We start from the raw sequence: 45,304 nt of genomic DNA, 5'->3' as shown, positions 1-45,304 counted from the left end.
GCGGCTCAGCCCGCTGAGGAGCACCGCTCCTACACCACGCGATGGGACACGACCCACGCTTCCTGTCTCCGGACAATTTCCCGACGATTTACTTTCAACAGAGAACTGCTGCCTGATAGCGGGGGAATTGCGAAGACAACCCCACTCACCAATGGAAGTCCTGCAGCATGACACCCCTTGACCCTGCCCTGCTGCCCACCGGCATCCGCAGCCGCATCCTGGCGGGGGTCAACGGGCTGTCCGTGCATCTGCTAGAGGCCGGCAGCGCCGGTCAGCCCGCCATTCTGCTGCTGCACGGCTTTCCCGAACTTGCTTTCTCCTGGCGCAAGGTGATGCCGGCCCTGGCCGCTGCCGGCTTCCATGTCATCGCCCCCGATCTGCGGGGTTATGGGCGCACCACTGGATGGAGCGCGGATTATGACGAACCGCTCGCGCCTTTCCAGATGCTGAACATGGTGCGCGACCAGCTGGCGCTCGTGCAGGCGCTGGATCTGGGGGAAGTTCATATGCTGGCCGGCCACGACTACGGCTCCCCGGTTGCAGCCTGGTGCGCGCTGATTCGCCCCGATGTCTTTCGGCGCCTAGCGCTGATGAGCGCGCCCTTTGCCGGTCCTCCTCGCTTCGGGGCGCCCGCGGGGCGCGACGTGCATGCCGATCTTGCCATGCTGGACGTGCCGCGTAAGCACTATCAGTGGTATTACGCCGAGCGCCGCGCGGCGGGGGACATGGACCGCCCGCCGCAGGGACTCCATGCCTTCCTGCGCGCCTATTACCACCACAAGAGCGCCGACTGGCCCGGCAACAAGCCCTTTCCGTTGAGTGGCTGGACAGCGGAGGAACTGGCAAAGATGCCGGACTACTATGTCATGCCCCTGCACGCGACAATGCCGGAGGCGGTGACCCCTCACATGCCGGCCACCGAGGCACCCTGGCTCACCGACGCAGAGCTGGCCGTGTATGTCGCGGAGTATTCCCGCACGGGCTTCGCGGGCGGGCTGCAATCCTACCGCTGCGGCACGAGCGGAGCGAATGCGGCGGACCTGACCCTGTTCAGCGGCAGGCGGATCGAGGTACCGACCCTCTTCATGGCCGGTGCCAGCGACTGGGGCATCCACCAGGCGCCTTTTGCCCTGGCACGCATGCAGGAGGAAGCATGCACCAATTTTTGTGGCCTGCACCTGATCCCAGGGGCGGGCATTGGGTGCAGCAGGAGCAGCCGGAGGCCGTGGCGAAGTTGCTGATAGCCCTGGCGACCGATGAGACTGTCCTGTGCGTAACTTGATCCGGCGATGCTCTGCTGAAGCTCTCTGGGCTGGTGCGGCGCTGGGGAGGCACCTGAGGCTTGGGTGTGAGGTCATCGATGCGCAGGATGATGAAATCGGCGGCGCGGATCGCATGTGAGATCCTGGCCGTCGGGCGACGAAGCTTTCCGGCCTATGGCAGCCGGATCTCCCGGCACGACCTCACCCAGGCCCAGCTCTTTGCATTGCTGATGCTGCGCCAGTTCCTGCAGACCCAGTACCGCAGGTTGCCGGCCCTGGTGGCCGAGTGGCAGGAGTTACGAAAGGCCCTGAGGCTGCGGAAGGTGCCACATGAACCGCGCCACGTTCAGGGGTGGACGGCCACCACACCCTCGGGGTCGAAGGTCACGGACACCGCCTCCCCTGCCTGGCGCCGCCTCAGCCGGTCAGGCGCCACGCAGAACAATTCCCCCAGTGGCGTGGCGAGGTGATATTCCGTGTGGGAGCCCATATAGGTCTCCCGCGCCACGGTGGCCGCGATGCCGCCGCCCGCATCGCTGATGCGGATGGCTTCCGGGCGGATCACCAGATCCACCGGCCCCGCGGCAAGGCCCCGCTGCGGCAGCGTGAGCCGCAGCGCATCCAGCGTGACATCGGCCATCGGGCCGTCGATGCGCTCGATCCGCCCGCGCACATGGTTGGCCTCCCCCATGAAGGTCGCGACGAAAACATTGTCGGGCCGTGCATAAAGCTCGTGCGGGGTGCCGGCCTGCGCGATCTCGGCGTTGCGCATCACCACGATCATGTCGGAGACGGCCAGCGCCTCGGACTGGTCGTGCGTCACATAGACCACCGTGAGGCCCAGGCGCTGCTGGAGGGCGCGGATCTCCTCCCGCATGGTGCGCCGCAGGCGGGTGTCGAGGTTGGAGAGCGGCTCGTCGAAGAGCAGCACATCCGGCTCCAGCACCAGCGCCCGCGCCACGGCCACGCGCTGCTGCTGCCCGCCCGACATCTCGGATGGCAGGCGGGTGCCGAAGCCCTTCAGCCCCACCGTCTCCAGCGCGGCTTCCGCCCTCGCATGCGCCTCCCGCTTGCGCAGGCCGGAGGAGACGAGGCCATAGGCCACATTGTCCAGCACGCTCATATGCGGAAAGAGCGCGTAGCTCTGGAACACCATCGAGACGTTGCGCTCGCCGGCGGAAAGCAGGGTCACGTCCCGCCCGCCGATGAAGATGCGCCCCTCGGTGGCCTGTTCCAGCCCCGCGATCATGCGCAGCAGCGTCGTCTTGCCGCAGCCCGAGGGGCCGAGCAGCGTGGTCAGCGTGCCGCCCTTGATCGCGAGGTCGAGCGGCTTCACGGCCTGCACCGCGCCATAGCGCTTGCCCAGGCCCTGGAGACGGAGTTCCGCGCCGGTCTTGCTCATGCGCGGCCTCCCGCCGGGGTGGTGGCCGGGGCCGCCGGCGCCGCGGCCAGGGCGGCGGAGCGGCGGCCGAGGCGGCGGCGGCCGACGAGCAGGTTGATCAGCCCGATGGCCGCCATCATCAGCACGATCAGCGCGGCGCAATAGGCGATGGCGAGGCCGTAGTCGCCATTGATGACACGGTTGATGATGAAGACGGTCGCCATTTCATACTCCGCGGAGACCAGGAAGATGACGGCGGAGACCGTCGTCATCGCGCGCACGAAGGAATAGACCAGCGCCGTGACGATGGCGGGCTTCAGCAGCGGCAGCACCACCGTCCGCAGGGCGCGGAAGGTGGAGGCGCGCAGCGTGATGGCCGCCTCGTCCAGCGACTTGTCGAGCTGGCTCATCGCCGCGATGCCGGACCGCACGCCGACCGGCAGGTTGCGGAACACGAAGCAGGCGACAAGGATGATGGCCGTGCCGGTGATCTCCAGCGGCGGCAGGTTGAAGGTGAGGATATAGGCCACGCCGATCACGGTGCCGGGCACGGCGAAGGTGAGCATCAGCGCGAATTCCAGCGCCGTGCGGCCCCGGAAGCGCTGGCGCGACAATACCCAGGCCGCCAGCAGGCCAAGCCCGGCGGTGATGGGCGCGGCGATGGCCGCCAGCTCGATGGTGGTGAACAGCGAGTGCCAGGCGCCGCCGGAGAAGATCAGGTCGCCCTCCGGCCCCCGTTCCAGCGCGAAGGCGCGGGTGAAATGCGAGAGGGTGGGCGTCCAGTCCCGGCCCCAGACCCGCACGAAGCCACCCGCCAGCGCCATGGCATAGACCACGATGGTCAGCACCGCCCAGGGCAGCGCCACGGCATAGGCGAGGTTCCGCACCAGCCGGGGCAGCGGCGTGGGCAGGCCGCTGTCGCCCTTGCCGGTCATGGAGACATAGGAGCGGCTGCCCACCGCCACGCGTTGCAGCGTGAAGGCCAGCAGCGCCACGGCCAGCATGATGGCGGCCAGGGCGGCGGCGCGGCCGAAATCCTGCTGCGCGCCCACCACGGCGAAGAAGATCTCGGTGGAAAGCACGCCGAAGGAGCCGCCGAGCACGATGGGATTGCCGAAATCCGCCAGGCTCTCCACGAAGCTGACCAGCCAGGCATTGGCCAGCCCCGGCAGCATCAGCGGCAGGGTGACGGCGGTGAAGGTGCGCATCCGGCTCGCGCGCAGCGTTTGGGAGGCTTCCTCCATGGCCGGCGAGATGCCCTCCACCACGCCGATCAGCACCAGGAAGGCGATGGGCGTGAAGGAGAAGACCTGCGCCAGCAGCACGCCGCCATAGCCATAGATCCAGCGGCCCAGCTCGATGCCGAAGACCGCGTCGAACATCTGGTTGATGACGCCCGAGCGGCCGAAGATCAGGATCAGCCCGAGGCCTATGACGAAGGGCGGCGTGATGATCGGCAGCACCGTCAGCAGGCGCAGCGCGCGCTTGGCGCGGAAGCCGCTGCGGGTGACGATCAGCGCGAAGCAGAGGCCGAGCAGCGTGGTGAGCGTCGCCGTGCTGAAGGCCAGCATCAGCGTGTTCCAGAACACGCCGCAGCCGACCGGCGCGGAGACGCAGGAGAGGCCCCAGATCTTGCTGTCCAGCAGGCGCGCGCCCGTGGCGGCCAGGATGCCGAGATCCTCCCGCGGCGTCAGGATCTGCGACAGCACCGTGCCGACCGGCCAGGCGGTGAAGACCAGGATGGAGCCTGCCAGCACCCCCACGGCCCCCGCCACGAAGCGGTCGCCCTTGAACCAGCCCCGCAGGGCCAGCCCATCGGTCAGCAGCAGGAGGAAGCCCAGGGCCGCCAGGCTGCCGCCCAGCCCCATGCCGAACTGCCGGTCCGGCAATTCCCCGAACAGCGCGTTCATCCAGCCCCAGGACCATCCCTGGATGCCGATGGCCAGCCCTTGCAGCACGATGGCCGCGAGGCCCAGCCCGCCGCCCCAGACCAGGAAGCCGGCCTGCCGCGCCCGGCTGCCCGCCTTCAGGGCGCCGGGCAGCGCCAGGAACAGCGCCGCCACCACCGGCCAGAACCAGAAGCGGCCATGGGCCAGGGCCTGCCAGAAGGCGGAGGAGGCCTCCGGGTCCGGCTGGCCAAGGGCGATGAGACCGGCGAGCCGGACGCCGTCCTGCTGCATGTTCCAGGGCAGCACCAGCGTGCCCAGGCAGGCCAGCAGCCAGATGGGAAACGAGGAACGGGTCAGCATGCTCATGGTTCAGCGCGGAAGGGCGCCGACCTCCTTGTCCCAGCGGGCGAGCAGCCGCCGCCGCTCCACGCTGGCCCCGAAGCGGGCATTGTCGTAGTCGATGATGCGGGCGGTCGCCATGTTGGGGGCGCCATCGGTCAGCGGCACACCCTTGTTGGACATGGTCTGCAACTTCTTCGCCTCGCGCGAGGCGGTGATCTGCGCCTCGGCGCCCAGCGCCCAGTGGTAGAAGCGGCGCGCGTTCCCGGCATTGCGGGCGCCCTTGATGATCGACATGGAGCCGATCTCGTAGCCCGTGCCCTCGCAGGGGACGGCATGGCCCACCGGGAAGCCGGCCTGCGCCTCCTCCGCCGCGTTGTGGACGAAGGAGATGGAGAGCGCCGTCTCCCCCCGCGCCACCGCCGTGATGGGGGCGGTGCCGGAGCGCGGATAGGCGTTGATGCTGCCGTGCAGCTTCTTCAGGTATTCGAAGGCCGGCTCCTCGCCCATCATCTGCACCAGCGTGGCGATGACGATATAGGCGGTGCCGGAGCTGTTGGGATTGGCCATCTGCAACTCGCCCTTGTAGGCGGGGTTCAGCAGGTCGGCCCAGCAGCGCGGCGCCGGCAGGTCGCGCCGCGCGACCAGCTCGGTGTTGAAGCCGAAGCCCAGCACGCTGGCATAGACGCCCACGGTGCGGCCCCGGGTCTGGCGCCACTGCGCCTGCGCCCAGTCATGCAGCTCGCTGATGCGCGGGCTCTCATGCGGCTCGGTCAGGCCTTCCTCGCCGGCGGCCACATGCGGGTCGCCGGTGCCGCCCCACCAGACATCGCCGCGCGGGTTGCGCGCCTCGGCCCGCAATTGCGCCAGCATCTCGCCGGTGGATTTCTGCGTCAGCGAGACGCGGATGCCGGTCTCGCGCTCGAAGCCGCGCGCGATGGGCTGGCACCATTCCAGCGTGGCGGAGCAATAGAGGTTGAGGCTGCCGGCGCCCTGCGCCCGCGCCGCCGCCGGCAGCGCGAGCATCAGGGTGGCGGCGAGGATGGCCTTGCGGATCATCGCGGCAGCGCTCCCACCTCGCGGTCCCACCGTTCCAGGATCTGCCGGCGGCGCGTGCTCTGGCCATAGGCGGCGAAGTCGTAGTCCACCAGCCTGATGCTCGCGAGGTCGGGGATGCGCGGGTCCGGCTTGGCTCCGGTATGCGCGGGCACATGCCATTGGTTCACGGCCGGCCCGATATCCATGGCGGCGGGCGTCAGGTACCAGTCATAGAAGCGGCGTGCCTGCGTGGTGTTGCGCGCGCCACGGACGATGGACATGCAGGCCACCTCATAGGGCGTGCCCTCGGCCGGATAGCCGACCTCGATGGGGAAGCCCGCCTGCGCGGCCGAGGTCACCTCCATGTTGAAGCTGACCGCGAGCCCCGTCTCGCCGCGCGCCACGGCCTGCATCGGCGCCGCGCCGGAACGAGTGTAGGCGTTCACATTCGCATGCAGCCGCTTCAGGTAATCGAAGGCCCGGTCCTCGTCCCAGAGCTGGATAAGGCCGGCGATGATGGTGTAGGCGGTGCCCGAGGAATTCGGGTTCGGCAGCTGGATCTCGCCCCGGTAGGCCGGGTTCAGCAGGTCCGCCCAGCTGGTGGGCACGGGCAGGTTCTTGCGGGCCAGCAGCTCCCGGTTCCAGGCGATGCCGATGGCGCCCGAGGAGACGCCAACGCAATGCCCCTTCGACATCTCGTGCACCCGCTTCGCCCAAGGGTGCAACTGCTCCATGTTCGGCGAGGTGTAGGGCTGCAGCAGGTTGCTCTCGGCCGCCGAGATATGCGTCTCGGCCGAGGCGCCGAACCAGATGTCGGTGCGCGGGTTCTGCGCCTCCGCACGGAGCTGCGCCAGGATCTCGCCGGCCGACTTCCGGGCCATGGAGACGCGGATGCCGGTCTCCTTCTCGAAGGCGGCGGCGATCGCCTCGCACCAGTCCGCGGCGGGGGCGCAGAGCATGTTGAGCGAGCCCTGCGCGGAGGCGGGCGCCGCGAAGGCCATCAGGGCGGCCAGGACCGGCATGGCTGCCAGAAGGGAGCGGGTCGTCATGCGGGCATCTCCTGCGGGGCGGGTCCGGTTCAGCGGGGCAGCGAGCCGACCTCACGGTCCCAGCGCTCGATCAGGCGGCGGCGCTCGGCGGCACGGCCGTATTTGGCGAAGTCGTATTCCACCAGCTTGATCTGGCCGAGGTCCGGCGCATTGGGCGGCAGCGGCGCGCTCTTGTTGGAGGGCGTCTGGAGCTGCCCGCTCGCCTCGTAGCCCAGGCGCTGCGCCGCCTCGGTCAAGGCCCAGTCATAGAAGCGCCGCGCCTGGGCGAGATTGCGCGCGCCACGGATGATGGACATGGAGCCGATCTCGTAGCCCGTGCCCTCGCAGGGCGTGGCGTAGGCGACGGGGAAGCCCGCGTTCTTCTCCACCACCGCGTCATGCACGAAGGACAGCGACACGCCCGTCTCGCCCCGCGCCACGGCCTTGATCGGGCCGGTGCCGGAGCGGGCATAGGCGTTGATGTTGGCATGCAGCTTCTTCAGGTAGTCGAAGCCCTGCTCCTCGCCCATCAACTGCACCAGGGTCGCGATGATGACATAGGCGGTGCCCGAGGAATTCGGGTTGGCCACCTGGATCTCGCCCTTGAAGCGCGGCTCCAGCAGGTCGGCCCAGCAGGCGGGCGCGGCGATGTTCTTGCGCGCCAGCAGCTCCGTGTTGAAGCCGAAGCCCACCGCGCCGGCATAGACGCCGACGGCGCGCTTGCCCGACTGGTTCCACTGCGTCAGCGCCCAGGGCTGGAGATTGGCGTTGTTCGGGCTCTCATAGGCCTGGGTGAGGTTGTCCTCCGCCGCCGCCAGATGCGGGTCGCCCGTGCCGCCGAACCAGACATCGCCGCGCGGGTTCTGGCTTTCCGCGCGGATCGCGGCCAGCGTCTCGCCGGAGCCGCGCTGGGTCATGTTCACGCGGATGCCGGTGTCGCGCTGGAAGTTGGTCGCGGCCGCCTGGCACCATTCGATCTGCACGGAGCAGTAGAGGTTCAGCGTGCCCTGCGCGGCGGCCGTGCCGGGCAGCGCGGCGGCACCCAGGCCAAGCCCGAGGCCCGCCGCCAGGGTGGTGAATGCGATGGGTCGCATGGGGAATGTCCTCGTCATGGATTCAGGCTCATGGGCGGATGGCTCACGCACGCAGCAGCGTGGCCTGGCTGGCATCGATGGCGACGCCCACCGGGGCGCCGGGCGGCAGCGGGTCCAGGCCGCGCAGATGCGGCTCCTCCGCCACCAGGGTCAGGGCCTCCCCCGCCTCCAGGATGTAGCGGACATGGCCGCCGAGGAACTCGGCCCGCAGCACCCGCGCGGGGAGCGTGGCATCGCCCTCCCGCAGCAGGCGCAGCGCCTGCGGCCGCAGCGCCAGCACCGCCGGGCCGGAGGCCGCGCCGGGCGGCAGCGGCAGGCGCGCGCCGCCGGCCTGGAAGGCGCCGCCATCCACCCGCCCCTCGATCAGGTTGGCGGTGCCCAGGAAGCCCGCCACGAAGCGGGAGGCCGGCCGGTCGTAAAGCTCGGCCGGGCGGCCCACCTGAAGCACCTTGCCGTCGTTCAGCACGGCCATGCGGTCGGCGGCGGCATTGGCCTCCTCCTGGTCGTGCGTGACCAGGATGGTGGTGAGGCCCAGGCGCCGCTGGAGTTCCACCAGCTCCGCCCGCACGCCGGCCCGCAGGCCCGCATCGAGGTTGGAGAGCGGCTCGTCCAGCAGCAGCACCTCCGGCTCGATGGCCAGGGTGCGGGCGATGGCCACGCGCTGCTGCTGCCCGCCGGAAAGCTGGGCCGGGCGGCGGTCCATGAGATGCGCGAGGCCCACGAGGTCCAGCGCGGCGCGCACGCGGCGGTCGCGCTCGGCGCGGGGCACGCGGCGGCGTTGCAGGCCGAAGGCGACATTCTCGGCCACCGTCATGTGCGGCCAGAGCGCGTAGTTCTGGAACACCAGCCCCACATTGCGCGCCCAGGGCGGCTGGCGCGTCGCGTCCCGCCCGCCGATCAGGATGCGCCCGGAATCCGGCGTGCCGAAGCCCGCCACCAGCCGCAGCAGCGTGGTCTTGCCGCTGCCCGAGGGGCCGAGGAAGGCGAAGAACTCGCCCTTGCGGATCTCGAGCGAGACGCCGTCCAGCACGCGGGTGGCGCCATAGCCGAAGCTGACATGCTCGATCGCGACGCCGGCGGGCTCGCTCATGGTGCGGTTCCTTGCTGGCGCGTGCGCCGCCGCCGCTCGCGCTCGGCCAGGCGGTTGGCGGCGAAGGTGCAGACGGCGACGGTCAGCACGGCGATGACGCCGAGCGCCGCGCCGGCGCCCCGCCCCGCCGGGCTCTGCATGAAGACATAGATGCCGTAGGAGAGCGGCGCATCGACATCGCGCGTGGCGAGCACCAGCGTGGCCGAAAGCTCGACCGCCGCGGTGGCGAAGCTGGTCACGAAGGCGGCGGCGAGGCCGCCCGCCATCAGCGGGATGACGATATGCGTCAGCGTCGTCACCTTGCCCGCGCCCATGTTCTCCGCCGCCTCCTCCAGGCTGCGGTGGACCTGCTGCAAGGCGGCCGTTGCGGCGCGCAGCGCATAGGGCAGCCGCCGCACCGCATAGACGATGGTGAGCATGATCCAGGAGGTGGCCAGCGCCGTGCCATCCGGAAGCTGCACGCCGAAATAGCTGCGCAGGATGCCGATGCCGAGCACCAGCCCCGGCACGGCCAGCGCCGCCATGGCCAGCATGTCCAGCACACGCCGCCCCGGCAGGCGGGTGCGCAGCACCAGCCAGGCGATGGTGACGCCCAGCACCACGTCGATCAGCCCGGCCAGCCCGCAATAGAGCAGGGTGTTGGTCAGGAATTGCGGCGTCTCGCGCAGCACCGTGCTGAAGTGGGCCAGGGTGTAGCCATCGGGCAGCGGGCTGAAGGACCAGACCGTGGCGAGGGAGAGCAGCGCGATGCCGATATGCGGCGCCAGCACCAGCAGGAGCGTGGGCACCACGAAGGCCCAGGCCAGGGCACGCTGGCCCGCGGACATCTCCCGCCGCCCCAACCCGCCGCCGCCGCGCTGCTGCATGGAATAGTCCCGCCCGCGCAGCAGCAGCGCAGCACCGCCCATGGCGAGGATGGAGACCACCACGAGGATGACGCCGATGACGTAGCCCATCGGGTCGCCCAGACCCACGGAGGTGACGCGCAGATAGGCCTGCGGCGCCAGCATGTTGGTGACGTTCAGCAGCAGCGGCGTGGCGAGGTCGTCGAAGACCTTCACGAAGACCAGCGAGGCGCCGGCGAGATATCCCGGCAGCGCCAGCGGCAGCACGATGGTGCGCATCAGGGTGAAGCCCCGCGCGCCCAGGTTCTGCCCCGCCTCCTCCATCGCCGTGTCGATGTTCGAGAGGGAGGCGGAGAGGTTCATCAGGATGAAGGGGAAGTAGTGCAGCGCCTGCACGAAGACGACGCCGTTCAACCCGTCCATCAGCTCCAGCCGGACACCGAACCAGTCCATCAGCAGCAGGTTGAGCGAGCCGTTGCGGCCAAAGACGAGCTGCATGGCCACCGCGCCGACGAAGGGCGGCATCACCAGCGGCAGCACGCCCAGCGTGCTGACCAGCGCCGCGCCGGGAAAGCGGAAGCGCGAGACGATGACGGCGAGCGGCACCGCCAGGACGGAGGCGACGGCGACGCTCATCCCCGCAACATAGAGGCTGTTGAGGAAGCTTTCCCGGAACAGGCTGGTGCGGAAGAAATCGCCGAAATGCACCAGCGTCAGGCGGCCCTCGCCATCCGTGAAGGCGGCCAGGAAGACGCGCCCCACCGGCACCACCAGGAAAGCCAGCAGAAAGGCCAGCACGAGCAGCGCCGCCGCCACCTGCACGGGCGAGGCGTCGAAGCGCAGCCGGGCACGCCAGGGGCGGCCGGTTGCGGCAGGCAAGGCGGTGGTGGACATCAGCTGGCGCGCTGGGCCCGCTCGGCCAGTTGCCTCGCCTCCGCGTAAGCCGCCACGGCGGCGCGGTCCCATTCCTCCTCAAGCTGCGCCTGGCGGGGGCCGGCGGGCCGGTCCGGGCGCGCGGGCTGGAAGGCGCCGGCAATGGCGGGGTCGGCGGCCTGGGCCTCGGTCACGGGCACGCGCGTCAGGCGGGCGCGTGCCTGGGCCAGCAATTCGCGCCCTTGGGCGCTGTTGCTCCGGGCGAGGGCGGCCTCGGCGGCGTGCACCGCCTTCCAGGCCTCGGTCAGCTCCCGCAGGCGGAAGGTGATCAGGCGGTCGAAGAGGCTGTTCAGCAACTCGTAGCGCGCTTCCGAAACGCCGTTGTCGAACTTCACGCGGGCGCCGAGGGACTGGTCCCGGAACGGGTTGGGAAAGCCGGCGGGCGCCTTGGCATAGGTCTCGGGCCGCACCGGCAGGCGCATCACCTTGGGGTCCAGCAGCACCTCCTGCCCCGCCGGGGAAAGCAGGAACTGGATGAAGGCGCGCGCCGCGTTCGGCGACTTGCTGCCCTCGATCATGGCGATGTTGGCCGGCACCAGCGTGGTGACGGTGGGATAGACGAACTCCACCGGGAAGCCCGAGGCCTTGGCGGAGAAGCCGAAGAAGTCGATGACGATGCCGATGCCGTATTGCCCGCTGTTCACCGCGTCCGGCACGCCGAAGCTGCGGTCCGAGACCTGTGCGAAATTTCCGGCGATCTCCAGGAGCTGCGCCCAGCCCGGCTCCCACCCCTCCCCTTGCAGGATGGTTTCGATGGTCAGGTGGGTGGTGCCGGAGCGGCTGGGCGAGCTGATGCCCACATGCCCCTGATAGGCGGGGTTCTTCAGGTCCGCCCATTCCTTCGGCACCGGCAGGCGGTTCGCGCGCAGGTAGCGCGTGTTGTACATCATGCCGTAGCCGGAAACGGCGAAGCCGAAATAGCGGCCCTCCGCGTCATGCGTCGGCTGCGCGCCGATGGTGGCGGGGATGCCGGCGGTGTCGATCTGCGGGCGGGCGAGCAGGTTGCCCTGCTTCATCACCTCGAAGGCATCGGGCGCGCTGGCCCAGAAGAGGTCCGGCGGGCTGCTGCGGGTCTCGCGCACGAAGGCCACGGCGGCCGTGGTGCTGCGGTTCTGCACCTCCACCTTGGTGCCGGGGTGGCGCTGCTCGAAGGCCTGGACGAAGGGCGTGGTCACGTCGCGGGAAAAGCTGGTGATGATGACCAGCCGGGGCTCCAGGGCCGCCTGTGCCCGGGCCGGGGCCGAACTCACCGCCGCCGCCGCGCCGGCAGCCATGCCAAGCGCCCCGCGCCGCGTCATGAGCAACCGCTGCATCTTCGTTTCCCCACCCTGTTCTTTCCGGCCCCGCGGCCGGAGGGGCCGTTGGTCCTGGGCGGCAGCATCGCAATAAAAATGTCACATCCGCAAGGGGTCTGGCCGGTGCCCGGAGGGGTTGCGCCAGGCCGAAGCGGCGCCGCCGCCTCAGCCGGGACCGCTCCCTCCGCAGATGTTCCTGGCCCGCAGGGCGTTCAGCGTCACGGCCAGCGAGGACGAGGCCATCACCAGGGCGGCGAACAGGGGGATGACGTGGCCGGTGACGGCCATGGGCACGGCGACAACGTTGTAGGCCAGGGAGAAGGCGATGTTCTGCCGCATCAGGCGCCGCGCCCGGCGTGCCGCCACAATGGCCACCGGCAGCGCGTCGAGGCGGCCGGGGCCCACCACCAGGTCGGCGGCGCGCTGCGCGATGTCCGCGCCCTCGCCCATGCAGACGGAGACATGGGCGGCCGCCAGCGCGGCGGCGTCGTTGATGCCGTCGCCCACCATCACGGGGCGGCGGCCTCCCGCCCGCAGCGCCTCGATGCGGGCGACCTTGTCCTCCGGCGTCGCCGCCGCGATCCAGCGCCCGATCCCGGCCTGCCGCGCCACCTCCGAGACCACGCGGGGAACGTCGCCGGACAGCAGCTCGACCTCCAGCCCGAGGGCGCGCAGCGCCCGCACGCTGGCGGGCGCCCCGGGGCGCAGCCGGTCCGAGAAGTGGAAGGCGACCGGCTGCCGCCCGGCCTGGCGGAACCAGAGCCCCATCGCCTCCGCCGGCTCCGCCGCGCCGGCGAAGGCGGCGCTGCCGAGCCGGTCGCCGCCGGCCTCGAGGCCCTGACCGGCGACCTCCCGCACATCCGGCCGCAAGGGCGCGGCGGGGCAGGCCGCCACCAGCGCCTGGGCGAGCGGATGCCGGCTGGCGCGCGCCAGCGACGCGGCGGCGCCGAGCTCCGCCGCCGACCAGGCGCCGGGCAGGAGGACGGGGCGCCCGGCCGTCAGCGTGCCCGTCTTGTCCAGCACCGCATGATCGGCCGTGGCGAGGCGCTCGAGCGCGCTGCCATCCGCCACCAGCACGCCGCGGCGAAACAGCGCGCCCACCGCGACCGACTGCACGGCGGGCACGGCGAGCGCCAGCCCGCAGGGGCAGGTGATGATGAGCACGGTGACCGCGGTGACCAAGGCCTGCTGCCACGCCGCTCCCGCCCCCAGCCACCAGCCGAGGAAGGTCAGCGCCGCCAGCCCGTGCACGATGGGCACATAGAGGCGCACGGCCCGGTCGGCGAGCCGGACGAAGCGCCCGCGCGCCTGCTCTCCCTGCTCCAGCCGCCGCGCCGTGGCCGCGAGCGATCCCTCCCCCGCGGCGCGGGAAACCCGGAAGATGGCGGCCCCGCCGAGATTGATGGCGCCCGCCGCCACGGCATCGCCCGCGGCCGCCGGGCGCGGCAGGCTTTCCCCGGTGGTGATGCTGGTGTCGAGCAGCGCCTCGCCGCTTTCCAGAACCGCGTCGAGGCGCAGCCGCTCGCCCATGGCCAGGAGGATGCGGTCCCCCGCCGCGATCCGTCCGGCCGGCACCGCCTCCACCGCGCCGCCGGGCCCCAGGCGGGAGACATCCCCCTCCTGGAGGGCCAGAAGCTCGGAAACGGCCTGGCGGGCCCGGCGCCGGGCCGCGCGGTCCAGGACCCTGCCCGCGAGCAGCAGGGCCAGCAGGGCGGTCGCGCTGTCGAACCAGGTGAAGGGACCGTTGCGCCACGCCTCGAGCAGCGACATGGCCGTGGTGGCCAGGACGGCCGCGGACACGGCGACATCCATGTTGAGCCGCCCGGCCCGCAGGCTGCCCAGCGCGCTGCGGTAGATCGGCCGCCCGGCGAGCAGGATCACGGGCACGCCGACCAGCGCCGCGAGCCAGTGGAGGACGCCCCGCGTCGCCTCGCCCATGTCCCACCCGGCCCAGACGGAGACCGAGAGCAGCATCACGTTGATGGCGCCGAAGGCGGCGATGCCGAGGGAGCGCACGAGCTCCCTGCCCTCGGCGTCCTCCGCCTCCCTAAGACAGGCGCCGGACCAGGGTATGGCGCGGAAGCCCAGCCGGGCCAGCAGGGCGGCGTATTCGTTGGCGCGCTCCGCGCTTCCCCGCCATGTCACGGTCAGGCGGCGGCTGGACAGGGAAAGCCGCGCGTGCAGCACGTCCGGCTCGGCCGCGAGGCTCTGCTCGACGAGCCAGACGCAGGCGCCGCAGGTCAGGCCCACCACCATCAGCTCGATCCGCCGCTCGCCGCCTTCCAGCGCCTCCGCATGCGGCGAGAGATCCGCGAGGGGGGCCGCGGCCACGGGGCGGAGGGAGCCATCGGCGACCTCCCGGCGGCGGTAGAACGCATCAAGGCCGAGGCCGGACACCAGGGCGTGCGCCCCCTCGCAGCCCGCGCAGCAGAACCTCGCGCCGCCGGCGCAGGCTGCGCCGCAATGGGCGCAGCCCGTCCGCGCCGCCGCGGCCGCGCGGGGAAGGCCCTGCGCCTCAGCGGCCGCGCCGGACATCGCCGCTTCCGCGCGCGGGGATGGCGCGGCCCGGCATGGCGGCGGGCCGCGTCAATCCCGGAGCTGCTGGCGCTCGGCCGCGGAGCCGACCAGGTCCGTATAGGCGTGCCACGTCGCGTGGCCGATCACCGGCACCACGAGCAGCAGACCGAAGAAGGCGGCACCGATGCCGATGAGCGTCAGGATCGAGATGAGGAACGCCCACAGCGCCATGGTGGCCGGGCTGCCGAGGCAGGCGCGAAGGCTGGTCATCGCCGCCGTCATGGCATCGGCCGGCCGGTCCACCAGCATGGGAAGGCTGATGGCGCTGATGGAGAAGACCAGCGTGGCAAGCACGCCGCCAATGCCGAAGGAGGCGAGGACGAAGCCGAAATCCGACAGCGCCGTGGCCAGGAAGGCATCGAGCGGCGGCGCCTCGAGGCCGAAGAACAGGAACCAGATCATCGTCGCGACGCGCAGCCAGCCATACAGGAACAGCATGAGCAGCGCGCCCATGAAGCCGATGCCCCAGCGGTTGCGCCGGAAGCCTGCAAGCAGGGCGCCGGCGCCGGCGGGCTCGCCCCGGGCGTGGCGGCGGCTGACCTCGTAGAGCGGCACCGCCAGCAGCGGAGAGGCCAGCATGAAGCCGGTGATGAGCGGCAGCACGAAGACCGCGCTCTCGATGCGCCACAGGGCGAGCACGATGAACCAGCCGACCGCGACGCAGACCAGCCCGACGACGAGGCCGGGCACGGGGCTGCGGCGGAAATCCGCCCAGCCCGCCCCGACCCAGCGCGCGATGGCCTCGGGCGAGGCGCGCCGGACGGGAATGCCCGCCGCGACAAGTTCCGCGGAAGCGCTGACCGGATCGACGGAGGCGCCGACGGGCTCGTCCTCGAACCGGCCGGGCGTGGGGACGGGCCGGCTCATGGCAGCAGCCGCGTGACGATTCGGCTGGCCCAGAAGACGCCGAACAGGGCGAAGAGGAACCCGCTGACGGTCATGTAGTCGTCGGCGGCGCGCGCCGCGAGCAGCAGGCCGCCCACCACGAGCGCGACCGCGAAGGCTCCCCACACGAAAAGGGAGAAGCCGAAACCCTCAGCGTCTGGTCGGGCCGGCGACATGTCCTGGGCCATCGGGATCTCCCTGTACGGATCACAAAGGGCTGCGTCTTCGTTGTCCGCCACGCAAGAACGGTTGCAGCACTGGAAGGTTACGGGCAAGAAGGGAGCAGAGGCAAGAACACTCGCGCCGGCCAGGATTGAAGGGGCAGCAAGTAATCTTACAGACCTGCCATGTTGTCACAGGGCCGTGATAATAGAAGGAATCCAGATGAGCGGGACCGGAACGCAAGTCGGAGCATTCCAAGGCGCGGAGGCACCGCCCGACTACGACGACCACGTCGTCCGCCTCTTCATCCTCGCCTCGGTCTTCTGGGCCCTGGTCGGCATGGCGATGGGCGTGTTCATCGCCGCGCAGATGGTCTGGCCCCAGCTGAACGCGGAGCCGTGGTTCACCTTCGGCAGGCTGCGGCCGGTCCACACCAGCGGCGTGGTCTTCGCCTTTGGCGGCAACGCCGTCATCGGCACGAGCCTCTACTGCGTCCAGCGCACCTGCCGCGCCCGGCTGCCCGGCCGCTTCGCGGCAGAGTTCGTGTTCTGGGGCTACCAGTTCTTCATCGTGCTGGCCGCGCTCGGCTACGTCATGGGCGTGACGCAGAGCCGTGAATACGCCGAGCCCGAATGGCTGACGGATCTGTGGCTCGCCGTGGTCTGGCTGACCTATCTCGGCATCTTCGTCGGCACGCTGCTGCGGCGGCGCGAGCCCCACATCTACGTCGCGAACTGGTACTACCTCGCCTTTGTCGTCGCCGTGACGATCCTGCACGTCGTCAACAACCTCGCCGTGCCGCTGGCCTGGAACGAGAGCAACAGCGTCTCGCTCTTCGGCGGCGTCCAGGATGCCATGACGCAGTGGTGGTACGGCCACAACGCGGTGGGCTTCTTCCTGACCGCGGGCTTCCTCGGCATCATGTACTACTACCTGCCGAAGCAGGCGGACGCGCCGATCTGGTCCTACCGGCTTTCCATCATCTCCTTCTGGTCCCTGGTCTTCATGTACATGTGGGCCGGGCCGCACCACCTGCACTACACCAGCCTGCCGGACTGGGTGCAGACGCTGGGCATGACCTTCACCATCATGCTCTGGATGCCTTCCTGGGCCTCGGCGCTGAACGGCTTCATGACCGCCTCCGGCCGCTGGGACCGGCTGCGCACGGACCCGGTGCTGCGCTTCATGATCGTGGCCGTGGTCTTCTACGCCGTCGCCACCTTCGAGGGCCCGTTCATGGGGGTGCGCACGGTGAACGGCCTGTCCCACTACACCGAGTGGACCATCAGCCACGTCCATTCCGGCGCGCTGGGCTGGAACGGCTTCATCGTCTTCGGCGCCATCTACTACCTGGTGCCGCGGATCTGGGGCAGGCCGGGCATGCATTCCCGCGCGGCCATCGAGTGGCATTTCTGGCTCGGGCTGGCCGGCATCATGCTCTACGTGACCGCCATGTGGGGCGCGGGCGTCATGCAGGGCCTCATGTGGCGCGCCTACACCTCGCTCGGCTTCCTCCGGTATTCCTTCCTCGACACGGTGATCGCGGCCAAGCCCTACTACCTGATGCGCTTCCTGGGCGGCCTGCTCTATCTCGGCGGCGCGGCGGTCATGGCCTGGAACGTGTGGCGGACCGTGAGCGAGCCCCAGCCCTCCACTGCCGAGGCCGCGGCCCCGGCGGCCCCGGCGGAGTGAGCGGCGATGGCGACGGACAACTCATCCCCCCGCTTCGCCCGGCTGCATGGCCGCTTCGAGCGGCGCGCCATCCGCTTCACCCTCGCCATCCTGGGCGTGATCTCCGTCGGCGGCATCGTCGAGATCGCGCCCCTCTTCGCCATCGAGGGCACGGTCGAGAAGGTGGCGGGCATGCGCCCCTACACGCCGCTCGAGCTTGTGGGGCGCGGCATCTACATCCGTGAGGGGTGCTATGTCTGCCACAGCCAGCAGATCCGGCCCTTCCGCGACGAGGTCGAGCGCTACGGCCCCTACTCGCTGGCGGCCGAGAGCATGTACGACCATCCCTTCCAGTGGGGCTCGAAGCGCACCGGGCCGGACCTCGCCCGCATCGGCAACAAGTATTCCGACGACTGGCATGTGCGCCACCTGATCGACCCGCGCGACGTCGTCGCCGCCTCCATCATGCCCTCCTACGCCTTTCTGGCCTCGGCCCCCTTGCCGGTGGAGCAGGTCGACCGGCTGATGCGCGCGCATGGCCGGGTCGGCGTCCCCTACACGGAGGAGCAGGTGGCCAATGCGCGCGCCGACCTGCTGGCCCAGGCCGACCCCGAGGCCGACAGCAGCGGCCTCATGGAGCGCTACCCCAAGGCGCAGGCCCGCAACTTCGACGGGCAGCCCCGGCTGACGGAGATGGACGCCCTCGTCGCCTACCTCCAGATGCTCGGCACGCTGGCCGAGTTCGACTGGCGGCGGCCCAGCCCGGAGATGCTGCGGTGAGCGGGCCCGGCATACTCCCCCTGGGCCTCGCCCAGCTGGCGCAGATCGGGCTGCTGCTGTTCTTCCTCGCGGTCTTCGTCGGCCTCCTGGTCTCCATGTTCCGCCCCGGCGCGCGCGAGGCGGCGCGCGAGGCGGCCAGCATCCCCTTCAGCGACGATGGGAAGGACGGCCGATGACACCCCCGCCCGATGAAGGACGCCTCGGCGACCAGCTCCCCCCGCGCCCCACCCCGCCGCCCGGCGGCCCCGCGCCGGAGCGCGACCCGCATTCCCCCCTGCGCAACGCCCTGCCCGAGTTCGACGGCATCCGGGAGCTCGACAGCAGCCCGCCGAAGGTCTGGACCTATCTCTACCTCCTCACCTTCCTGGCCTCGCTCTGGCTGTGGTTCGCCTATCCGGCATGGCCGTGGTTCGGCGGCGCCACGCGGGGATACTTCGAATGGAGCTCCCGCGCCGAGCTTTCGCGCGCCGTCGAGCAGGCCGAGGCGGGCGCGCCGCCCATCGCCCGGCGCTTCGCGGCGGCGAGCTGGGACGAGATCAACGCCGACCCGGAGCTTCGCGGCTATGGCGCCGCCGCGGGCCGCGGCCTGTTCGGGGAGAACTGCGCCCCCTGCCACGGGATCGACGGGCGGGGGAACCTGGGCTTCCCCAACCTGACGGATGGCGACTGGCTCTGGGGCGGCACGCCCGAGGCGATCGAGCAGACCCTTCATGTCGGCATCCGCTGGGCCGCCTCGCCGGACACGCGCACCAGCCTGATGCCGGGCTTCGGCGCCCAGCGCATGCTGGAGCAGCGCCAGGTCCTCGACCTCGTCGAATGGGTGCGCGCCGCCTCGGGACAGGAGCACGACGCCGCCGCCGCCGCCCGGGCCGCCCCCGCCTTCCTGGAGAACTGCGCCTCCTGCCATGGCGAGGATGCGCGCGGGAACCAGGAGATGGGCGCGCCGAACCTCACCGACGCCGTCTGGCTCTATGGCGGCGGCCGCAAGGAGATCTACGAATCCCTCTGGCACGGCCGTGGCGGCGTCATGCCCGCCTTTGCCGGCCGGCTGTCCGAGGACATGATCCGCAAGCTGGTGCTGCACCTGCGCAGCCTGGGCGAGTAGGCCGCCATGGCGCGACGCTGGATCCCCCTGCTGGCGCTGTTCCCGCTGCTGGCGCTGATGGCGGCCGACGTGGTCATGGCGGTGCTGGCCACGCGCAGCGATCCGGGGCTCGTCGCCGATGCGCCCCGGCGCCTCGGCATGGCGCGGCTGGCCCCCACGGCCGAGCTGCGCCTCGACGCCGTGGCCGAGAAGCGGGCCAGGGGCGTCTACCTGATGACCCTGCGGCTGCGCGATGCCGCGGGCGCGCCCGTGCCCGCCGCCATGGCCGAGGGGCGGCTCGAGCGCACCACCCATGCGGGCGCCGACCAGCCGCTGCCGTTCGAGCCCGTCCGTGGCGGCGGCTGGCGGGCGGAGGTGGTGCTGCCCGATGCCGGGGCGTGGCAGGTCACGCTCGCCGCGCGCGACGAGGAGGGCCGCTCAGCCCTCGCGGTGATCCGCCTCGCGCCCTGATGCGCGCCGCGGCGGGTCGTCCTGGAGGATGCGCCAGGCGGCCCCGTCCAGGTCCTCGAACTGTCCGGAGCGCACGCACCAGAGAAACAGGACGAGCGCGGTGCCGGCCGCGAGCAGCGTGATGGGCAACAGCCAGACCAGCGCGTACATGCCTGCCTCCTCGATCCGATGGCCCGGCCCCGGACGGTCGCTCCCGCGGGCGGGCCTGCCATGGCGGCCTCCCAGCTAGCCACGGTCCCGTCCGCCAGGGCAATGCGCTTCTTGCGGAGGACGCGCCCGCCGGTGCGGGGCGGCCGGGGCATCTTCACCCGCTCGGGTGATTTCACCCGGGCGGGATCTGCTCTAAGGCTGCCCGCCTGTGAAACGGACAGCGGAGACCGCAGCGTGGCATCAGCCGTCGATCCCTGGGAGGACATGGTGGCCGGCGCCCGGGCCAGGGCTCGCGAGCTGGCGCCGGAGCTGCGCTCCGTGGTGCTGACGCACCATCCGGACGCCGAGACGCTGGACCTCCTGCGCCCGGATGGCGAGGCGCCGCTGGAGGCGGTGCGGGTCATGAACCGCGCCGTGGCCGCCGAGATGCTGCGGCACGGCGTGGTGGTGCTGGTGCAGCAGGCCGACCGCGCCAGTGCCCGGCGCTGGCGGGACGCCCGGCCGGGCGGGAGCGCCGGCCACTCCATCTGGCGCGGCCGTGGCCCGGTGCTGCACGGCGCCGAGGCGCTGCGGCTGCTGGGGCTGGAGGGCGCCGCAACGCCACGCCCCGAGAAGGCCACCGGAACCCCGGCCGACCGGCTGATGCGCCTCTTCGCCGGGGAGGACGGCGCCGCCTTCGAGGCGCTGGCCGAGGCGCTGATCGCGCAGGGGCGGGACGGCGTGCTGGAGCAGGCGGCGCGCAAGGTGGCGCTGCGCTATGGCGAGGAGGCGGCGGAGGAGCTGGCGCAGGATCTCCTGTCGCTGGCGGAGGGCGCGCCGGTGGGGCCTTCCGGCTGGGCCACGCTGGTGGCCCTGCCCGTGGCCCTGCCGCACGACACGCTGCCGGACCCCGTCGCGCTCGGGGAGGGCCTGCTGGCCTCCGGCGCCCTGCCGGAAGCGGGGTCCCTGCGCCTGCTGCCGCAATGGCGCGCGCCGGAGGCCATCGCGGCCCTGACCCCCACGCGGACGCGCCAGGTGCTGCTCGCCCTGGCGGCGGGGGAGGAACCCTCCATGCTGCCGGCCGCGGAGGCGGAGGCGCTGATGCGGGACGGCTTCGGGGTGCTGGTCGGCCTGCAGCTCGACTGGGAGGTGCCGCTCTGGGAGGAGATCGCCCTGGCCGGCCTGCCCGAGCCGCCGGCCGAGGACGCGCCGCTCGCCCCGGAGGAGGCGATGCGGGCCGAGGCTTTCGAGCGCTGGCGCGGGGCCGCCTTCGAGGCGCAGGGCGGCTGCGTGCCGCTGGCGCTGGTGCCGCTTTCCGAGACCGGCGCCGAAATCGCCGACTTCCTGGAGGAGGCGGGGGAGCAGGCCGGCGGGCTGCGGGAGATCCGGGATTTCGTCGAGATGGCGCGGCAGGAAGCGCCGGGCGAGGAGGTGGTGTGCCTACCCCGTGCCGGAGAGGGCGAGCTCCGCCTGGCGCTCTACACCCGCTCCGGCCGGCTGCTGGACGAGATCGTGCTGGAAGCGGAGCGGCTGCCGGTGCCGCCCGCCGCCATGCCGGCGCTTCTGGAGACGATCCTGCCCCTGGTCGCGCAGCCGCCGCGCTGACGCGGCGGAGGCGCCGCCGCATCACCCCTCCTGGCCCGCCTCCTGAAGCGCCCGGCCAGCCTCCGCGCGCTCCGGCGCGGCGCCGCCCGCCTTCCCCCTCGGGGCGCGCGCGGGGCCCGGGGCCCGGCGCGGCAGGCGGTCCAGCAGCCCGGCCGCGGCCGCCAGCATGCCGGCCGCGTCCTGGCTCTCGCGGCGCAGGACCAGCCGCTCTCCCTTCCGCTCCAGCGGCGGCCCGGCGGCCGGCACGCTGTCCCGGAAGGTCGCGGCGGCGGCGCTCGGCCCCACCTTCAGCTCGGCCACCCCCGCGCGGCGGCAGCGTATCCGCAGCCTCGCCAGGGACAGCAGGTTCCCCACCGGCTCCGGCGGCGGCCCGAAGCGGTCCGCGATCTCGCCGGAAAGCTCCTCCAGCGCATGCTCCGCCCCGCCGCCATCCTCCTGGCGCAGGATCTCGCCCAGCCTGGCGTGCAGCTCCACCCGCAGCGCCTCCTCCTCGACATAGCTTTCGGGAATGAAGGCGGGCATGTCCGCCACGAGGCGCGGCGTCCAGTCCTCCGGCACCGCCTCGCCCCGCGCGGCGCGCAGGGCGCGGCCGAGGAGGTGCTGGTAGAGCTCCACGCCGATCAGCCTGAGATGGCCCGCCTGGCTCTCGCCCAGCAGGTCGCCCGCGCCGCGCAGGTCCATGTCGCGGGCGCTGATGGTGAAGCCCGCGCCGATCCGGTCGAAGGCCTCCAGGGTGCGCAGCCGCTTCAGGGTGGCGGGGGAGAGCGGCTCGGCCGGGTCCGTCAGCAGGTAGATCGTGCCGCGCGTCCGCCCCCGCCCCACCCGGCCGCGCAGCTGGTGCAGCTGCCCCAGCCCGAAGCGGTCGGCGCGCCAGACCAGCATGGTGTTGGCGCGCGGTACATCGAGCCCGGTTTCCACGATGTTGGTGCTCAGCAGCACGTCGCACGCGCCGCCGGCGAAGCGCAGCAGGGCGGCGTCCGCCTCGGCGGCGGGCATCCCACCATGCGCCTCGGTGACCGACAGCGCCGGCAGCAGCCGCGCGATCCGCTCGCGCATGGCCGGCAGGTCCTCGATGCGCGCACAGACCACGAAGCTCTGCCCGCCCCGGCGGTGCTCGCGCATCAGCGCCTGCCGCAGCACCACGTCGTCGAGGACCACATGGGTGGTGCGGATCGGCTGCCGGCGCGCCGGCGGCGTGGCGATGACGCTGAGATCCTGCAGCCCCACCAGGGCCAGCTGCAGGGTGCGCGGGATCGGCGTCGCGGTCAGGGCCATGAAGTGGACGCCCTCGGCCAGCCGGCGCAGCGCCGCCTTCTGGGACGCGCCGAAGCGCTGCTCCTCGTCCACGATCAGCAGCCCGAGCTCCTTGAAGCGCACGCTGCGGGCCGCCAGGGCCTGGGTGCCGACCACGATCCGCACCGAGCCATCGGCCAGCCCCGCCTTGACCTCCCGCGCCTCGGCCGGCGTGCTGAGGCGCGAAAGCTGCTCCACCCGGAGGCCCGTGCCGGCGAAGCGCCGGCGAAAGCCTTCCAGGTGCTGCCGGACCAGCACGGTGGTGGGCGCCATGAGCGCCACCTGCCGCCCCGCCAGCGCCGCCGCCGCCGCCGCCCGCAGCGCCACCTCGGTCTTGCCATAGCCGACATCGCCGCAGACCAGCCGGTCCATCGGCCGGCCGGAGGCAAGGTCGGCCAGCACCGCCGCGATGGCGTCCGCCTGGTCGGGGGTGGGGGCGAAGGGGAAGCGTGCCTCGAACCGGCTGAAGGGCGAACGGGGCGGGCGGAGCGGCGCGGCCTTCCGGGCTTCGCGCCGCCGCGCCAGCCGCGCCAGCTCCGCGGCCGTCTCGGCGATCTGCGCCTCCACCATGGCCCGCCGCTCTGTCCAGGCCTCGCCGTTCAGCCGGTCCAGCGCCAGCCCCTCGGCCTCCGCGCCGTAGCGCCACAGCCGGTCCATCTCGTCGAGCGGCACGAGCTGCATGTTGCCGCCGGCATATTCGAGCCTGAGGCAGTCCAGCGACGCGCCGCCGAGCTCCACCGTCTCCACCCCGCGCAGGACGCCGAGGCCATGGTCGAGATGGATCACGGCATCGCCCGGCTGCAGCCCCGGGCCGCTTCCCGGCAGCACGGTGGCGCGGGCCGGTCCGGGCGCGCGCGCGGGGGCGGGCCGCACATCGCCCGGGGCGATCACGGCGTCCCCGCCCGTGGCGAAGCCGGCATCAAGCGCCCCCTGGAGCAGCCCCAGCGTGCCGGGCGGCGAGGCGCGCAGCGCCAGCCAGCCCGCGAGCGGCACGGGCGGCGCGCCCAGCCGCCCGGCGGCCAGGCGCGCCAGGGTCCGGCCACGCTGCCCGCCGCCTCCGGCGAGCGCCACCCTGCCGCCGGCCGCGAGGCGCTCTTGCACATGGTCCAGGAAGGCCTCGGCCGGGTCCTCCGCCTCCGTGAAGGCGGGCAGCATGCCCGCGCCCTCCGCGTCCGCCTCCGGCTCGGCGAGGGTGATCACCCGCCGCCCTTCCAGCGCGGCCGCCCAGTCCGCCTTGTCGAGAAAGAGCCGCGCCGGCTCCGGAGGCCGCCGCGCTGTCTCGGTGGGCGGCGTGAGCGCCAGGCGCGTGCGGTACGCATCCGTCACCTCGGCCTCGCGGGCGCCGCGCAGCGCCTCCACCTCCGGGTCCAGCACCAGCATGGCGCCTGGCAGCAGGTCGAGCGGCGGCGTCAGCCGCTCGTAAAGCTCCGGCAGGGCATGCTCGAGCCCCGGCTCCCGCTCCTCCTCCGCCGCCTCTGGCAGGATAGCCTCGGAGGCGGGCAGCAGCAGCAGCTCGGCCTCCTCCTCCGCGCCGCGCTGGGTCAGGGGGTCGTAGCGGCGCATGGCGGTGATGCGTCCCTCCGCGTATTCCACGCGGCAAGGAAGGGTGTCCTCGCCGGGCGGAAACACGTCCAGCACCGCGCCGTGCAGCGCCGCCTCGCCCGGCTCGTCCACCCGGTCGTCGAACACATAGCCGAGCCGTGTCAGCGCCCGGCCGATCCTTTCCTCGTCGAACGGGTCCCCCAGGCGCAGGGCGAGGCCCGCCGTGGCCTCCGCCGGGGGGAGGCGCTGGCCCAGCGCCTCGACGCTCGCCACGAGCAGGCGCGGCCCGGCGGAGGGGCGGGAAAGGCGCGCCAGCACCGCCATGCGCGCCCCCATGATGGCGCGCGAGGGGGAGGCGCGGTCATAGGGCAGGCAGTCCCAGGCCGGCAGCAGCAGGACCTCCAGACCCGGCTCCAGCGCCCGGACGGCCCGGGCGACGCGGCCGGCGCGGGCCTCGCTTCGCGCCACATGGACGATGCCCGTGGCGCCCGCCTCCGCGGCCTGTTCGGCCAGCCACGCGGACAGGAGGCTGTCCGGCTCCGATGCGATCATCCTCACTCCCATCCCGTGCATGCGCCGCGGTGTCATCCACGGGGCGTCATCGAGGGGAGGAACGTGGGGGAAGCAGGTTGAAAGGCAGCGATTTCAGCGCCCCGGCGATAGCGTCTTGGTGAGCGCGGCGGGACAGGCCCCGGCGCGGCGCCCGCCGCCGGGGCAGGCAGCGGGCCTTTTCATGGCCGGGATGGGTGGCCCTGCGCTGCCTGCCGGCTTTTGGAGGCGCGCCGATGAGCCGGGCACGCCGCTCCGGATGGTTGGCCCCTCAGGCCTTGCCGGAGGATTTCAGCAGTTCCGCGAGCTGCGGCACGAAATCCTGCCCGTGTCCGTCGGCCACCACCCTGTCGAGGGTGTTCCCCACCGCATCGGCGATGACGCGGTGCGCGCCGGCGGCCCCGGCCGCCTGGCGGTAATAGCCCAGATCCTTGGCGGCGTTGCTGATGTAGAACGGCACGGAGGAAGGGTCGCCCTCCAGCAGGAAGGGGGAGATGCGCTGCAGGGCCGCGCCGCCGCCGCCGCCCTGGGCCAGCACGTCGATCAGCGTCGCCATCTCCAGCCCCGCCTTCTGGCCATGCGCGGCGACCTCCGCCAGCAGCGCCAGGAAGCCGAGCGAGACATAGTTGTGCATCAGCTTCATCAGGTGGCCGGAGCCGACGCCGCCGATATGGGTGATGTTCTCGCTGAAGGTCTCGAGCAGCGGGCGCAGCCGCTCCAGCAGGGCCGGGTCGCCGCCGACCAGGAGGTTCAGCGTCCCGGCGCGGGCGTGCTGCGGCAGGCGGGTCATCGCCGCGTCCAGGAACTGCCCCCCGGCGGCGGCGATCGCGGCCGCCATGCGCCGGCTGGACTCCGGCAGGGCGGTCGAGCAGTCCATCACCACCGTGCCGGGCCGCAGATGGGCGATCACCCCATCCTCGCCGGCCAGGATCGCCTCCACCTGCGGCGAGCCGGTGACGCAGAGGATGATGATGTCGGCCGCCTGCGCGATGTCGGCGATCCGGCCCGCCACCTTCACCCCCATGCCGCGCAGGTCATCGACGGGCTGGTTCCCGGGGTGGTCGAGGATGGTCAGGTCATGGCCCGCCTTCGCGATGTTCCAGGCGATGCCATGGCCCATCAGGCCGATGCCGATCATGCCGATTGCAGGCTGCTTGCTCATCATCCGTTCCAGATCCAGGGGCTGCCGCCGGACCAGCGGCGGCGCGGCTGTGGCGCAGCATAGCCCGGCGGCCTGCGGGGCAGTAGCGGCTGATTGCCACCCAGAGCCGCTCGCGGAGGAAGCCATCCCAAAGGCCCCGAACGCCGGCTGGTGACGCCAAATCCTCGCCGCCGCGCCTGATCTTCCGGCGCGGCGGCAGGGCCGGCCTCCTGCCATCACACAGGATCGTGCCGGACACTGAATCGTGCAGGACAGGCGGCCCCGCCACGGCATCTCCCGCGTGACCATGGCCGAGGCGCGCCGTTTACACGGCAGATTGCCGGGCATGAACGGGGTTCACAGGCCGTTTCAGCCTCACGAACAACATGCCCTTGCCCATCGATGGAGAGGCGGAAAGCTGATGTCGTACTCCGTGCTGGTCCCCTTGGTCGTCATCATTGTGGTTGCCGTTGTTCTTGTCGCCCTGAACCATGCCGAGTTCAGGGCGGTGTTCCGCCGGCGCCGGGATGCGCGGCGTCAGCATGACAAATAGCGTTTCCGTGTCACGCCCCGCGCCCGGCCCGCACGCGGATCCGGAAGCCGCGTGAACGGCGCGCCGGAAGCCAGGCGCCGCCCGCCAAGTGTCACGAGACTCAACGCTGAGGTCAGGCGAGATCGCCGATCCGTCGCGGCGAGCGGCATTCCCCGGAAACCCCCTGCCACGGATGCGCGTTGTGCATGGCCCGGAGAATCCATTGCCATGCGCCAGCTCCCAGCCCGCCTTTCTCTTCTCCTCGGCTTGACGGCGCTGTCCGCCTGCGCCACCGGCGGAACGGCCGATTTCGACCGCAGCATGGCAACCTATGTGGGGCAGCCGGAGGTGCGGCTGGTCGAGGGGCTGGGCGTGCCCCAGCGCGTCCACGAGACGGAGGAGCGGCGCTTCCTGGAATATGACTTCGCCAGCGCCTCCGCGCCCCCCTCCTCGGGCTTCAGCTTCGGCCTTGGCGCGGGCAGCTTCGGCGGCGGCCGCCATGGGCGGGGTGGCGGCGTGGGCACCGGCATCGGAATCGGTTTTCCCCTGGGCGGCTCCGGCTACGAGCCGACCCCCTGCCTCGTGACGTTCGAGGTGCGTGAGGGCCGGGTGCTGAACTTCCGCAGGCAGGGCGAAGGCTGCGGCTGAGGCCCGCGGCGGAAACCTCCCTCCCCTGAGCGGCATCGTCGCGCGCAGGCCCGGCGCCATGGAGGCCGACCGTCATGCAGGGCCGCCGATGCTGGTCAATGGCCTGGATGGCGTGGTCCCGGCGCGGGCTGACACATGGCGCACGGGTCAGCCGGCGTACCCGGAGCCGCATCCCGCCCTCAATCCGCCGCCGAGAGCGGCATCGCCCCATTGGCCAGCTGCACCGACGGCCTGGCCGGTTCCTCCACCTTGCGGAACCATTCGAGCGTTGCCCGCAAGCCTTCGGCCAGGGGCGTTCTCGGCGCCCAGCCCAGCAACGCGCCGGCCCGGCTGATATCGGGCTTGCGGCGCCGCGGATCATCCTTGGGCAGGGGGTGGTAGGTGACGGCGGAGCGGCCGCCGGTCATCGCCAGCACATCCTCCACCAGCCTGCGCACCGTCAGCTCGTTGGGGTTGCCGAGATTGACGGGGCCGGGCTGCGGCCCCTCATAGGCCATCAGCCGCACCAGCCCTTCCACCAGATCGTCCACATAGCAGAAGGAGCGGGTCTGGCTGCCATCGCCATAGATGGTGATGTCGGCGCCGCTCAATGCCTGGGTGATGACGTTGGAGACGATCCGCCCGTCATCCGGCTGCATGCGCGGCCCATAGGTGTTGAAGATGCGCACCAGCCTGATCTCCGCCCGGCGCGCGCGGTCGAAGTCGAAGCACAGCGCCTCGGCCGCGCGCTTGCCTTCGTCGTAGCAGGCGCGCGGGCCGGTGCAGCTGACATTGCCGGAATAGGTCTCGACCTGCGGATGCACCTCCGGGTCGCCATAGACCTCGCTGGTGGAGGCCTGAAGGAACCGGGCATTGTGCCGCTCGGCCAGGCGCAGGAGGTTCCGCGTGCCCAGCACATTGGTCATCATGGTGTGCTCGGGATCGGCCTGGTACTGCGGCGGCGAGGCGGGGCAGGCCAGGTTGAACACCCGGTCCAGCCTGCGCGGCAGGGCGGCGGCCGGCAACTCATCGATGATGTCGGCCTCGATGAAGGTGAAGCGGCCCGAGCGCCGCAGGTGGCGCAGATTCGCGCCCGAGCTGGTGCGCAGGCTGTCCACGCAGAAGACATGCGCGCCCTCGGCGATCAGCGCGTCGCACAGATGGGAGCCGAGGAAGCCGGCGCCGCCGGCGACCAGGACGTTCCGGGACTTGGCTGCACTCATGCGCTTGCCCTTTCATCGGCCGCGTGGCGGGTCGTCCTGTCGTGCCACGCCGCCTGCAGCATGGCCTCGAGTTGCGCGGCGCGGTGCTCCGCCGTGTGGGCCGCGAGGATCCTGCGGCGCGCCGCCGCCGCCTGCCGGTCGCGCGCCGCGTCGTCGGGGTCGAGCAGGATGGGCAGCACATCCTCCGCGCCGTCGGCCAGCAGGATCTCCGTGCCGGGGGAGAGCACGTCGCCGATGCCGTCCCAGCGGTCGGAGATCACCGGGCTGCCGCAGGCAGCGGCCTCGAACAGGCGCACGCTGGGGCTGAAGCCGGCGCGCACCATGTCGGCGCGGGTGACGTTCAGCGTGTAGCGGCTGGCGCTGTAGAAGGCGGGGTGCTCGCTCGGCGGCACATGCTCCAGCCGCTCCACATTGGCCGGCCAGTCGATCCCGGCCGGGTATTGCGGCCCGGCGACCGCGAAGCGGAGCTGCGGCGCGCGGCGCGCGGGCTCCAGCAGCAGCCGCTCCAGCACCGGCTGGCGGTCGGGGCTGTAGGTGCCGAGATAGCTGAGGTCCCAGCGCCGGGGCGTCTCCACGGGCTGGTAGGCCGCCGCGTCCACCGAGCAGTACAGCGCCCGCGCCGCCGGCGAGCCGTATCGGCGCATCAGCAGCTCCAGCGTCGGCCCGCCGGTGAAGGAGCAGTAGAGGTCATAGCCCGGGATCAGCGCGGGCGAGAGGTATTCCTCGTCGCCCTTCTCCAGCTTGGCCAGCGTGACGGGCGTGTCGATGTCGTAGAAGGCGCGGACGCCGCGCGCCATCTCCTGCGCCATGCGCCCGACGGCGACGCCGTCGGGGACGTAGGAGCCCACCATCACCGCGTCCGCCGCGCCGATCTCGTCCCGCCAGCGGCGCAGCCCCTCGGGCTCCTGGTAGAATTCGAGGCGGCAGAAGCCGGGCTCCGGCATGTCGCGGTGCGCGGCGTACCAGGGCTTGTCGCGCTCCAGGAACAGCACCTCGTGACCGCGCTTGGCAAAGGCGCGCAGCAGGGCGCGGAAGGTGGTCGCGTGCCCGTTGCCCCATGAGGAGGACAGGGTGAGCCCCAGCACCACCAGCCTCATGCGGCGTCCTTCCGCGCCAGGGCCGCGCGCAGCAGCGTATCCACCTCGGCGCCGCGCTGCGCGTAGGTGTGGGACTGGAGGATGCGGCGCCGCGCCGCCTCGCCGATCGCCCTGCTGCGCTCCGGCGTCAGGGTGGCGACATGCTCGGCGACGTCCTGTCCGTCGCGCGCCACGAGAACCTCCTCGCCCGCCTTCAGGAACATGTCGAGGCCGAGCCAGTCATCGGTGATGAGGCAGGCGCCGGCGCCGGTCGCCTCGAAGACGCGGGTGGCGGGCGACCATCCCGTCTGCGCCATGCTGTCGCGGGCGATGTTCAGCACGGCCAGCGGCGAGGTGTTGAAGGCGTTGTGCTCGCGCGTGTAGACATGGCCGAGATGGCGGACATTGCCGCTCATCGCCTTGCTTTCCCAGCCATTGCCGCCGATCAGGAAGGCGCGCTCCGGCAGCAGCGCGGCGGGGCGCAGGAAGAACTCCTCGACCCGCGCCTCGCGGTCCGGCAGGCGGTTGCCGAGAAAGGACAGGTCGGCCCGGAAGCGCGGCTCGGCCGGCACCGGGTGGTGCGTGGCGGGATCGACCGCGTTGTAGACCGGCACGCAGCGCCGCGCGCCCAGGCCCTCGTAGGCGGCGACCACCGGCGGCCCGCCGCCATAGGTCAGCACGAAATCCAGCTTCGGCAGGGTGCGGCGCAGCGGGTGGTCCGGCTGCGGCGTGATCTCGGCCAGCGTCGCCGGCGCGTCCACATCCCAGAAGATGCGGAGGGCATCGGCGCGGGCGGCGTCCATGACGCCTTCGATCAGCGCGTCGTCGAACACGCCGACGCCGCTGGCCTTGACCACCACATCCGCTTGGCGCGCCTCGGCCATCACGCCGCGCAGCGCATCCTCCGTCGCCGGATAGACGACGACGCGCGCCCAGTCCGGCGGCTCGATGTCGCGGTGCTGCTGGCGGCCGAAGGCATCGGGCTCGTAGAAGGTGATGTCATGGCCGCGGCGGGACAGGTCGTGCAGCATGCCGCGGTAATAGGTGGCCGCCCCGTTCCAGTAGGAGGACAGCAGGCTGGAGCCGTAGAACGCGATCTTCATGCGGCATTCCCCATGTTCTTGGGCCCCATCTTCCTGGTTTCCGCCTCTCCGCTCCCTGGCGCCCCCGGCGATGCCGCCAGGGCGTCGGCGATCGCCAGCAGCTCGCGCATGCGGTGCTCGCAGCCATGCCGCGCCCGGACGGTTTCGAGGCCGTGGGCGACAAGGGATTCCCGCAGGGCGGCATCCTCGCGGATCGCCGTCATGTGGCGGCGCATCTCCCCGCCATCGCGGGCGGCGAGGTAGTCGGTGCCGGGCCGGAAAAGGTTCTCGCTGTCGTCCCACGGGGCGCTGAGCAGGGGAATGCCGCAGGCCAGCGCCTCGAAGACGCGGATGGTCGGAATGCCGGGAAGCAGCTTCGTGTAGTAGCGGCGCGGCACATGCACCGTGGCGAGGTGGCGGGCGAAGGCTTCCGGCGCGCGGGCATTGGGCAGCCAGCCCAGGTAGCGCGCGCCATGGGCGGCGAGCCTCGCCCGCGCCTCCGCCGGGTAGCGCACGCCATGGATGTCGAGCGGCAGGCCCGCCTCGCGCGCCGGGCGGAGCAGGAAGCTCTCGATCTCGGCGCTGCGTTCGCCATCGCCCCAGTTGCCGATCCAGACCAGTCCCCGGCGCGGCCCTTCGGAAATGGGCGGGTGGAAGTGGCGCAGATCGGCCGCCTCATGCCAGACCCAGACGCGGTTTCCCCAGCCCCAGCGGCGATACACGGCGGCGAGCGTCTCGCCGAAGGCCAGCACGCCGTCATAGCCGGACAGGTCGAAGGCGCGGATCGCCTCCGGGTCGCTGACCGCGCGGTGATGCGTGTCGTGGAACAGCAGGCGGAAGCGGCCGCCCCGCGCGCGCAGCCGGCCGATCCGCGCCACCACCGCCGGGTCGTTCCATTCATGGACGATGACAAGATCGGCCTCGCCCAGCGCATCCTCGATCTCCGCCGCATCGGCGTAGCTGCGCGAGGAGAGTTCCGGATAGGCGGTGCGGAAGGCGTCCAGCCCGGCATCGCCGGCATCGCGGCGCAGATTCTCGAGGCTCCAATTGCCGTCCGGCTCGAACACCGAGACGTCATGGCCATGCAGCACCAGCTCGCGCAGCACGCCGCGCAGGAAATGCGCGTTGCCATGGTTCCAGCAGGACAGCAGGGAATGCGTCAGATAGGCGATCTTCATGCGGGCGCTTCCAGGGCGTGGGGAGCGGGCACCAGGGCGCGGTAGAGGCCGAGGGTCTCCGCCGCCATGGCTTCGGCCGTGTAGCGCGCGGCGCGCAGCCGGGCGGCCTGGCCGCGCGCCGCGCGCAGCCGGGGCGAGGCCGCGAGGCGGCGCAACGCTTCCGCGAAGCCGGCGGCGTCCCCGGACGGGACATAGTCGGCGGCGCCGCCCCAGATCTCGCGGAAGGTCGGGATGTCGGAGAGCACGAGCGGGCAGCCCGCCTGCGCCGCTTCCAGCACCGCCAGCCCGAAGGGTTCGTAGCGCGCGGCGGAGGCGAAGATGGGCCGCCGCGCCAGGATGGCCTGCATCGCCGGGCGGTCGAGGCTGCCCTGCGCCAGCAGGTGGCGCAGCCCGGCATGGGCGCCGCCCGGGCCTTCCAGCGGCCCGGCGGCCAGGAAGGGGATTGGAAGCCCTGCCGCCGCAGCGTCCAGCGTGGCGAGGTTCTTGCCCTCGTCCCAGAGCCGGCCGGCCGTGAAGGCGAACGGCCCTTCCGCCCGGGCAGGCGGCAGAGCTAGCGGAGGAATGCCGTTGTGGACGGTGCGCGGCCGCTCCGGAAGGGCATAGAGCGTCCGGGTGGCGTCGGCGAAGGCCCTGCTGGGGGCGGCGAGCAGGTCCGCTCCGCCGTAGCCCTCGGCCAGCAGCTCACGGTGCCAGGCGAATTCCGGCGGCAGCGGGCCGGCCTTCACGGCGTCCCACCAGCTGGCCAGGCAGGAATGGCAGAAGGCCAGCACCGGCACCGGGAAGCGGTTGCCGGCCGCCAGGGCGGGGCTGTTGAGGTGCAGCAGCTCCGCCCCGCTTTCCCGTACCAGGGCCGCGAGCTGGCGGCCGCTGTCGCGCACCGCCGCCGCACTGGGCGACATCCAGTCGAGCGGCAGCCGCGTGTCGAGCAGGCGCAGGCCCGGAAGCGCCGCCGCCTCCAGCCGCTGCGCGGCACCGGGCGAAGGGCCGAGCACCGCCAGCGTCACCCGCGTGCCGCCCGCCAGCAGGCCGCGGCACAAGGCCATGGCATAGGACCAGACGCCGCCCACCGCATCGGCCGTCACCAGCACGTGCAGGGGCCGGGTCGCCGCCCTCACTGCGCGGCGCTCACCACGTCCAGCGCCGCGCCGCGCTGACGGCCGTCGAGCCACCGCGCGAGCGCCGCGAGGCCCTGCCGCCACGGCGTCGGCGCCCCGAGGCCGAGCCGCTCCGTCACCCGCCGCGTGTCCGACACGTAGTAGCGCTGGTCGCCGGCGCGCCAGTCGCCATAGACGGTCTCCACCGGATGGCCGAGCTGCGCCTCGATGGCGGCGATCACCTGCCGCAGGCTGACCGCGTTGCCAGGGCCGCCGCCCAGGTTGAAGGCCTCGCCCCGCACCTCGCCGATCCGGCGCCAGGCGGCGATGTAGGCGTCCACCGCATCCTGCACCTGCAGCAGGTCGCGCACCTGGCAGCCATCGCCGAAGATGGTGATCGGCTCGCGCCGCAGGGCACGGATCAGGAAATGCGCGACCCAGCCCTGATCCTCGGTGCCCATCTGCCGCTCGCCATAGATGCAGCTCATCCGCAGAACCGCGCCGGGCAGGCCGAAGGAACGCGCATAGTCCAGCACGTACTGCTCGGCCGCGCCCTTGGAGCAGCCATAGGGCGTGTGGAAGTCGAGCGGCCGCTGCTCGCCGATGCCGCGCTCCCGGATCGCCGGATCGACCGGCACATAGGCCTCGCCGCTGCGCTCCAGGGCGATGTCGGGCAGGTTGCCATACACCTTGTTGGTGCTGGCGAAGATCAGCGGCACCTTCTCGCCGCGCTGGCGCAGCGCCTCCAGCAGGGTGAAGGTGCCGCGCAGGTTGACGTCGAAATCCTCGCGCGGATCGTGGAGGCTGGTGGTCACCGCCACCTGCGCCGCCAGGTGGAACACCGCCTGCGCGTCCCGCGCCGCTTCCCGCACGGCGGCATCGTCCCGCAGATCGGCGACCATGGGGATCATCCGCGCGCCGTGCTGCTGCTTCAGCCATTCCAGATTGGCCGCGACGCCGGGGCGCGCCAGCGCGTCGAACACCAGCACCTCATGGCCGTCGCGCAGCAGCCGGTCCGCCAGGTTGGAGCCGATGAACCCCGCGCCGCCGGTCACCAGGACCGGCCTCGCCCGCTCCCCTGGCCGCAGCGCCGGCATGGCGAGCGGGGCGGCCCCGCTCACGCGACCAGCCCCCGGGTCTCGAGCTCGCTGCGGGCCTGCTGCACGCGGTCCTCCGCCTGCTGCCGCGCGACCCATTCGGCCAGCTCGGCGAGGTCGGCCTGGAAGTCCCGGTCCACCGCGAAGCCCAGTTCGCGCCGGATCTTGCCGATATCGGCGATGTTGTGGCGGATGTCGCCGCTGCGCGTCTTGTTGGTGATCTCCGGCGCCATCTGCGGCCGGCCCATGGCCGCGGCCAGCGCCTGGGCCACCTCGGTCACGGTGCGGTCATGCCCGCTGGCGACGTTGTAGACCTGGTTGGCCGCCTCGGGCCGTTCCAGCGCCAGGTGGAAGGCGCGCGCCACGTCCTCGACATGCACGAAGTCGCGGCGCTGCCTTCCATCCTCGAAGATCACCGGCGGCTGGCCGTTGTGCAGGCGGGATGCGAAGATCGCCAGCACGCCGGTATATGGGTTGGACAGCGCCTGCCCCGGCCCATAGGCGTTCCACAGCCGCAGCGCGACGCCCTCCATGCCATAGGCCGGCGCCAGCGTCAGTGTCAGGCATTCCTGCGTGTGCTTGGAGATGGCATAGACCGAGGCGAGCGCGGGGCGCTTGCCTTCCGGCGTGGGCACCGGCCGCAGGGGGCGGCCCTGCGCATCCAGCGGGTCCCATGGCGCATCCGGCCCGCGGCGCGGCACGCGGCGGACATCCTCGTGCAGCATGCCATCGGCATCCTGGTACATCCCCTCGCCATAGATGCTCATGGAGGAGGCGACCACCACGCGCTTCACCGGCGCGTCGATCAACTGCTGGAACAGCACCGCCGTGCCGAAATCGTTGACCGAGACATAGCGGTCCACCGCGTACATGCTCTGGCCGACACCGACCTCGGCGGCGAGGTGAACCACGCGGTCGGCGCCACGCAGCGCCCGGCGCACCGCCTCGGGGTCGCGCACATCACCCTTCTGGAACTCCACGTCCGGCTCCAGCAGGTCGGGCCGGCTGCGCGTGCCGTGCACCTGCTCGATGAGGCTGTCCAGCACCCGCACATGATAGCCGGCGTGCAACAGGCGTCGTGCCAGGTGGCAGCCGATGAAGCCTCCGCCACCGGTGATCAGAACAGTCTCTTGCACTCTGGCGATCCCTCCCGCATCGAAGCCGTGAGGCGTTCCGCGCATCTGCGGGAACAAAGAAGAAGATGTGGAAGCTGAACAGCGGGGTGCGCGCAGGGTTGCAGACTTTGTCGCCGCCAGCAGGCTTCTGGGGCGCGCTGTGACTGGAATGCCAAACCGTTCTTTTCACAAGGCTTAAAGTCTCGGCCGGCGAAAGGCCTTGCCATCACAAACATGTCATCCGCGCGAAGGAACAAAGAAGCTGGTGGGGAGTTGTGGCCACCATGCGCTGTGACGTTCTAGCCTGAACGCCACAGCGGGACGCTCGGCCGGAGCGCCCGGAATGCGCAGGTTCGCTGGGCAAGGAGGATTCGTGTCGGCATCCAGATCTCTTCGTGTGGGCCTCGTCGGTGTCGGCAACTGCGCCTCCTCCTTCGTGCAGGGGCTCTCCCATTACCGCGATGCCGACGTGAACGAGCCGATCCCGGGCCTGATGCATGCCGATCTCGGCGGCTACCATGTGCGCGACGTGGAGGTCAGCTGCGCCTTCGACGTCAACGCCGCCAAGGTCGGCCGCGATGTCGCCGAGGCGGTGCTGGCCGCACCCAACAACACCCAGGTCTTCGCGCGGCCATCCCCCACCGGGGTGAGGGTGGAGCGGGGCCCGACGCTCGATGGGCTCGGGCGCTATGTGCGCGGCACCTTCGAGGAATCGGACGCGCCAGCCGCCGATGTCGCCGATGTCCTCCGCCGCAGCGGCACGCAGGTGCTGGTGTCCTACCTGCCGGTCGGCTCGCAGCAGGCCAGCGAATGGTACGCGGAGCGCGCGCTGGAGGCCGGCTGCGCCTTTGTCAACTGCATCCCCGTCTTCATCGCCTCCGACGCCCGCTGGCAGAAGCGCTTCGAGGAGCGCGGCCTGCCGATCATCGGCGACGACATCAAGAGCCAGGTCGGTGCCACCATCGTGCACCGCGTGCTGGCCAACCTGTTCCGCGAGCGTGGCGTGCGGCTCGACCGCACCTACCAGTTGAACTTCGGCGGCAACACGGACTTCCAGAACATGCTGGAACGGGAGCGGCTGGAATCCAAGAAGATCTCCAAGACCCAGGCGGTGACCAGCCAGCTCGACATGCCGCTGCCGGCCAATGACGTGCATGTCGGCCCGAGCGACTACGTGCCCTGGCTGGGCGACCGCAAATGGGCGCATATCCGGCTCGAGGGCACGGCCTTCGGCGGCGTGCCGCTGAATCTGGAGTTGAAGCTGGAAGTGTGGGATTCGCCCAACTCCGCCGGCATCGTCATCGATGCGGTGCGCTGCGCGCGCATCGCGCTGGACCGCGGGCTGGCAGGCGCGCTGACGGCGCCTTCCAGCTATTTCATGAAGTCTCCCCCCAAGCAGTACACCGACCATGAGGCGCGCGAGCGCACCCTGCGCTTCATCCAGGGCCTGGACTGACCGCCTGGCATGGCGCTGACACTGTTCCTCGTGCGTCACGCCGCGCATGACCGCGTGGCGGATACGCTTTGCGGGCGCATGGCGGGCATCGGCCTCGGCGCCGCCGGGCGCGCCCAGGCCGCCGCGCTGGCGGCGAGGCTGCGGGGCGAGGCGATCGCCGCGCTGCACAGCAGCCCTCTCCGGCGCTGCCTGGAGACCGCCGCTCCCATCGGTGCCGCGCTGGGCCTCGAACCCTTGGCCGAGGACGCCCTCGCCGAGATCGATTTCGGCGAATGGACCGGCCTCTCCTTCGCCCGCCTGCAGGAGGACCCGCGCTGGCGGCACTGGAACAGCGCGCGCGACGAGGCGGCGGCGCCGGGCGGCGAATCCATGCGCGCCGTGCAGCGCCGCGTGCTGGACTGGATCTGCGCCGTGCAGGAGCGCCAGCCGGAAGGGCGGATCGCGCTGGTCAGCCATGGCGACGTCATCAAGGCCGCCATCTCCCATGTCCTCGGCCTGCCCTTGCAGGGCTATGAGCGCTTCGACATCGCGCCCGCCTCGCTCACCACGCTGGTCCTCTGGAAGGGCGGCGGCAAGGTGCTGGGCCTGAACGAGCAGCCCTTCGCGGCAAAGGAGGCGGCATGAACCCCGACAGGATTGGCGAGGAAGCCGCGAAGCTCGGCCCCTGGTTCCACAACCTTCTCCTGCATGGCGTGCCCACGGCGCCGGAGCATGCGCTGGGAAACTACCCCGCCTGTGTCTGGCAGTATTTCAGCCACGCCCTGCCGCAGGATCTCACGGGGAAGTCGGTTCTCGACATCGGCTGCAACGCCGGCTTCTTCTCCATCGAGATGAAGCGGCGCGGCGCCGCGCGCGTGCTCGGCGTCGATTCCGATCCGCGCTACCTGGAACAGGCCCGCTTCGCGGCGGGCGTGCTGGGCCTCGACATCGAGTACCGCCAATTGTCGGTCTATGACGTCGGCGCGCTGGGCGAGCGCTTCGACCTCGTGCTGTTCATGGGCGTGCTCTACCATCTGCGGCACCCGCTGCTGGCGCTCGACCTGCTGCGCGAGCATGTGGTCGGCGGCCTGCTGGTGTTCCAGAGCATGCAGCGCGGCCCGCGCGAGGTGGAGCCGGCGCGGGAGGACTATCCCTTCACGGCGGAGGAGCAGTTCGCCCGGCCGGGCTGGCCGCGGCTGCACTTCATCGAGCACCGCTATGCGGGCGACGTCACCAACTGGTGGATCCCGAACCGCGCCGGCGCCGAGGCCATGCTGCGCAATGCGGGCTTCGAGATCCTGCAGCACCCGGACCGCGAGATCTATGTCTGTCGGCCCGCCCCGGTGCCCTACGGCTCGGCGGCCGTCTATCCTGCGAGAGGCCCGTCTTGATGCTCGACTCGGTGATGATCTGGAACGAACCCAACAACAAGTCCCACTGGGACCCGGAGATCGACCCGGACTGGGTGATGTTCGCCGAGACGGCGCGGCTCGCCGGCCAGGCCATCCGCGCCGAGCACGCCACGCTGCCGCGCGTGCTGGGCGGCATGTCCCCGATCGACCCGGTGTTCATCATGAAGATGCAGCAGCGCGGCGTGCTGGACGAGGTGGAGGCCGTCGCGGTGCACGGCTTCCCGCTCGACTGGAACAACTGGCTGATCCATGAGTGGCCGGAGAAGCTGCGGGAGATCCAGGCGGTCACGCACCTGCCGGTCTGGGTCTCGGAGGTGGGCATCTCCACCTTCGGCGCGGAGGAGGTGCAGCTCTGGGGCCTGAAGCGCACGGCGGAGCTGCTCATCGGCCAGGCGCCTCGCATCCACTGGTACAGCCTCTACGACCTGCCGGCCCACTGGGAAGCCACGACGCGGCACCGGGAGGCGGAAGGCTCGTCCTATTACCGCCACTTCCACATGGGCCTGCTGCGCGAGGATGGCACGCCGAAGCTGGCCATGGAGGAGTTCGAGAAGCACACGCCGCATCTCGGCATCTGCCAGTGGTTTCACTACCAGGACCACAGGCTGGACGATGCGGTGACCTGGCTCAAGCGCCTGGGTGTCACGCATCTGCGCACCGGCCTGTCCTGGGCCGACAGCTTCCGCCCCGACGCGCTCGCCTGGTTCGACCGGCAGATGGAGGCGCTGCGCGACTTCCATGTCACCGCCACCTTCTGCTTCACGCCGGAGCACCGTGGCATCGCGCCGCACCACACCAGCCCGCCGCAGGTGAAGGAGGAGTTCGCCGAGTTCTGCGCCAGCATGGTGCGGCGCTACGCCGGCTGAGCCGCCGTGCGGCGGGGGGCGGGGGGCGGGGAGAGAGCCCTTCCCGCCCTCGCCGCCTACCGGCCGTAGATCCCGTCCAGCACCCGCGCCACATCGACGATGCGCTCCACCGCAGGGTCGTGGCGCTGCCCCTCGGCCAGCCGGCGCGCCCATTCCGCCGCGGCGCGGCCGCCCCAGGCATCGGGCGGGCTGGCCAGCGTCTCGCGCGCCGTGCCGCGGTAGCGCTCCGCCGCGAAGTCGTAGAAGGAGCCATTGACGTTGCGCAGCGCCGCGCCCCCCTCGGTGCCGTAGAAGGCGGCCGAGATCATCGCGTCGCAGCCGGCCTGCAGCCGCCAGGAGCAGGCCAGGCGCACCGCCGTGCCATCCTGGAGATCAATGCTGGCCGTGGCGTAGTCCTCGACTCGCCCCGGCTGCGCGCCCAGGCGCTCGCCGCCGGCGAACAGCGTGCCGGACACCGTCTCCACCGCCGGGAAGTCCAGCGCCCACAGCGCCAGGTCCACCAGGTGCACGCCAAGGTCCATGACGCAGCCGCCGCCTGACTGCGCGGGGTCGTAGAACCAGGACTTGTCCGGGCCATAGGCATTGTGGAAGACGAGGTCCACCGCATGGATGCGGCCCAGCTCGCCCGATTGCAGCAGGTCACGGATGCGCCGCATGCCCTCGGTGAAGCGGTAGGAAAGGTCCACCGCCAGCAGCCGGTCGGCCGCGCGCGCCGCCTCCACCACCGCCCGCACCTCGGGCGCGGTGCGGCCGAGCGGCTTCTGGCAGAACACCGCGACGCCGCGTTGCAGGGCCTGGATCGACTGCTCGGCATGCAGGGCGCTGGGGGTGGCGATCACCAGCCCGTCCAGGTTCTGCGCGAGCAGCTCTTCCAGCGTGCCGGCGCGGCGGGCGCCGGGCGCCAGCCGCGCCGCCTCCTCCAGCATGGCGGGCGTGGGATCGGCGATGGCGGCGATCTCGGCCAGGCCGGTCTCGGCGATCGCCTGCATCCGGTGACGGCCGATCCAGCCGATCCCCAGGAAGCCGAGCCGCGGGCGCCTCATGGCAGGGTCACCACGGCCTTGAGGAAGCCCTCCGGCCTGTCGCGCGTGGCGTCCAGCGCCTCGCCCAGCCGTTCCAGCGGGAAGCGGTGGGTGTAGAGCGGCGCCGGGTCCAGCCGGCCCGACGTCACCGCCTCCAGCGCGTCGCGCATGCCGGCCATGTAGGTCTCCGGGTCCCGCTCATGCGCGTTGATGACGTCGATGCCGCGCCAGTTCCAGAGCCACATGTTGACCTGGCGGGGCCCGTCCTGGTGGTAGCCGGCCACGACCAAGCGGCCGCGCTCCGCCGTCAGCTCGCCCGCCAGGTCGAGCGGCCACTGCTTGCCCACCGCCTCGATCACCCGCTCGCAGAAGCGGCCGCCGGTCAGCTCCCGGACCCGCTCGATGATGGCGGCATGGTCCTCCATCGGGATGGTCTCGGCCGCGCCCATGCGCCGCGCCAGATCCAGCGAATAGGGCCGCCGCGAGATGGCGATGACCCTGGCCCCCGCATCGGTCGCCAGCCGCGTCAGGATGGCGCCCAGGAAGCCGATGCCGACGATGGCGACGCTCTGCCCCGGCTCGATCCCGGCGCGGCGGAAGATGTTCATGGCGCAGCCCAGCGGCTCGCCCAGGAAGGGCTGGCCTGCCAGGGCATCGGGCAGCGGCAGAACGTGGCGCGCCTCGGCCAGGTCGTACTCGGCATAGCTGCGGAAGGACAGGGCGGCGACGCGCTGGCCAGGGGCGAGGCCGCTCACCCCCTCCCCCACCGCGTCGATCACCCCCCAGCCCTCATGGCCAAGCCCGCCCGGCTCGCCGGGAAACCGCATCCATTCCGGCCCGGCCCAGGGCGTCAGGTTGGAGGCGCAGACCCCGCAACCCTCCAGCCGCAGCCGAACCTGGCCCGGGCCGGGCTCGGGGCGGGGCACGTCCTGGATCTGCATCCGGCCGGGGCCGGTCTGCACGGCGGCGCGCATGGTGGGGCCGGGAGCCGCCTCCGTCATCGCCGCGGCTCCTGAAGGAGCGGCGGGCCGAAGGGCTGGCAGGCGGGACGCTGGGTTCGCAAGAAGACACTCCGATCGGTGCGGAAGACGGCGCGGCAGGCGCCACGCCTTCTGGCGGAGAACCGGCCCGGGCGCCTCGGCACCCCGCGCCCTCTCCGGAAACACGGGCATGACGCCACGGGCCGGAAGGAGGGACCAGCCGGTCAAGCTTCAACAACAAAGAAGAAGGCGGGATGGCGGCATCACAACCCCGCGACACTGCCTGCCGGGCAGCTTCGCCCCCGCATCCCAGGACCGCAGCACGTTCGGGCAGAAGCTTCAACCTTTCCAGCGCGTGCTAACCCTTCCAGGCGCCCTGGCGCGGTTCCATTGCCGCAAAGCCGCGAAGGTGGCGCGAACCGGCGAGCCTCCTGCGGCCTGTCAAAGAAGCCCTTGCCAGCCACGCCTCTCCGCAATATGCGAACGATTATCACTTTCATCTCGGCCGCAAGGACAACCGCATGCCTGACGGTGAACACGCCCCCCCTGCCCGGCACAGGGGCCCGCTCATGGCGCTGACCGCCGCCGCCGTGACCCTGCCCCTTTCCGTGGCCTGGGCACAGGGCGGCACGGCGCCGGATGCGGCGTCCGGCGCCATCGCGCTGCCCGAGGTGAATGTCCAGGCCGGCGTCGAGCGCGCATACAGCCCGGTGCGCGGCTTCGTGGCGGGCGTCAGCGCCTCCGGCACCAAGACCGACACCCCGATCATCGAGACGCCGCAATCGATCTCCGTGGTCACCGCCGACGAGATCGAGGCGCGCAACGCCCGCAACCTGAACCAGGCGCTCCGCTACACGGCGGGCGCGGTGACGGAAACGCGCGGTGCCACCGCCGTGCGCCTCGACCAGCTCACCCTGCGCGGCTACTCGCCCGCCACCTATCTGGACGGCATGCGGCTGGCCGGCGGGCGCGACGCCAATCCCAGCATCGATGCCTATCGCCTGGAGCGGCTGGAGGTGCTGCGCGGCCCGGCCTCGGTGCTCTATGGCACCGCGCCGCCCGGCGGCATCGTCAACGCCGTCAGCAAGCGCCCCACCGGCGAGCGCATCCGCGAGGTGCTGCTGGAGGCGGGCACGCGCGGCCGCTACCGCGCGGCCGGCGATTTCAGCGGGCGGCTGGACGAGGATGGCCAGTGGCTCGGCCGCTTCATCGGCTCCTATGCCGAGGGCGATGGCGAGCTGGATGAGACGCGGGAGCGCCGCTACTTCTTCTCCCCCTCGCTCACCTGGCGGCCGAGCGCGAACACCAGCGTCACCCTGTTCGGCCACTACCAGCGGGACCCGGAATCCGCCGCCTATGGCAACGTGCCGGCCTGGGGCTCGGCGCTGCCCAACCCGCGCGGCCGCATCGGCGTGCGCTTCTATGACGGCGACCCGGACCTGGAGCGCTCCAACCGCGAGCACTACATGGTGGGCTACCTCGCCGAGCACCGCTTCAACGAGACACTGGCGGTGCGGCAGAACTTCCGCTACCTGCACACCCAGGGCGAGTACCGCAGCGTCTAAAACTCGCTCATCTCCAGCGACTATCTGAGCTCGGTCCGTTCGGTCTATGGCACCGACGCCGATGTGGACGTCTTCACCATCGACAACCAGTTGCAGCTGAACGTCGATACGGGGCCGCTGCGCCACACCGTGCTGGCCGGGCTCGACTATCACCGCGTGCTGCAGGACACCTATACCGGCCAGAGCTATCTGGGGGCGCAGATCCGGCGGCAGAACCTGTTCAGCCCCGTCTATCAGGGCCAGAACACCCGCTGGCCCGGCTTCAGCAGCTACAGCAGCCAGCGCCAGAACCAGCTCGGCGCCTATCTGCAGGACCAGGTCAGGATCGACCGCCTGGTGCTGCTGTTCGGCGGCCGCCTGGACTGGTCCGACAGCACGAATGAGGGCACCAATCTGGTCAATGGCCGCCGCACCAACTCGCGCGCGACCGACCATGCCTTCACCGGCCGCGCCGGCGCCGTGTACCTGTTCGACAACGGCTTCGCCCCCTATGTCAGCTACAGTGAGAGCTTCGAGCCGCAGAGCGGCACCGATGCGCGCGGCAACCAGTTCGAGCCGACGCGCGGGCGCCAGCACGAGGTCGGCCTCCGCTACCAGCCGCCCGGCACCAACCTGCTGCTGAGCGTCGCCGCCTTCGACCTGGTGCGGCAGAACGTGCTGTCCGCCGACCCGGCCAATTTCGGCTTCAGCGTCCAGTCCGGCGAGACGACGACGCGCGGCATCGAGCTGGAGGCGAAGGCGACACTGGCGCAGGGCCTGCGCCTGACCGCCGCCTATGCCTACCAGGAGGCGGAGTTCAGCAGCACCAGCAACACCTCCACCGTCGATTTCGGCTTCAGCCCCGCGCGCACCGGCCCCACCGTGGCGCTGGAAGGCAAGACGCCCACCGGCATCCCGCGCCACAACGCCTCCGCCTGGCTCGACTACACCGCGCCGGAAGGCCGCCTCATGGGCCTCGGCCTAGGCGGCGGCGTGCGCTATCTCGGCTCCTCCTTCGGCGACGACGCCAACACCTTCAAGGTGGATTCCGCCACGCTGTTCGATGCCGCGCTGCGCTACGACCTCGGCCAGCTCGGCCGCAACCTCGAGGGCATGCAGGCGGCGGTGAACATCCAGAACCTGGCCGACACCCGCTACGTCGCCAGCTGCTACTCCTATGCCTGCTGCTGGTATGGCTATGGCCGCACCGTCACCGGCTCCATCCGCTACCGGTTCTGAGCGGCGCGTGCCACCCTGGCCGGCCCGCCCTTGCGCGGCGCTCCGCACCCGGCTCCGCCCGGGCGCGGAGGCGCGCCGGATCGGCGGCATCGTCCTGCGCGTGCTGGCGGGGGTGGGCGGCGGCTACGGGCTGGCGGCGCTGTTCACCATGGCGCTTTCGCTCGGCCTGCCCATGCCACGCCCCGAGGCGGTGCTGGCCGCCACCATGGCGAGCTTCGCCGTCCATGCCGGCGCCATTGTCTGGGCCTTCGCCGCCTCCGGGCCGCTGCGGGCCTGGCTCGGGCTGGCCGTGCCGGCGGCTGCTTTGCGGCACGGGCTTCCTGTCGCTGGCCGCGGCCCTGGCCCTCCTCGTTTCCGCCGAAGGCTGGGGGATGGCGCTGCCGCTCTGGCTCGGCCTGCTGAGCGTGGCGGCGGCCGTTCTGGCCCTGGCGCTGTCCTACGCGCCGCGCGCGGTGCCGGCCCTGACGGGTGGCGTGCTGCTCCTGGGCATCGTCTGCGCCCTGGCCTGAGCAGCGGCGCGGCGCCAGGTGCCGGCGCCGCGCCCGCCCTTCAGCTCCGGACGAGCGGGCAGCCGCCCTGGCTCATCGGCCGGAAGGCCTCCGCGCCCGACACGGTGCCGACCAGCTTGTAGTAGTCCCAGGGGCCGCTGCTTTCTTCCGGCCGCTTCACCTCGAACAGGTGGGCGGGGTGGATCTTGCGCCCATCGGCGCGCAGCTCGCCGGGGCCGAAGCAGTCGTCATCGGTCGGCATGGCCTTCATCCGCTCCACCACGGCGCGGCCGGAGGCACGGGCGGCGGCGGGGCCGAGATCGGCCACGGCCTTCAGGTAGTGCAGCACGGCGGAATAGGTGCCGGCATGCTCCTGGTTGGGCCAGTTGGTGGGCACCTTGTCCTTCACCCGGTTGAGGAAGGCGCGGGTGCGGTCGTTCAGGTCCCAGTAGAAGGTCTCGTTCAGCAGCAGCCCCTGGGCGGCGGGCAGGCCCATGGCGTGGATGTCGCAGATGAAGGCGATCAGGGCCAGCATCTTCTGCCGCCGCGTCAGGCCGAATTCCTGCGCCTGCTTCATGCAGTTCACCGTGTCCGCGCCGGCGGTGGCCATGGCCACCACCTTGGCGCGCGAGCCCTGCGCCTGCAGCAGGAAGGAGGAGAAGTCGGCGGTGCCGGGAAAGGGGAAGCGCACATTGCCCAGCACCTTGCCGCCCGCCCCCTGCACCGCCGCCGTGGTGTCGCGCTCGAGCTGGTGGCCGAAGCTGTAGTCGGCGGTGAGAAAGAAGAAGCTGTCATTGCCGGCGCGCACCGAGGCCTTGCCCACGACATTGGCCGCCATCCAGGTGTCGTAGGTCCAGTGGACCAGGTTGGCGGTGCAGCGCTCGCCCGTCAGCACGGCGCTGGCGGGGCCGGAAGCCAGCACCACCTTGTCCTTCTCCTGCGCCAGGTTGGCCACCGCCAGGGCGACGGCGCTGTTGTTCACCTCCGTGATCGCGTCCACGCCATCCTGGTCGAACCAGCGGCGGGCGATGCCGAGCCCGACATCGGCCTTGTTCTGGTGGTCCGCCTGGATGATCTCGACGTTGATGCCCCGCGTGTCCAGGCCGAGATCCACCACGGCCTGCCGCGCGCAGGCCACCGAGGTGGGGCCGGAAGTGTCGCGATAGGGGCCGGAGAAGTCGGCCAGCACGCCGATGCGCAGCGTGGGCGTG

40 protein-coding genes are annotated in these 45,304 nt (G+C 71.7%); 15 read left to right on the top strand and 25 right to left on the bottom strand.

Annotated features, from left to right (window positions below; genetic code table 11):
- The first annotated feature begins 167 nt into the window (after positions 1–167).
- Complete coding sequence (locus tag CR162_RS18340) at positions 168–1,241, top strand: alpha/beta fold hydrolase (protein WP_218014927.1); 1,074 nt, start codon at positions 168–170, stop codon at positions 1,239–1,241.
- 367 nt (positions 1,242–1,608) lie between these two features.
- On the opposite strand, the gene CR162_RS18335 is transcribed toward CR162_RS18340, so the two are convergent.
- The 11 genes from CR162_RS18335 to CR162_RS18285 all read right to left on the bottom strand — a co-directional run bounded on the left by CR162_RS18335 (position 1,609) and on the right by CR162_RS18285 (position 15,844).
- The gene (locus CR162_RS18335) at positions 1,609–2,664 is read right to left on the bottom strand and encodes an ABC transporter ATP-binding protein (protein ID WP_099096973.1); all 1,056 of its coding nucleotides are present in this window, start codon (positions 2,662–2,664) and stop codon (positions 1,609–1,611) included.
- Positions 2,661–4,892 carry an ABC transporter permease gene (locus tag CR162_RS18330; RefSeq protein ID WP_099096980.1) on the bottom strand — a complete coding sequence of 744 codons (2,232 nt, stop codon included), beginning with the start codon at positions 4,890–4,892 and terminating at the stop codon, positions 2,661–2,663. Before CR162_RS18330 ends, CR162_RS18335 begins: the two co-directional genes overlap by 4 nt.
- 9 nt (positions 4,893–4,901) lie before the next feature.
- Entirely contained in the window at positions 4,902–5,930 is a 1,029-nt protein-coding gene (locus CR162_RS18325) for an ABC transporter substrate-binding protein (protein WP_099096972.1), read from the bottom strand.
- Positions 5,927–6,958 carry an ABC transporter substrate-binding protein gene (locus CR162_RS18320; protein WP_099096971.1) on the bottom strand — a complete coding sequence of 344 codons (1,032 nt, stop codon included), beginning with the start codon at positions 6,956–6,958 and terminating at the stop codon, positions 5,927–5,929. The genes CR162_RS18325 and CR162_RS18320 overlap by 4 nt, the downstream gene beginning before the upstream one ends.
- A 29-nt stretch (positions 6,959–6,987) precedes the next feature.
- Entirely contained in the window at positions 6,988–8,031 is a 1,044-nt protein-coding gene (locus tag CR162_RS18315; RefSeq protein WP_099096970.1) for an ABC transporter substrate-binding protein, read from the bottom strand.
- A gap of 43 nt (positions 8,032–8,074) precedes the next feature.
- Complete coding sequence (locus CR162_RS18310) at positions 8,075–9,121, bottom strand: ABC transporter ATP-binding protein (RefSeq protein ID WP_099096969.1); 1,047 nt, start codon at positions 9,119–9,121, stop codon at positions 8,075–8,077.
- Positions 9,118–10,860 carry an ABC transporter permease gene (locus CR162_RS18305; protein WP_099096968.1) on the bottom strand — a complete coding sequence of 581 codons (1,743 nt, stop codon included), beginning with the start codon at positions 10,858–10,860 and terminating at the stop codon, positions 9,118–9,120. The genes CR162_RS18310 and CR162_RS18305 overlap by 4 nt, the downstream gene beginning before the upstream one ends.
- Positions 10,860–12,212 (bottom strand): ABC transporter substrate-binding protein, encoded by a 1,353-nt coding sequence (locus CR162_RS18300; protein ID WP_099096967.1) that lies wholly within the window; start codon positions 12,210–12,212, stop codon positions 10,860–10,862. Before CR162_RS18300 ends, CR162_RS18305 begins: the two co-directional genes overlap by 1 nt.
- A gap of 147 nt (positions 12,213–12,359) precedes the next feature.
- Positions 12,360–14,729: a heavy metal translocating P-type ATPase gene (locus tag CR162_RS18295; protein ID WP_099096966.1), complete on the bottom strand. Its 2,370-nt coding sequence runs from the start codon at positions 14,727–14,729 to the stop codon at positions 12,360–12,362.
- Positions 14,730–14,780: 51 nt separating this feature from the next.
- On the bottom strand, positions 14,781–15,638 hold the full coding sequence (locus CR162_RS18290; RefSeq protein ID WP_099096965.1) for a DUF2189 domain-containing protein: 858 nt from the start codon (positions 15,636–15,638) through the stop codon (positions 14,781–14,783).
- The gene (locus CR162_RS18285) at positions 15,635–15,844 is read right to left on the bottom strand and encodes a hypothetical protein (protein WP_099096964.1); all 210 of its coding nucleotides are present in this window, start codon (positions 15,842–15,844) and stop codon (positions 15,635–15,637) included. Before CR162_RS18285 ends, CR162_RS18290 begins: the two co-directional genes overlap by 4 nt.
- A gap of 196 nt (positions 15,845–16,040) precedes the next feature.
- Between CR162_RS18285 and ccoN the strand changes: the two genes are divergently transcribed.
- From ccoN to CR162_RS18260, 5 genes are read left to right on the top strand one after another with little or no spacing between them, the layout of a single operon-like run.
- Positions 16,041–17,510 carry a cytochrome-c oxidase, cbb3-type subunit I gene (gene ccoN, locus CR162_RS18280; protein WP_099096963.1) on the top strand — a complete coding sequence of 490 codons (1,470 nt, stop codon included), beginning with the start codon at positions 16,041–16,043 and terminating at the stop codon, positions 17,508–17,510.
- A gap of 6 nt (positions 17,511–17,516) precedes the next feature.
- On the top strand, positions 17,517–18,269 hold the full coding sequence (gene ccoO / locus CR162_RS18275) for a cytochrome-c oxidase, cbb3-type subunit II (RefSeq protein ID WP_099096962.1): 753 nt from the start codon (positions 17,517–17,519) through the stop codon (positions 18,267–18,269).
- Complete coding sequence (locus tag CR162_RS18270) at positions 18,266–18,445, top strand: cbb3-type cytochrome c oxidase subunit 3 (RefSeq protein ID WP_218014926.1); 180 nt, start codon at positions 18,266–18,268, stop codon at positions 18,443–18,445. The genes ccoO and CR162_RS18270 overlap by 4 nt, the downstream gene beginning before the upstream one ends.
- Complete coding sequence (ccoP, locus tag CR162_RS18265) at positions 18,442–19,374, top strand: cytochrome-c oxidase, cbb3-type subunit III (RefSeq protein WP_099096961.1); 933 nt, start codon at positions 18,442–18,444, stop codon at positions 19,372–19,374. Before CR162_RS18270 ends, ccoP begins: the two co-directional genes overlap by 4 nt.
- Positions 19,375–19,380: 6 nt before the next feature.
- Positions 19,381–19,824 (top strand): FixH family protein, encoded by a 444-nt coding sequence (locus tag CR162_RS18260; RefSeq protein ID WP_099096960.1) that lies wholly within the window; start codon positions 19,381–19,383, stop codon positions 19,822–19,824.
- Here the strand turns inward: CR162_RS18260 and ccoS are convergent.
- Positions 19,792–19,974: a cbb3-type cytochrome oxidase assembly protein CcoS gene (ccoS, locus tag CR162_RS18255; protein ID WP_099096959.1), complete on the bottom strand. Its 183-nt coding sequence runs from the start codon at positions 19,972–19,974 to the stop codon at positions 19,792–19,794. The genes CR162_RS18260 and ccoS overlap by 33 nt on opposite strands.
- Positions 19,975–20,208: 234 nt before the next feature.
- Between ccoS and CR162_RS18250 the strand changes: the two genes are divergently transcribed.
- On the top strand, positions 20,209–21,558 hold the full coding sequence (locus CR162_RS18250) for a hypothetical protein (RefSeq protein ID WP_141563218.1): 1,350 nt from the start codon (positions 20,209–20,211) through the stop codon (positions 21,556–21,558).
- A 21-nt stretch (positions 21,559–21,579) separates the two neighbouring features.
- Here the strand turns inward: CR162_RS18250 and CR162_RS18245 are convergent, their stop codons facing one another.
- From CR162_RS18245 to CR162_RS22135, 3 genes are all read right to left on the bottom strand, one after another.
- Entirely contained in the window at positions 21,580–24,945 is a 3,366-nt protein-coding gene (locus CR162_RS18245; RefSeq protein ID WP_099096957.1) for a DEAD/DEAH box helicase, read from the bottom strand.
- Positions 24,946–25,213: 268 nt separating this feature from the next.
- Complete coding sequence (locus CR162_RS18240) at positions 25,214–26,104, bottom strand: NAD(P)-dependent oxidoreductase (protein ID WP_099096978.1); 891 nt, start codon at positions 26,102–26,104, stop codon at positions 25,214–25,216.
- Positions 26,105–26,408: 304 nt separating this feature from the next.
- On the bottom strand, positions 26,409–26,627 hold the full coding sequence (locus CR162_RS22135) for a hypothetical protein (protein ID WP_141563217.1): 219 nt from the start codon (positions 26,625–26,627) through the stop codon (positions 26,409–26,411).
- Between the two features lie 216 nt (positions 26,628–26,843).
- Between CR162_RS22135 and CR162_RS18235 the strand changes: the two genes are divergently transcribed.
- On the top strand, positions 26,844–27,263 hold the full coding sequence (locus CR162_RS18235; RefSeq protein ID WP_141563216.1) for a hypothetical protein: 420 nt from the start codon (positions 26,844–26,846) through the stop codon (positions 27,261–27,263).
- Positions 27,264–27,442: 179 nt separating this feature from the next.
- Here the strand turns inward: CR162_RS18235 and CR162_RS18230 are convergent, their stop codons facing one another.
- From CR162_RS18230 to CR162_RS18200, 7 genes are read right to left on the bottom strand one after another with little or no spacing between them, the layout of a single operon-like run.
- Entirely contained in the window at positions 27,443–28,465 is a 1,023-nt protein-coding gene (locus CR162_RS18230) for a UDP-glucuronic acid decarboxylase family protein (protein ID WP_099096955.1), read from the bottom strand.
- Complete coding sequence (locus CR162_RS18225) at positions 28,462–29,562, bottom strand: CgeB family protein (RefSeq protein ID WP_099096954.1); 1,101 nt, start codon at positions 29,560–29,562, stop codon at positions 28,462–28,464. The genes CR162_RS18230 and CR162_RS18225 overlap by 4 nt, the downstream gene beginning before the upstream one ends.
- A complete protein-coding gene (locus CR162_RS18220; RefSeq protein ID WP_099096953.1) occupies positions 29,559–30,644 on the bottom strand; it encodes a CgeB family protein in 1,086 nt (361 codons plus the stop codon). Before CR162_RS18220 ends, CR162_RS18225 begins: the two co-directional genes overlap by 4 nt.
- Complete coding sequence (locus CR162_RS18215; protein ID WP_099096952.1) at positions 30,641–31,801, bottom strand: CgeB family protein; 1,161 nt, start codon at positions 31,799–31,801, stop codon at positions 30,641–30,643. Before CR162_RS18215 ends, CR162_RS18220 begins: the two co-directional genes overlap by 4 nt.
- A complete protein-coding gene (locus tag CR162_RS18210) occupies positions 31,798–32,916 on the bottom strand; it encodes a glycosyltransferase family 4 protein (protein ID WP_245870484.1) in 1,119 nt (372 codons plus the stop codon). The genes CR162_RS18215 and CR162_RS18210 overlap by 4 nt, the downstream gene beginning before the upstream one ends.
- Positions 32,913–34,016 (bottom strand): SDR family NAD(P)-dependent oxidoreductase, encoded by a 1,104-nt coding sequence (locus CR162_RS18205; RefSeq protein WP_245870483.1) that lies wholly within the window; start codon positions 34,014–34,016, stop codon positions 32,913–32,915. The genes CR162_RS18210 and CR162_RS18205 overlap by 4 nt, the downstream gene beginning before the upstream one ends.
- A complete protein-coding gene (locus CR162_RS18200; protein WP_176559912.1) occupies positions 34,013–35,128 on the bottom strand; it encodes an NAD-dependent epimerase/dehydratase family protein in 1,116 nt (371 codons plus the stop codon). The genes CR162_RS18205 and CR162_RS18200 overlap by 4 nt, the downstream gene beginning before the upstream one ends.
- A 352-nt stretch (positions 35,129–35,480) precedes the next feature.
- Between CR162_RS18200 and CR162_RS18195 the strand changes: the two genes are divergently transcribed.
- Genes CR162_RS18195 through CR162_RS18180 form a run of 4 tightly spaced genes read left to right on the top strand, consistent with a single transcriptional unit; the run spans position 35,481 to position 38,820 of the window.
- Positions 35,481–36,563, top strand: a complete 1,083-nt coding sequence (locus CR162_RS18195) for an inositol-3-phosphate synthase (protein WP_245870482.1) — start codon at positions 35,481–35,483, stop codon at positions 36,561–36,563.
- A 9-nt stretch (positions 36,564–36,572) separates the two neighbouring features.
- Positions 36,573–37,187 (top strand): histidine phosphatase family protein, encoded by a 615-nt coding sequence (locus CR162_RS18190; RefSeq protein ID WP_099096949.1) that lies wholly within the window; start codon positions 36,573–36,575, stop codon positions 37,185–37,187.
- Positions 37,184–37,933 carry a TIGR04290 family methyltransferase gene (locus CR162_RS18185; RefSeq protein WP_099096948.1) on the top strand — a complete coding sequence of 250 codons (750 nt, stop codon included), beginning with the start codon at positions 37,184–37,186 and terminating at the stop codon, positions 37,931–37,933. Before CR162_RS18190 ends, CR162_RS18185 begins: the two co-directional genes overlap by 4 nt.
- Positions 37,933–38,820 (top strand): beta-xylosidase, encoded by an 888-nt coding sequence (locus CR162_RS18180; RefSeq protein WP_099096947.1) that lies wholly within the window; start codon positions 37,933–37,935, stop codon positions 38,818–38,820. Before CR162_RS18185 ends, CR162_RS18180 begins: the two co-directional genes overlap by 1 nt.
- Before the next feature lie 56 nt (positions 38,821–38,876).
- Here CR162_RS18180 and CR162_RS18175 read toward each other — a convergent pair whose 3' ends face one another.
- Both CR162_RS18175 and CR162_RS18170 read right to left on the bottom strand, forming a co-directional pair.
- A complete protein-coding gene (locus CR162_RS18175; RefSeq protein ID WP_099096946.1) occupies positions 38,877–39,863 on the bottom strand; it encodes a Gfo/Idh/MocA family protein in 987 nt (328 codons plus the stop codon).
- Positions 39,860–40,843 carry an MDR/zinc-dependent alcohol dehydrogenase-like family protein gene (locus CR162_RS18170; RefSeq protein ID WP_218014925.1) on the bottom strand — a complete coding sequence of 328 codons (984 nt, stop codon included), beginning with the start codon at positions 40,841–40,843 and terminating at the stop codon, positions 39,860–39,862. The genes CR162_RS18175 and CR162_RS18170 overlap by 4 nt, the downstream gene beginning before the upstream one ends.
- Before the next feature lie 548 nt (positions 40,844–41,391).
- Between CR162_RS18170 and CR162_RS22940 the strand changes: the two genes are divergently transcribed.
- The 3 genes from CR162_RS22940 to CR162_RS18155 all read left to right on the top strand — a co-directional run bounded on the left by CR162_RS22940 (position 41,392) and on the right by CR162_RS18155 (position 44,114).
- Entirely contained in the window at positions 41,392–42,387 is a 996-nt protein-coding gene (locus tag CR162_RS22940) for a TonB-dependent siderophore receptor (protein WP_245870481.1), read from the top strand.
- 63 nt (positions 42,388–42,450) lie between these two features.
- Complete coding sequence (locus CR162_RS22935; RefSeq protein WP_245870480.1) at positions 42,451–43,605, top strand: TonB-dependent siderophore receptor; 1,155 nt, start codon at positions 42,451–42,453, stop codon at positions 43,603–43,605.
- Positions 43,606–43,829: 224 nt separating this feature from the next.
- A complete protein-coding gene (locus CR162_RS18155; protein ID WP_099096945.1) occupies positions 43,830–44,114 on the top strand; it encodes a DUF3325 family protein in 285 nt (94 codons plus the stop codon).
- Positions 44,115–44,154: 40 nt separating this feature from the next.
- Here the strand turns inward: CR162_RS18155 and CR162_RS18150 are convergent.
- On the bottom strand, positions 44,155–45,304 hold a 1,150-nt coding region (locus tag CR162_RS18150; RefSeq protein WP_141563215.1), incomplete at its 5' end, for an ABC transporter substrate-binding protein.

Origin of the sequence: Teichococcus rhizosphaerae (genome assembly GCF_002631185.1) — a bacterium.
Lineage (GTDB): Bacteria > Pseudomonadota > Alphaproteobacteria > Acetobacterales > Acetobacteraceae > Pseudoroseomonas > Pseudoroseomonas rhizosphaerae.
Note: the sequence above shows the minus strand (reverse complement) of the source record. Positions and strands in the feature narration are given on the sequence as shown.

Coding starts and splice junctions, on each gene's coding strand:
- CR162_RS18335 (WP_099096973.1), bottom strand. CDS start 2,664: ATGAGCAAGACCGGCGCGGAACTCCGTCTCCAGGGCCTGGGCAAGCGC.
- CR162_RS18315 (WP_099096970.1), bottom strand. CDS start 8,031: ATGCGACCCATCGCATTCACCACCCTGGCGGCGGGCCTCGGGCTTGGC.
- CR162_RS18190 (WP_099096949.1), top strand. CDS start 36,573: ATGGCGCTGACACTGTTCCTCGTGCGTCACGCCGCGCATGACCGCGTG.
- CR162_RS18285 (WP_099096964.1), bottom strand. CDS start 15,844: ATGGCCCAGGACATGTCGCCGGCCCGACCAGACGCTGAGGGTTTCGGC.
- CR162_RS18235 (WP_141563216.1), top strand. CDS start 26,844: ATGCGCCAGCTCCCAGCCCGCCTTTCTCTTCTCCTCGGCTTGACGGCG.
- CR162_RS18295 (WP_099096966.1), bottom strand. CDS start 14,729: ATGTCCGGCGCGGCCGCTGAGGCGCAGGGCCTTCCCCGCGCGGCCGCG.
- CR162_RS18240 (WP_099096978.1), bottom strand. CDS start 26,104: ATGAGCAAGCAGCCTGCAATCGGCATGATCGGCATCGGCCTGATGGGC.
- CR162_RS22940 (WP_245870481.1), top strand. CDS start 41,392: ATGGCGCTGACCGCCGCCGCCGTGACCCTGCCCCTTTCCGTGGCCTGG.
- CR162_RS18310 (WP_099096969.1), bottom strand. CDS start 9,121: ATGAGCGAGCCCGCCGGCGTCGCGATCGAGCATGTCAGCTTCGGCTAT.
- CR162_RS22135 (WP_141563217.1), bottom strand. CDS start 26,627: ATGCTGACGCCGCGCATCCCGGCGCCGGCGGAACACCGCCCTGAACTC.
- ccoP (WP_099096961.1), top strand. CDS start 18,442: ATGACACCCCCGCCCGATGAAGGACGCCTCGGCGACCAGCTCCCCCCG.
- CR162_RS18325 (WP_099096972.1), bottom strand. CDS start 5,930: ATGATCCGCAAGGCCATCCTCGCCGCCACCCTGATGCTCGCGCTGCCG.
- CR162_RS18170 (WP_218014925.1), bottom strand. CDS start 40,843: ATGACGGAGGCGGCTCCCGGCCCCACCATGCGCGCCGCCGTGCAGACC.
- CR162_RS18305 (WP_099096968.1), bottom strand. CDS start 10,860: ATGTCCACCACCGCCTTGCCTGCCGCAACCGGCCGCCCCTGGCGTGCC.
- CR162_RS18175 (WP_099096946.1), bottom strand. CDS start 39,863: ATGAGGCGCCCGCGGCTCGGCTTCCTGGGGATCGGCTGGATCGGCCGT.
- CR162_RS18290 (WP_099096965.1), bottom strand. CDS start 15,638: ATGAGCCGGCCCGTCCCCACGCCCGGCCGGTTCGAGGACGAGCCCGTC.
- CR162_RS18300 (WP_099096967.1), bottom strand. CDS start 12,212: ATGCAGCGGTTGCTCATGACGCGGCGCGGGGCGCTTGGCATGGCTGCC.
- CR162_RS18185 (WP_099096948.1), top strand. CDS start 37,184: ATGAACCCCGACAGGATTGGCGAGGAAGCCGCGAAGCTCGGCCCCTGG.
- CR162_RS18260 (WP_099096960.1), top strand. CDS start 19,381: ATGGCGCGACGCTGGATCCCCCTGCTGGCGCTGTTCCCGCTGCTGGCG.
- CR162_RS18340 (WP_218014927.1), top strand. CDS start 168: ATGACACCCCTTGACCCTGCCCTGCTGCCCACCGGCATCCGCAGCCGC.
- ccoN (WP_099096963.1), top strand. CDS start 16,041: ATGAGCGGGACCGGAACGCAAGTCGGAGCATTCCAAGGCGCGGAGGCA.
- ccoO (WP_099096962.1), top strand. CDS start 17,517: ATGGCGACGGACAACTCATCCCCCCGCTTCGCCCGGCTGCATGGCCGC.
- CR162_RS18225 (WP_099096954.1), bottom strand. CDS start 29,562: ATGAGGCTGGTGGTGCTGGGGCTCACCCTGTCCTCCTCATGGGGCAAC.
- CR162_RS18220 (WP_099096953.1), bottom strand. CDS start 30,644: ATGAAGATCGCGTTCTACGGCTCCAGCCTGCTGTCCTCCTACTGGAAC.
- CR162_RS18320 (WP_099096971.1), bottom strand. CDS start 6,958: ATGACGACCCGCTCCCTTCTGGCAGCCATGCCGGTCCTGGCCGCCCTG.
- CR162_RS18330 (WP_099096980.1), bottom strand. CDS start 4,892: ATGCTGACCCGTTCCTCGTTTCCCATCTGGCTGCTGGCCTGCCTGGGC.
- ccoS (WP_099096959.1), bottom strand. CDS start 19,974: ATGTACGCGCTGGTCTGGCTGTTGCCCATCACGCTGCTCGCGGCCGGC.
- CR162_RS18180 (WP_099096947.1), top strand. CDS start 37,933: ATGCTCGACTCGGTGATGATCTGGAACGAACCCAACAACAAGTCCCAC.
- CR162_RS18245 (WP_099096957.1), bottom strand. CDS start 24,945: ATGATCGCATCGGAGCCGGACAGCCTCCTGTCCGCGTGGCTGGCCGAA.
- CR162_RS18215 (WP_099096952.1), bottom strand. CDS start 31,801: ATGAAGATCGCCTATCTGACGCATTCCCTGCTGTCCTGCTGGAACCAT.
- CR162_RS18155 (WP_099096945.1), top strand. CDS start 43,830: ATGCCGGCGCCATTGTCTGGGCCTTCGCCGCCTCCGGGCCGCTGCGGG.
- CR162_RS18230 (WP_099096955.1), bottom strand. CDS start 28,465: ATGAGTGCAGCCAAGTCCCGGAACGTCCTGGTCGCCGGCGGCGCCGGC.